This is a genomic window from Actinomadura fibrosa, from assembly GCF_900659615.1.
Classification (GTDB): Bacteria; Actinomycetota; Actinomycetes; order Streptosporangiales; family Streptosporangiaceae; genus Spirillospora; species Spirillospora fibrosa.
In genome coordinates, this window is the sequence record NZ_CAACUY010000022.1 from 1 (window position 1) to 54474 (window position 54474).

The window sequence follows — 54474 nt, forward strand, 5'->3', positions numbered from 1 at the left end:
GTGAACGAGGCGGCCAGCGCCGCCGCGGCCAGCACCGCGAGCGCGCCGCGCCGCCGCGACCGGCCGCGAACGAGGGGGTGGGGTGGTCGCCCCATCGCGTTCTCCTTCCGGACGTGATCTGTCACGGGGCAACAATGGACGCCCGCCCCCTCGGGCGACACATATCCGCTGACGCAAAATCCGGCACGCTTTGTTGCCCGCCGACAACACGGCCCGCCCACCTCGGCGAACGATGCGGCCCCACGTCCGCCGACGGCGGTGTCAACCGGCGGTCGTGTCAGCCCGGTGCGTCAGTCGGCGGTCGTGCCGGCCTGGTGCGTCAGCCGAGGACGGCGGCGCCCGTGGCCCCCACCAGCCCGGCGAACTCGGAGCGCTCGGCGGGCGACAGCGCCCGCTCGTACACGGCCGCCGCGAGCCGGTCGGTCGTCGCCTCGGCCTCCCGGCGGCGCCCGACGAGCGCCGCGCAGTCGGGCAGGTCGCCCTGCCAGCCGAACATGCGCGCCTGCCCCGGCCCGTCGTCGGTGAGGATCGCCTCCAGCGGCGCCAGCCCGGCCGCCGTCGTCGCGGCCAGGTGCAGCGCGCCCCGCCACTCCCGCAGGACGTGCAGGAAGTGGTTCAGCCGCCCGGGACCCGCCTCCGGCGCCGGCTCCGCCCGCCACCCGCAGAACAGCGGCAGCCCCGAGCCCTCCGCCGCCCGTACGACCCGCTCGGCCAGCTCGGCGAGCCGCTCCACGCCCTCCAGCTCGGCCAGGCGCTCCTCGCCCCACGCCGCGCACGCGCGCCCGTACCGCCGCGCCGCCTCGCGCGCCCCGGCCACCGCCACGCCCTCGTCCCACATCGCCCGGACGAGCCCCGGCTCGAACCACCCCAGCGCGGCCACGACCACGTCCGCGTCCACGTCGCCGAGGACGCCGCCGCGTCCCGCGAAGTAGAACGCCAGAGGGTTGTCGAACCCCAGCTGCTTGCCGCGCTCCGCCGTCGTCCGGTCGAGCATCCACGCGGAACCCACGTCGTGCACGATCCGGTCGGCGGCCTTCACCGTCTCCGCGGCGCTCAGCCCGCCCATGGCACCTCCCGGCTCCCGGTCTCCAGGTAACCGGGAGGTTACTGCCTTCCGCGGGCAGGCGCGGAGGTTCCGGGCACCGGTCATCCGCGGGATTCGCCCGCCCCGGCGTCCGCCTAGCGTCGGACATGCCGGGACCGCGGCGTACCGCTGGGCAAACGGCCGCCCTCAGCGGTACGCCGCACCCGGCTCCAACCGGGGGCTAGTTCCAGTCGAAGCAGACGACCACGGCGTCGTCTGCCAGGTCGGTGCCCTCGTGATGCTCGATGAGCTCGTCGATGACGGCGAGCGGGACGTCGGCGGTGTCGCGCAGCCGGGCGCTGCGCGCGGCCTGCTCCAGCGCGTGCGTGCCGAACTCCCCGCGCGGGCCCCGGGCGGAGAAGACGCCGTCGCTGACGATGACGAGCCGGTCCCCGGACTCCAGCGGGAAGCGCTGCGCGCGGTACTCGGTGTCGGGGAACATGCCGAGCGGGAGCTGCTGCTCCAGCGGGACGGGCGTGACCTCCGTGCCGCGCAGCCGCAGGATCCGCGGGGAGCCCGCGTCGATGACGTGGACGACGCCGTCCGCGAAGTCGATCCGCATGACGAGGGTCTCGGTGAACTCCCGGCCGCCGTAGCGGACGTGGACCATGTCGTTCGCGAGGCTCGCCTGCTCGCCGATGTCGGCGCCGGAGCGGCGGGCGTTGCGCAGCGCGCCCACCGTCAGGGACGTCAGCAGCGCGGCCTGGATGCCGGTCCCCGCGCCGTTGGTGACGGTCAGCGCGAGGTGGTCGTGCTCGGCGGACCAGTCGAAGTTGTCGCCGCCGATCGAGTACGCGGGCTCCAGGTGCCCGGCCAGGCTGAACCGCTCGCCCGTGCACGCGTGCCCCGGCAGCAGCTGCCACTGCAACTCGGCGGCGAGGGTGAGGCGCTGCCGGCGCCGGGCCCGCTCGTAGCGGTCGGTGTGGTCCCACGCGACCTTGAGGGCCGAGCCGAGCACCTGGCCGATCTCGGCCAGCTCGTCCAGGTCGCCGCCGGCCCAGCCGCCCGTCGCGCCCAGCTCCAGGACGCCGAGCCGCTCGCCCCGCGCGGTGACCGGGACGAAGAGCGTCTGCGGCGGCGCGTCCGGGTCGCCGTCGCCGCCCTGGCCGCCGTGCCCGTCGAGGGAGCCGTCCGCGGACAGCAGGACGGGGCGGCGGGACACGAAGGCCCGCCCCGCGTCGGACCCGTGGATCCTGAGCGGCTCGGGCGGCTCCTCGGCCGCGGCCACGGCGGCGGCCACGGCGGACGGGGTGGTGTCGCCGGCCGGCGCGGGCACGGCCAGGAGCGGCGCGACCTGGAGCAGGAAGCGCGAGTGGTAGTCGTTCACCAGCAGCCGGGCGGAGGTGATCGGCGGGTACTCGTCCCGCAGCGTGGCGGCCAGCGTCTCGGGCAGCGAGTGCGCGGGGGCGAGGCGCAGCGCCCGTTCCACCTTGGCCGGGCGGCCGTGCGTGCTCATTGCGACCCCATCTCGTTGAACTCTCCCGTGAGAACGGCGGGCGTCCGGTACGCCGTGCCGGAGCCGCTCGCCCTCGTCCGCGCCCGTTCCGACGTGCGGCGACGGGGAGGCCGGCCGACCCCTCGACCGGCCGTCCGCGCGCGGACGCGGCGTCTCCGGCAGGTCCGTCTCGGCGCGGACGGAGGACCGCAGAGGAAGACTGTCAAAGAGTTTGCCGTATGGCAAATACTTGATGTTGAGGGTCGTCCGCGCGGTACCGCGAACCGCTGGCAACCGGGACGAAGCCGGTGGTCCGCGTCATGCGGACCGGGAGCCGAGCGCGCCCGGCGCGGCCGGATCCTGCCGGTCGCAGGCCTGGCCGAAGTCGGTGAGCGCGTCGATCAGCCGTCCCCGCGACGCCGGCGACATCTGCGCCAGCACCTCGCGGACGACCTCCCGCCGACGCCGCGCCAGCTCGGCGTGCAGCCGCTCCCCCTGGTCGGTGAGCCGGATGAGCGTCTCCCGGCGGTCGGCCGGGGCGCTCTCCCGCACCACGAGCCCGGCCGCCTCCAGCCGGTCGCACAGCCGGCTCGTCGAGGACGGGATCGCGCCGAGCTCCTCGGCGAGCCCGCCGAGGTTCAGCCGCCCGAAGCGGGCGACGGCCTCCACGGCGCGCAGCTGGATCGGCGACACCGCCGGCTCCAGCCCCTGGTCGGCGCGGCTCCACAGCAGCGCGGCGGTGCTCAGCACCCGTTCCACGGCGGCCGCGACATCGTCCGGGACGTCCGCCCGCCCGTCGCGGACCGGCTCGCCGCCGGCCGGATCGCCCGCGGACCGCCGCGATCCTCGCTGAGTCACACCCCCGCCTTTCGCATGGAGCCATCCGGTCGCGCCGCCGCGGCGGCGCCCCAGCGCCTCCCGCCGCGCCGGGCGGGAGGGTCGCGTCCGACCGTAGCCCAAGTTGGACGGGGCGCCACCACCACCCGCCCAATGCGATCACACCTGGAACGCGCGGAGGAAGGGCCGAAGCTGGTCAGACGGCGGACGAATCGGATCGGCGCACGGGGCTTGACAATCCAGGAGCACCTTACTTATAAATCTGGTTGTAGGTTTCCTCTGGCTCGGAGGACAGGTAGCGGGAGCCGCACCGCTCCCGGATCTTCGGAGGTGATGATGATGTTGCTGACGTCGATCGACCCGTTCGTGCAGGAGTTCGAGCGCCAGTTCGACCGGCTGACCCGGCAGGCCGCCGCCGAGGGCGCCGGGACCTCGATGCCGATGGACGGCGTCCGCCGCGCCGACGACGTCGTCCTGCGCTTCGACCTGCCCGGCATCGACCCCGGCTCCGTCGAGGTCACCGTCGACCGCGGCGTCCTGACGGTCACGGCCCGGCGCAACGAGGAGACCTCCGAGGGCGAGCGCTTCTTCGTCCGCGAGCGCGTCATGGGCTCCTTCGTCCGCCGCGTCTACCTGTCGGAGCACCTGGACGCCGAGGCCATCGAGGCGGCCTACGACAACGGCGTCCTCGCCGTCCGGATCCCCGTCCTGGAGCGGGCCCGCCCGCGCAAGATCGAGATCCAGACGGCGGGCGAGTCCGCGAAGGCCATCCGGAGCTGACGCGGAGCGCCCCCGAGCACGACGCGAACGAAGGGACGCTGGAGTACATGGTCGGTGGATCGTCCGGGGTGCCGGGGCTGGACGACGAGCACGCGCCGCTGTTCACGGTGGGCCAGGTCGCCTCGATGCTGGACGTCCAGCAGGCGTTCCTGCGGCGGATCGACGCGCACAACGTCGTGTCCCCCAGCCGGTCCGCCGGCGGGCAGCGGCGCTACAGCCGGCACGACATCGGCCAGGTGCGGCAGGTCGTGACCATGATGGGCGAGGGCATGACCCTCCCGTCCATCCGCCGCATCATCGAGCTGGAGTACGAGCTCGCGGAGGTCAGGCGGCAGCGCGACGACCTGGCCGAGCGGCTGGCCGCGCTCGGCCCGCCACCCGCCGGCGGCGAGGCGGGCGGCCCCCCGCCCGGTGCCTGACGCCTTCCCCCTCCCGCCAGGCACCGCGGCCCCTCGGGGCCCCCGCCAAGGCCCCGGTCCTCCAAGGACCGGGGCCACGCTGTTTGGGGCCGGGGGCTCGTGCTTGTTGCAAGCGGTACCCAGGTACGGGCTTAGCGTCGGAGTGAGGCGGCCGACGGCGCCGTCCTGGACGAGGGGCGAGCATGGGCGAGGCATCGGGTACGGGGGCATCGGCGGTCGGGGCGGCGGCTCCGGTCGCGTGCACGCTGCCGCCGGACGGCATGGCCGACCGGCTGGCGGAGATGGAGGCGCTGTTCGCCCGGGGGCTGACCGCGCTGGAGCGCGAGCCGCTGCAGTTGCGGCTGACGTTCACCGCGGCCGAGGAGGCGGGCGCACGGGATCTCTTCGCCCGCGAGCAGGAATGCTGCGCCTTCCTCACCTTCACCTATATACCGGTGGATTCCGGCGTGACCGTCGCGGTGACCGCGCCGCCGGACGCGGCGCCCACCCTCGACGGTCTTGAGGCCCTCGCGAACGCGGGGCTGCGGACGAGATGAGCGGGCACTACGAGGGCCTGCGCAGCGGCCAGCTCGCCGAGGCGGCCGGGGTGAACCCGCAGACGCTGCGCTACTACGAGCGGCGCGGACTGCTCGCCGACCCGGGGCGGACCCTGGGCGGGCACCGGCTCTACCCGCCGGAGGCCGTCACCGTCCTGCGCGTCATCAAGGCGGCGCAGCGGCTCGGCTTCACGCTCGACGAGGTCGCCGACCTGCTGGAGACCGCCCGCCACCAGCGGCGCGACGCGGGGCTGGCCGAGCGCGCCCGCGCCAAGCTGGACGAGATCGACCGGCGCATCGCGGACCTCGCCGCCGTCCGCGCGACGCTGCGGGAGGCGGTCGCCGCCGGTTGCGACGACCTCATGGAGTGCGCCCGGCACGAGCGCTGCCCGCTTCCGTTCGAGGACGCGACCCCGCGGTCCTGACCAGGGCGTCTCCGGGTACGGTGCGGGTCGTGACGGTTCTCAGGTCGCTCGCCCTGTTCGCCCTCGCCGCCGTCGCCGAGATCGGCGGCGCGTGGCTGGTCTGGCAGGGCGTCCGCGAGCATCGCGGCGCCCCGTGGATCGCCGGCGGGACCGTCGCGCTCGCCGCCTACGGGTTCGTGGCGACGCTCCAGCCCGAGGGCGGCTTCGGCCGCGTCCTGGCCGCGTACGGCGGCGTCTTCGTGGCCGGGTCGCTGGTCTGGGGGATGGTCCTGGACGGGTTCCGGCCCGACCGCTGGGACATCGCGGGCGCCCTCGTCTGCCTGGCCGGCGTCGTCCTCATCATGTACGCGCCGCGCGGCTGACCTCCGGTCCGGCGCCGGACTGAACCTTCGGCCGCCGCCGTCCGTACCACTAGTGCCGCCGAGTGTGGGCACGGTGGCGCTCCATTGAGGCCATGTGTGCGGGGGAGGGCGTTCGTGTCGTTGTTCACGCCTGGGGCGGCTCCGGGACCGGAGACCGAGTCCGAAGACCGGGAGTCCGCCGGGTCGGAGGAGGCCGCTGAGCTCCAGAGCACCGACGCCGACGCCGAGCAGAACGACGCGAAAACCGACAGCGCCGAAGCCGACGAGAAGGACGACGGCGGGTCGGCGCCGCGGCGATGGCGGTCGGTCGTCGGCTGGGCGGTCACCGTGGCGGCCGTCGCGCTCGTCCTGTTCGGGCTCCTCCTGCCGGACCAGCTCGTCCGCCTGACACCGGGCGCGTTCGCCCGCATCCCGATCGAGGGAGTGGTGGGCGCCGGGATCCTCCTCGTCCTGCCCGGACGGGCCCGGACGGTCGCGGCGGTGGCCGCCGGGACGTTCCTCGGCCTGCTGACGATCGTGAAGTGCCTGGACATGGGCTTCAACGAGGTCCTCGTCCGGCCGTTCGACCCGGTGCTCGACTGGGTGATGCTCCGTCCCGCCGTGGAGTTCGTGGACGGGACGTCCGGGCGCTCGGCGGCGGTCGGAGTCGTGATCGCCGTCGTGCTCCTGGTGGTCGCCGTGCTCGTCCTGATGGCCCTGTCGGTGCTGCGCATCGCCCGCGTCGCGGCCCGGTACCACCGTCCGGCCGCCGGCGGGCTGGTGGTGCTCGCCGCGGCCTGGGCCGCCTGCACCGCGCTCGGCGCGCAGTTCGTCCAGGGCGTGCCCGTCGCGTCGGACGGCTCGGCGACGCTGACCATGGCGCACGCGAAGCAGGTCGGCGCGAGCATCGACGACCGGAAGAAGTTCGCCGCGCAGGCCGCCGTCGACCCGTTCCGCGACACCCCGGGCGACAAGCTGCTGACCGGTCTGCGCGGCAAGGACGTCATGCTCAACTTCGTCGAGAGCTACGGCCGCGACGCCGTCGAGGACCCGGAGTTCGCGCCGCAGGTCGACGCCGTCCTGGACGACGGGACACGGCGCCTGCGAGCCGCCGGCTACTCGGCCCGCAGCGCCTGGCTCACGTCCCCGACGGCGGGCGGCGGGAGCTGGCTGGCGCACTCCACGCTGCTGTCCGGCCTGTGGATCAACAACCAGCAGCGCTACCGGACGCTCGTCAGCAGCGACCGGCTCACGCTGAACCGCGCGTTCCAGCGCGCGGGCTGGCGGAGCGTCGGGCTGGTGCCGGGCGTGAGCCGGGCGTGGCCGGAGAGCCGGTTCTTCGGCTTCGACAAGGTCTACGACTCCGACCACCTCGGGTACCGCGGCTCGCCGTTCGGGTGGGCGACCATGCCGGACCAGTACTCGCTGCTGACCCTGCACCGCACCGAGTTCGCGAAGCCGGACCATCCGCCGCTGATGGTCGAGATGCCCATGCTGTCCAGCCACGCCCCGTGGGCCCCGATCCCGCACATGATCGACTGGGACGCCGTGGGGGACGGCTCGGTCTACAAGCAGATGGCCGCGTCCGCCGACCAGCAGGGCTACGTCTGGAAGGACAAGACCCGCATCCGCGCCCAGTACCGCAAGTCGATCGAGTACACGCTGACCAGCCTCATCTCCTACGTGGAGAAGTACGGCGACAAGAACCTCGTGCTGATCTTCCTCGGCGACCACCAGCCGGCCCCGGTCATCACCGGCGAGAAGGCGAGCCGGGACGTCCCGATCACGATCGTCGCGCACGACAAGGCCGTCCTGGACCGCGTCTCCGGCTGGAACTGGCAGGACGGCCTGCGTCCCGGCAAGCAGGCGCCGCTGTGGGCCATGAGCGACTTCCGTAACCGCTTCCTCACGGCTTTCTCGTCCTAGCGAAAGACAGCGTCAGACTCCGGCCGGACGCGCCGTGGCCTCCGGGCCCCGCCGGGCGAGCCGCCGGGCGGGATGCCAGGTGGCGACGAGCGCGGCGGCGAGCAGCAGCTCGGCGATGTCCCCGCCGTAGTACATGAGCTCCGCGCCGCCGCGCACCTGCGCGATGGGCGCGTCCACGTCGATGAGGAACCCGCCGTACATGAGCTGCGAGATCGAGGCGTGCAGCGCGATCGCCGCCCCGAGGACGACCAGCCGCGCCGGGACGCCCGGGCGCGACGGCCCCGGGTCGGGACCCGCGATCACCCACGCGAACAGGTACCCCGCGAGCAGCAGGTGGAGGTGCAGCAGCCAGTGCAGGACCGGCCGCTCCGCGGCGGCGTTGTAGACCGGCGTCCCGTACACGACGGCCACGCTGCCGGCGCTCAGCAGCAGCGCGGTCACCGGGTGGGCCAGCAGCTCCGCGGGCCGGCTCCGCAGGACGGCGGTCACCTTCCGCGCGTGGACGGGCGGCAGCGCGCGCAGCAGCGCGGTCATGGGCGCGCCCAGCACCAGGGCGAGCGGCGCGTACATGCCGAGCAGCAGGTGCTGGATCATGTGGCCGCGGAAGTCGTGGTGCGCGAACGGCGCGACCGGCGGCAGCAGCGCGACGCCGATGAGGGCGCAGCCGGTGAGGAAGGCCGCGGCCCGCGCGAAGGTCTGGGTCCGGGCGCCGGGGCGGTCGCCTGTCCGATGCCGCGCCCGGACGACCACCGCGAGGTAGGCGACCGCGAGAGCGATCACTCCGGCCGCCACGAGCGGCGTCTGCCAGCCGGACCCGCCGTCCGCGTGCATCTGGTGGTCGTGCATCAGGCGGCCCCGTCCTGGTGGGCGGCGCCGGTCGGCGGCGGCCTGCGTCCGGGTTCGAGCGGCCTTCCGCCGCGCTGGACCAGGTGGCCCGCGGCGATGAGCGCGGCGCCCAGCACGAGGAACCCGATGTCCCACCAGATCTCGTGCTCGCCTCCGCGCACGTGGTGGATGCCGAGGACCTGGTGGTCGATGATGCCTTCGACCAGGTTGAACAGGCCCCAGCCGACCAGCACCCAGCCCCACAGGACCCGCGACGTCCACACCCGCCTCCGCTCGCGGGTGACCCGCGAGTACAGGATGGCGAGGCCGGTCAGCACCGAGAGCCAGCACACGACGTGGAAGATCCCGTCCCACACCGTGTTCATCTGGAGCCCCGACACGGTGTGGGGCGAGTAGTACTTCACCCCGATGTTGTCGGTGTTCGTACTGGTGAGCATGTGGTGCCATTGCAGAAGCTGGTGCAGCAGGATGCCGTCGACGAACCCGCCCAGCCCCACGCCCAGCACGATTCCTGGGGCCCGCAGGCTGGTCGGCGCGCGGTCCGTCCCGCGCTCGACGCCGGTGGCCGTCATCGCTTCTCCGATCGGAAGGCGGCGCCGGCCTCATTCGATCTCGCGCACCGGCCCTCCGAGCCCTTTCCCGAGATCCATCCCGGAAACCAGCGGCCCGGGGATCAGAAGTCGGGTTCCGGCGGACGGCGCGTGGCGGCCTCGAAGGCCCGCCGGTAGCGGGCCTTGCCTCGGGGAGCCCGGTTGACGGGATCGCGCGGGTCGGTCGGATCGCTGGGCGGTGTCCGGCGCGGATCGACCCGCACGCGCGGTACCGCCCGGTAGTCCTGCCCGGGCACCGGGGCGACGTCCTCGGCGCGGACGCGGGCGTGCTTGCCGGTGTATCCGTCCCGGGCGATCTCGATCCAGATCACGCGGGCCCACCATGACCGGTCGGGATGGCGCTCCCACGCGACCAGGTAGGCCGGGCCGCCGGTGACGCGGTAGGCGACGACGGGTGGAACGTTCCCCACGTCAGCGGCCACCGTGCTCGAACATACGTTCCAGTATGCCCTGTCCAAGCCTGTGGCCAGGCAAGACGTGGACCGGACCGGCTTTCCGAGGAAGGAAGAACGGCCGAGAGCGTCCCGTAGTGCCCGACTCTGATTGCCGCTACCGGACGGGCCGGGCTCCCACTGGAACCGCGGTGCGCGCCCTGTGTGCGGTAATGTCGGCGGCACAAGTTCTACAGACTTGTAGTAGGCGAGCAGGGCATCGGAAGCGGAGCAGCCATGACGATGAGACGGGGCCTGGCCGTCGCGGCCGGGATCGGGATCCTGCTCGTCCTCGGCCGGGCATCCTCAGGGCCGCGGCAGGGAACGCCCGGGGGTGGCGCTCCGGCGATGCCGATCCCGTCCGTCCTGCGGCTGCACGCCCCCCGCCCACCGGGCCGCCCCGACCGCGACTTCATCGTGTCCGACACCCGGTCCGCGGCGAGGAGCCTCACCCGGCGGGGGAGCCCGGGCGAGAGCCGGGCCATGATCGGACGAGCCGACGCCGTCGCCGACGAGCTCGGCCGATGAGCGCCCGTCCTCGCGCCACGGGACGCACGCCGGGCGATCCGGCCGCGCCGGGAACGGAGGAGGCATGCCGGGACCGCAGAGCATCCTGGTGTTCACCCTGCTCATCGCCGCCTTCGCCGCGCTGAGCTGGCTCCCGTACCGGGTACCGCACGTCCTGGTGCGGATCGCGTCCGCGGTCGCGGCGTTCGCCGTCGCGACGGTCTTCGGCATCGCCGCGGTGAACCGGTACTACGACTACTACACCGGCTGGGGCGAGCTGTTCACCGACCTGTCCGGCGGGACCGGCCGGCACCTGTCGAGCCTCGGCCAGGTGAACGGCGACCTCGCCCAGCGCAGATCCGCCCCCGGCGGGAGGCTGGTGAAGACCGTCCTCACCGGGGAGCGCAGCGGGATCACGCGCACCGTGGACCTGTACTTCCCGCCCCAGTACTTCGACCCCGCCTACGCCACGCACCGGTTCCCCGCGGTCGAGCTCCTGCACGGCGCGCCCGGCCTGCCCACCGACTGGTTCGAGCGGATGCACGCCCCGCAGGTCCTGCGGCAGGAGATCGTCACCGGCCGGGCCCGCCCCGCCGTGCTGGTCATGCCCGACGCCAACGGAGGCCGCGCCTACTCCGAACAGTGCCTGGACGAGGCCGGCGCGCCCCGCGACGAGACCTTCCTCGCCGTCGACGTGCCCACGCAGCTCGCCGGGATGGCGCGGCTCCAGCCGCCGGGGCCCGGCTGGGGCGTCGCGGGCTTCTCCGAAGGCGGCTTCTGCGCCGCCAACCTCGCGCTCCGCCACCCCCGCGCCTACGCGGCGGCGGCCGTCATGAGCGGCTACTTCGCGCCCCTGCGGTTCGACAAGATCCCCGGCGGGCGGCGCGACCCCTTCGGCCACGACCGGAGGCTGCGCGACCAGAACGACCCGCTGCTGCGCGTGCGGACGCTCGGCGCCCGCGCGCACGTCCCGCGGTTCTGGCTCGCGGCGGGCACCGGCGCCGGCGGCGACGTCGCGCTCGCCGCCGAGTTCGCGGCGGCACTCCGCGACCACCACGCGTTCGCGCCCCTCGACCTCGTGAAAGGCAGCGGCCACAACTACCGGACGTGGCGCGCGGCGCTCCCGGCGATGCTGAGCTGGATCACCGAGCACGTCGCCTCCTTGGACGCGGGGGCCGGAGGCCCCGACGTCCGGCCCGCCCCCGCACCGTCCGAACGCGGCGTACGGCCCACCCTGGGGCCGTCCGGCACACCGACGAAGCGGCACACCGGCAGGCGACCCGCACCGAGACCGTCCGGCACCCCGGTCCAGGTCAGTGCCGGAGCATGACCGCCTGCGCGCCCGCCCGGTGCGGCGCGGCCGCCTGCTCATGCTCGAACACGTCGTACACGTTGACCGCGCCGTCCTGGACGGTCAGCACCGCCACCACCGCCACGGCGACGGCGGCCATGACCAGCCCCGGCCGCGCGGGCGGCGGCGCCTTGAGCAGCGCCGCGACCCTGCGCGGCACCGGACCGGGCCGCGAACCGCGGAACCGGGACACGGCCCCCGGCACACCGCCGCCGACGCCGAGCGCCGCCGCCGGGCCGGACCCGGACGGGCGGCCGACGGCCAGCGCCGCCTTGCCGATCGCCCGCGCCGTCATCGCGCGGTCGCCGACCGCCGCCGCCGCGGCCTCGTCCGCCCACCGCTCCGTCGTGAACGCCACCGCGCCCCGCAGCGGCCAGAGCAGCGGATTCGCCGCCGTCGCCACGGCCGTCACCGCGCGGAACAGATGGTGGCGCCCGCTCACGTGAGCGCGCTCGTGCGCCAGCAGGGCGCGCCGCTCCCCGTCCGACAGGATCGCGAGCATCCCGGTGGAGACCACGATCCGCCCGGGACGTCCGGGCAGCGCGAACGCCTCGACGGCCGGATCGTCCAGGATCGTGACGTCCCCGTCGCCGGGCAGGCTCCGCGCCGTGCGCGCGGCCGCCCGCAGCGCCCGGACCTGCCGGAACGCCGTCCGGAAGGCCGCCGGCACGCAGCCGGCCAGCACGGCCGCCGCGACCGCCGCGGTCACGGCACCGGGGTCGTCACCGCGGTGCGGCACCCGCTCGGACAGGTGCCCGAGGACCGCGACCGGCTCCAGCCGCAGCGCCCCGCCGAGCGCCAGCACCCCCAGCGCCGCCGCGCCGCTGCCCGCCAGCACCGCGCCGATCAGCGTCAGCAGCCAGGTCGCCGTGCGCGGCGGCAACCGCGCCGACAGCGGCCCCGCGGCGCAGGCCCCGACCAGCGAGATCAGCAGCGGAAGGTAGCCGTCGGCGTCCATCAGCCGTCCTCGCCGGGCCGGTGCGCCCGCTCGCCGAGCAGCTCCCGCAGGAGGCTCTCGTCCCGGTCGGACAGGGCGCCGACGAACCGCGCGAGCACCGCGTCCCGGTCGGACCGCCCCCGCATGACCTCGTGCATCCGTCGCGCGGCCAGCCCCGGCTCGTCGCTCACCGGCTCGTAAGCGAAGGCGCGGCCGGCCTTGGCCCGCGCCAGCAGGCCCTTGGACGTGAGACGGGTCAGGATCGTCACGACGGTCGTGTAGGCGAGGTCGGCCTCAAGGCGCTCCTGCACCTGCGCGGTCGACAGCGGCTCCCCGGCCCGGTGCAGGACCGCCATGATCTCCGACTCCAGCGCCCCGGCGGCGCGCCTCCGGTCCCGCCCGGCCATCCGGTGCCTCCTTCTACACGGCGGTAGAAGCCACTCTAGGACGTCGCGCCGGGAAAGCCGAAGCGCTTCACCCGCTCCAGGAAGTCGGGCGAGTTCATCATGCCGCTGACGACGAGCCGGTCGATGTGGCGCTGCGCGGTGCGGTCCGAGACGTCCGCGTACATGTCGACGGCGAGCTTCGCCACGCCGAGCGTCTCCGCCGGGATCTCCATGAGCTCGCGGCAGAACGCGTACACGTCGTCCAGGAAGGTCTCCGCCGGGAAGACGTCATGGACGAGCCCGATCTGCTTGGCCTGCTCCGCCCCCACACGGCGTCCGGCCATCGCCATCCACTTGCCCCACGCCGGACCGACCAGCCTGGTCAGCCGGCTCGTGCCGCCGCTCCCGGCGACCACCCCGAGGCGCACCTCGGGCACGCCGAACTCGGCCTCCGGCGTGCAGAACCGGAAGTCGCAGGACACCGCCATCTCCACCCCGGCGCCGAGGCAGATGCCCTGCGCCGCCACGATGACCGGCTTCTCGATCGTCTCGAACTCGTCGTAGAGCAGATGGTGGCTGCGGTAGTTCCGGCGGAAGTTCCAGCCCGGATGCAGGTGCTCGGTCTCCGGGTCGCCCGGCCGGTCGCCCACCGGCGCCGACAGGTCCACTCCCGCCGTGAAGTACGGCCCCGTCCCGGTGATCACCAGGCAGCGCAGGTCGTCGCGGTCCGCGAGGAGCCCGGCGGCCCGCCACAGCAGCGCGGTGACCTGCGGGCTGATCGCGTTCCGCTTGGCCTGCCGGTCGATCGTCACGGTGAGGACGCCGTCCCGCTCCGTCAACCGCGCATGCGCCCCGGCCGCGTCCCGCTCGTTTCCCATACGGACCGTATATTCCATACAGAATCAGAAAGCAAGATCGCCACCGCCGTACGGCCGCCTCAGCGGCGGGCGACCCCGGCGTACATCCACCGGGTGCCCTCGCCCGGCCGGTCGGGCCGCCACTCCGGAACCCACACCACCCCGGGCTCCAGGAGGTCGAACCCCTCGAAGAACGCCGTGATCTCGTCCCGGTTCCGGCTGTGGATCTGCACGGTCGCGTTCTTCCAGGCCTTCACGACCTCGTCGCCGCTCTCCGGATGCCCCTCGACGGTGCTGTGCGACACGACCAGCAGGCTGCCCGGGACCATCGCGTTTCGGAAGGTTCCAATGATGTCGCGCACCTCGTCGTCCTCGGCGAAGTGCAGGATGGCCAGCATCAGGACGGCCACCGGCTTGTCGAAGTCGATGAGCTCCCGCACCCGCGGGTTCTCCAGGATCCCCGCCGGCTCCCGCACGTCCGCCTGGATGACGATCGTCGTGTCGGACGGCGGCAGCAGCGCCCGCGCGTGCACCAGAACAATCGGGTCATTGTCGACATAGACCACCCGGGCGGCCGGGTCGAGCGCCTGCGCGACCTCGTGCACGTTGCCAAGCGTGGGCAGCCCGGTCCCGAGGTCGATGAACTGGGTGATCCCCGACTCCACGGCGAACCGCACGGCCCGTCCGAGGAACGCCCGGTTCTCCCGCGCCGCCCGCGGCACGTCCGGCCCGGCGTCCGTGGCCACCTTCGCCGCCGCCCGGTCGATCGCGAAGTTGTCCTTGCCGCCGAGGAAGACGTCGTAGATGCGCGCCGGGCTGGGACTGCTCACATCGATCCCGGGCGGCGCGTACTCCTCGTGATCTGCCACCTTTCGATCATGCCCGATCGGTCACCCGCAGGCAGCCGACTTCCGGAGAACCACCGCGGGCCCCCGCGTGATCACCGCCACTCATGCGCCAAGGTGCGCGGAGGAGTTCGGTCAAGACGCGTGCCACAGGAGGCCGGATCCGGCCAGCCATACCGAGCCTGGAAGGCATCACCCCAGGTGACGGCCTTGTTCCCCGATCGGGCACTCTCCGTAACCACCCCTTGCAAACCCTCCGTAATTAATCAACCACACAGAGCTATAGACACGATAGGTCACAGGATTGACACTCTTCGTGTTCGATCCTTGTTGGATTCCCGCCGCCCGTGCCCACCGGACACCCCCCGCTCGTTCCGTCCGCTCCCGGGCACTCGGCGGCGCGGATGACCGTCGAAGGAGAGCAGATGCCGTCGATGAGGACCACCGCTCTGGCCCTGGCCGCGACCGCGGCCGCGACCGGCCTGGTGACGACCGGCGCCGCCAGCGCCCAGAGCACGCACGCCCCCGCCCGCCCGGCCGCCGCCAAGGCCGCCGCCCTCCCGCCGGGCTACCAGCTCATAGGGCTGCCCAACGCCAACGTCCCCAACTTCCAGCGCCGCGTCATCTACTGCCCGGGCACCAAGCACGTCCTCGGAGGCGGCGGCGAGGCGCGCGGCAACGGCGCCATCCTGGTCGGCTCGTTCCCCACGGACGACGCCCGCGGCTGGATCGTGCTCGGCCGCCAGATCGGCTACAACGACGTCGGCATCAGCGCCTACGCGATCTGCGCCGACTGACGCACCCGTCCCAACGCCGGGCCCGGCCGCTCCCGCGGCCGGGCCCGGCCCGCGAAGCCAGCTCAGCCTTCAACGGCCCGAACCGCCGCAGCGATCGGGTCGAGCCCCGCGATCAGCTCGTCGAGCTCCTCCGCGCTGAGCACGTCGAACGCCGGCGCCGCCAGCTCGTCGGTGAGGTCCTCGATCCGCTGTTTGGTCTCCCGCCCGGCATCGGTGAACCCGCCGTCGCCGTCCACGAGACCACGGCGGCGCAGCCCGTCGACGACCGCACCGAGCTGCGCCTTGGGCAGGTGATGGACCCTACCGAACTCCTCCGCCTTCATCCCGAGGGCGAGAGCCATGAGGACGTGGGCCTCGGTGCCGCCGATCCCGTGGGCGACGAGGGCGGCGTTGTGGCCGTCCCCGCGGTACTCGCGCAGGAGCGTCGTCGCGTGCCAGAGCCTGGCCACCGGCTCCTCGGGCACGTCGAGCGCCCGGAGCCCGGCGTACAGGACCCGCCCCTCCATCGGAGCGCTGACCGCCGCCCGGGTGGCGAGGTCGGCGACCCGCACCAGACCGGGGGAGCCGGCGAGCTCCCCGATCATCTGCCGCAGCGCGTCGGCGCTGCTCCGCTCCCTGATCGCGAGCGCCTCCTGCGGCGTGACCTTCCCCCAGACCCACGGGATGTGGCGTGCCACCTCGCCCTCGGCGAAGTTGTAGAAGACCGCGTGCACCACCTCGGCCGGCGCCAGCCCCAGCGGCGCGGCCCGTCCAGCGAAGTATCCGTCCCAGTAGTTGCGCATGCCCACGGCCAGGAACGCCTCGTTCGGCACCTCGGAGAAGGTGACGGTGGCGACCGGCTCGATGAGCTCCGCCATACGCTGAACCTTGGCCTGCGAGTGCGACATCGGCTTCTCCTCTGATCGTGACAACGGCCTCTCACCATGGCTACGAACACCCCACCCCCAATCCGACACCCCACCCCAACTTCCTTCGAAAAACCTCGAACCCGGGGGACACGCCCGAACCGAACACCCTCCCCGGCTGTACGCTGCGCGGCGTGATCGGAACCGCGTTGACATGGCTGGCGATCGCCTCAGTGGCCTGCCTCGGCTTGGTGATGGCGCTCGTGCTCCCGCTCATAGCGGAGGACTGGTCCATCCTGAACCGCGCATGGATAGCACTAGGCGGGCTCGGAATGCTCGGATGGTGTGCCCGACAGACCAGGACGCGTCTAGCCCGGTAAGGACCGTAGCCTCGAAAGCCCCGAGCGAGAGGCAAGAGCAAGGCGCCGTATGAACGAGGCGCTCCGACGGGTCTCCTTCGCTCGCCCGGTCTACCCTCCCGGAACCGACTGACGGAAGGCGTGGCGCTGTGCGGAAACTGATCTACGGCATGAACCTCTCCCTGGACGGCTACATCTCCGCGCCCGGCGACGACCTCGGCTGGAGCGCGCCGAGCGATGAGCTGTTCCAGTGGTGGCTCGATCAGGAGCGCGCGATCAGCCTGTTCCTGTATGGACGCCGCCTGTGGGAGACCATGAGCGCCTACTGGCCGACCGGCGACCAGCAGCCGGACGCCACCCCGGCGCAGATCGAGTTCGCGCGGAACTGGCGGGACACGCCGAAGGCGGTGTTCTCCTCAACGATCGACAAGGTCGACTGGAACGCTCGCCTGGTCACCGGCGACGCGATCGCCGAGATCACCCGGCTCAAGGCCGAGGACGGCGGGCCGATGAGGGTCGGTGGCGCGACCCTCGCCGGGGCGGCCATGCGGGCCGGGCTGATCGACGAGTACGAGATCGTCACGCATCCGGCCCTCGTGGGCGGCGGCAAGCCCTTCTTCACCGCGCTGGAGAGCTGGGTGAACCTGAACCTGGTGGAAACGCGGACGTTCCCCGGCGGCGTGGTCCTGACCAGGTACGAGACGAAGGAACATCCGGTCGACCCCAGCTCGTAGCGCAACCACCGCCGACTCGTACCGCCTCGCGACCCGTGCTCAGGCGCTGGGTGCTCCGCTCCCCAGAGGACCGAGCATTCGGCATTGCGAAGTCGGGGAATGGCTTGCGCGCCTGGTGTCAGAGGGGCGGCTCCAGGTGGGCCCAGGGTCGCTCGGCTTCGAGTTGTGCGGCCAGCGCCAGCAGGAGCCCCTCGCCGCCGAGCGGGCCGACGAACTGGACGCCGAGCGGGAGGTCGTCGGCCGTGCGGTGGAGCGGCACGCTCATCGCCGGACGTCCGGTGATGTTCGCGAGCTGGGTGTAGGGCACCGGTGCCAGGTTGGCGATGACGGCCTGCTTCCAGGCCTTGCTCCTGCTCAGCGGGCCGGCAAGGCGCAGTGCCAGCGCGGCCCTGCCGAGCAGGCGCAGCGGGGCCGGGGTGTCGAGCTCGCCGATGCGGACCGGCGGCTTCGCGAGCGTCGGGGTCAGCAGGAGGTCGTAGCGCGCATGGAAGGCCGCGAGCTGGCGGCTGTAGGTGTTCCACCGCTCGTGGGCGGCGTAGTAGCCGGGGGCCCGCTGCACGCGGCCGGCCGCGGCGACCAGGTGCGTGTCCAGCTCGAACGCGTCGGAGCCGGCGCCGGTGGCGCGGCGGATCTCGTCGACCGTGCAGGCGAGCTGCGTCGACCACATCGCCAGGAAGTCGAAGGCGAGCCGCCGCTCGTCGATGCCGGTCCGCGCGGGCTCGACGTCGTGGCCCAGGTCGGCCAGCAGCTTCGCCGCGTCCTCGACGGCGGCGATCGCCTGGGGGTCGACGTCGGTGCCGAGCGGGGAGGCGGTGGCGAAGCCGATGCGCAGCCGCTCCGGGACGCGCCGGGCCAGCTCGGCGTAGGGCAGCTCGGGCTTGGCCGGCAGGTAGGGTCCGCCGGGGTCGGCGGACGAGGTGAGCACGTCGAGCATCGCGGCGCTGTCGCGGACGGTACGGGAGACGACGCCGTCGACGGCCGCGCCCGCCAGATGCTCGGCGTGGAGCGGTCCGGCGGGGACCAGGCCACGGCCGGGCTTGAGGCCGAACAGGCCGCAGCAGGCCGCCGGGATGCGGATCGAGCCGCCGCCGTCGTTGGCCCCGGCGACCGGGACGATGCCCGCGGCGACCGCGGCCGCCGAGCCGCCGGAGGAGCCGCCCGGGGTGCGCCCGAGATCCCAGGGGTTGCGGGTCGGGCCGTTGACCTCGGGCTCGGTGATGGCCTTGGCCCCGAACTCGGGGGTGTTGGTCTTGCCGAAGATGACGAGTCCGGCGTCCAGCCAGCGGCGGACCACCTCGGCGTGCTCCTGGGCGACGACCTGCCGCAGTGCCCGGTTCCCGCTGCCCGTGGGCAGGCCCGCGTAGTCCTGGGCCAGGTCCTTGACGAGGAAGGGCACGCCGGCGAACGGCCCGGTGAGGACGCCGGCGCTGCGCGAGCGCGCGAGGTCGTGCATCGGCGTGACGATCGCGTTGATCCTCGGGTTCACGGCCTCGGCGCGCTCGATCGCGACGTCCAGGAGCTCGGCCGGCGTCACCTCGCCCGCGGCGACGAGCCCGGCCAGGCCGACCGCGTCCTGCGCGCGGTACTCGGCGTACTCCATGGCGCCTCCATAAAACTAGAAGCCGTAGTTTCAGTGCGGGGGACACTACACTGGCCGTCGGCCACCGCCAAGAGGCCGAGCTCGGGAGGGGACGGACCATGGGCAGGCCGCCGCGCAGGCTGGTGACCAGAGACGCGATCATGCGGGCCGCCCTCGTCCTGGTCGACGAGCACGGCGCGGAGGCGCTGTCGGTCAACCGCGTCGCCGCGGCCCTGGGCGTCAAGGGGCCGTCGCTCTACAACCACATCACCGGCCGCGACGAGGTCGTCGACGGCATCAGGGAACTGATCGTGGCCGAGATGACGCTCGATCCGTCCATCTCGCCCTGGACCGCCGCCATCGACAGCTGGGCCCGCTCCTACCGCGCGGCCTTCGCCGCCCATCCGCGCGCGGTACCGCTGTTGGCGGCGCGGCCGGTGCGGTCGACGGCGGCGCTGCGGGCCTATTCGGACGCCTTCGCCCTGCTGCGTGAGGCCGGCTGGCCGGAAGGACGGCTGCTGCCGCTGGTCCGTGCGGTCGAGTACTTCCTCATCGGCTCGGCTCTGGCACTGGACGACCCGGCGGACGCCGTGCCGCCGGTCGCCGAGGAGCGGTTGCCGCCGGGGCTGCGGCCGCTGCTCCAAGCCCCGGCGAACCACCGGGAGCTGGCCTTCGAGGCGGGGCTGGCCGCGTTGATCCGAGGCTTCGCGGACGAGCTGGAACGCACCGCACGCTCCTAGAGGACTCCGGCCTCGCCGGCGATGCGGCGGGGCCAGTGTGGTGAGGGGTGAGCGGGCCGGAGAGACGGTCGGTCACGGGCGGCTCTCGATGCCGCCGTCCGCCAGGTGTGCTGAGGTCGACGCGCCTGCCCGGTGGCCGGCCGCGGCTCAGCTGACGTGCTTCGAGTGCAACATCACGATGAGGTCTGGGTCGGGCTCGCCGCCGGCGACGGTGGCGTTGTCCGTGACGAACTCGCGCGTGACCGGCTGGAAACCCTCAGACCGGTAGAGCGTCCGGGCCTTGAGGTTCCGCGTCCTGACGTCGAGCCAGACGCGGCGCGCGCCATGCCGCCGGTAGCAGCGGCCGACGCCCGCGCGCGGCAATGACCGGCCGAGTCCCACCCCTCGGTACTGGGCGGAGACGACGATCCGGCGCAGCTCGATCGTCCTGCCGGGTTCGCCGAGTCCGGCCAGGACCCGCCTCAAGCTGAGTACGCAGATCACCGCAAAGCTCAAGGCGCACGTCGATGCCAATAGACTGAGATCAGAGGACCTCCTCTTCTCTAGAAGTAACGAGCCGGTTGATTTGGAGCCGCAACTCCTCGATGCGGAGGAGCTGACATTCGTTGCCTCCAACGGCCGGACCTATACGCATGGCACCATCACGGCCTACAATCTCGGCAATGCAAGTGCGTCCGCTGTAGGCGCGCATACGCCGACTACCGAGCACGCCGCCGCGCCAAGGGCAAAGACAATCCGCGAGAGCCGCGTGTCGCCGACACGGATCCCCACATCTCCGCGAGCTGGTTCCGGAAACACTGCTGGTACCCTGCCCGCGATGGCGCCGGGCTGGACTGCAAGCCTCGTATCCACGACCTACGTCATGCCCATGCCTCATGGCTGCTCGCTGGAGGAGCCGATCTCCAGGTCGTCAAGGAGCGCCTCGGCCATCGCCGTATCTCAACGACCGAGCGCTACCTGCACAGCCTCCCAAATGCAGACGAGACGGCCCTGCAAGCTTTGGACAAGATGCGCGCAGGGCAGGGGGAGCGGAACAATGTAAAGGAGCTCCAAAACCAACTCGAAGAGGCCCAGACAAAGATCTCAGAGCTCCAAGCAATCATCGCGGACCAGTTCACAGCACAGAGCCAAGTCAGGCCGCGACACCTTCGTCCTCTCCCCGCCCCACTAGCTCCGTCGAAGGATGCCTGACAGCAGCAAAGGGTGGATGAGGCCGGTGTTCAGGACAGTCCGAAAGGCTGCGTTCGCCGCACGGACAGAGTATCCGGCTACCGCAGGGCGGCGTCCAGCCTCGTTGCGGGTCTTTGGGACGATGTCGCGGCACTCGAGTCCGGCCAGCGCTCGGGCCGCGCCTGAGCATCGGCATCCAGCCAGCGCGCGACCGGCCTGTACTCGATGACCTTGCGCAACGTCTCCCGGAAGGACTGGGCGAGCTCACCTAGCTCCCGCGACAGACCAAGCCCAGCAAGAAGACCGCAATACCTAATGGATGCGGGGATCTGCGGCTGCATCGCCTTGGCGAGCTGCGCGCTGTACTGGTTGTTGGTCTTGAACAGGTCGGCGTGGATGGCCGAGAGCGGCTTGGCTGCCTCCGCTAGACCGCTGCTGAATGTCAAGGCCGGGAGTTGTGGTTGTGCTGCCTTGAGGAGATCGGCGTGTATGGCCGAGAAGGCTTTGGTTGCGTCCGCCGAGAGGTTGTCGAGTGCCGTCGAGACCCGGATCTGCGGCCGCGCCGCCTCGGCGAGCTGCGCGCTGAAACCGCTCAAACTCTTGGTCATCGAGGCGTGCATCATGCGGAAGATCGACGATCCGAAACCGCCGAACGGAGAGGGCCCAGTACTGCCAACAGTCACGTGGTCCCTCCCTTCCAGACAGCGCTTCCGAACGGATAGGCACAGACTAGTCAGTCCGCGATTCCGTCCGGGTAATCCAAAGCCCCCCTGCCGCGGTTCACCGTGACTGGGCGGAATCCTCAACGAGTACGAGCATGTGGTGTGACCTGCACAGATGTAGTTTTCGGTAGGGACACCGCCTCCGGATCGCACTTGCCCGGTGCGGTGATGGTCTTCGCCCCGGTCAGGCCTTCGGTGAAGAGCACGGTGCCGACCAGCGACGGCGTGACCGGCGCCACCTTCGGAAAAACGTACGGGGCCAAGACGCGCCTTGCCGATGTGGCCGAGCAACTGGGCGTCACCCGGCAGACCGTCTACTTCTACTTCGCCGGCTCGAGGAACTGCTCGTGGCCGCCGCGCAGCATGCCGTCGGTGGCTTCCTGGACCGGCTCGCCGCGCACGTCGCCCCCCTGAGCGGCGACGCCGAGATCCTGGCCGAGGGCATGTTCTCTACCTACGACCGACTGCCGCACGACCCCTACCTGGGGATCCTGCTGGCCAGCGGTCGTACCGGCGCGTTCGCCCAGGGCATCACCTCACCCACCGCGACGGCGTTCGCCCACACGATCCTCACCCGCTTCGACATCGACTGGGATGCCCGCGGCTACAACGCCACGGATCTGGACGAACTCGCCGAACTCATGCTCCGACTGCTGCAGTCCTTCGTCATCGATCCCGGCCACCCCCCGCGCTCGCCCCAGGAGTTCCGTGCCTACCTGCGCCGCTGGTTCGAGCGCTTCCTCCTCGACGTCCGCCAGCCGTCGGGGGCGCCGTGACGATCACGGTGCGTCCCGTATCGCCTGGCTGGACGACGCGGGCCGTGGCCGGCTGGCGTCAGAGGCTCAGTGGCGCTTCGGGGCGGGGCGGGTGGCGTCGGCGATGGACTTGTGCGAGACGTGGGCGGTCAGGCCGCCGTCCACGGTGATCTCGGCGCCGTTCACGTAGGAGGACTCGTCGGAGATCAGGTAGACGATGAGCGGGGCGACATCTTCGGGGACGCCGATGCGGCCGAGGGGGGTCTCGCCGATCGCGACGTTGCGGAAGGCCGGGGACGCGTCCGCCATCAGCGGCGTGTCGATCAGGCCGGGGAAGACGGCGTTGACGCGGATGCCGAGTTCGCCGTACTCCAGGGAGGCGGAGCGGGTGAGGCCGCGCAGCGCCCATTTGCTCGTGGTGTAGGGAGCGGCGGCGTGCCCGGACATGCCCGCGACGGACACGATGTTGACGATCGAGCCACCCGGCCGCATCAGCGGGAACAGCGTCTGCATGCCGAGCAGGGGTCCGGTGACGTTGATGTCGAGGACCCGCCGCCACTGGGTGAGACCGACATCGGGCAGGCGGTCGCGGGCGGCGACTCCCGCGTTGTTGACCAGCCCGTCCAGGCGGCCGTGCTCGGCCTGGAGCGCGTCCCGCAGCGACCTCCAGGCGGATTCGCTCGTCACGTCCAGGCGATGGTGGGTGAGGGAGCCCGGCCCGGACCAGGTGGTGTCGGTGTCGAGGACGTCCGCGATCCAGACGTGGGCGCCCTCGCGGGCCAGGTGCTCGGCGGCGGCCCTGCCCTGGCCGCGCGCGCCGCCCGTCACGACGACGACCTTCCCTTCGGCTCTGCCCATCCGCGGTCCTTTCACGGTGCGATCATTCCGGCGGACACGTCGATGTCCGCTCCGCACATGCCGGGAATCTGGAGCATGGCGACCACGGCGGCGCCGACCTCGTCCTCCTCGACCAGGCGGTCGAGGGCGGCGCGGGAGACGAAGGCGCGTTCGGCCTCCTCGGCGGTTCCGCCCGAGGCCTCGGCCTCCAGGCGGAAGTTGCGTTCCATCCGCTCGCCCCGGACGGGCCCCGGAGAGATGGAGTTGACGCGGACACCCTGTGGCCCGGCCTCGAAGGCGAGCGTCCGGGTCAGGCCGAGAACCGCCATCTTGGACGCGGCGTACGGTGTGCGGCGTACGAGGGGGCGTTTGCCCGTCACGGACGCGACGTTGACGACGTCGCCGTCGCCGCGCTCGTACATGGGCGGCAGGAACGTCCGGCACATGAGGTGGATGCTGCGGACGTTCGCGGCGAACACGTCGTCCCATTCGTCCGGGTCGATCTGGACGAGCGGCTTGACCGGCCCGCCGACGCCGGCGTTGTTGACGAGGATCGAGATCTGCTCGTCGGCCAGTTCCGTGCCGAGTGCCGTCACGGCGGCCGGAACGGAGACGTCGCAGATCGCGGAGCGCGCGTCCGGCAGCCCGTCCCGCACGGCGGCCAGCCTGCCCGCGTTGCGGCCGACCAGGACGACGCGGCAGCCGGCCCGGCCGAGGTGCCGGGCGATGACCGCGCCGAGGCCGCTGCCCGCACCGGTGACCAGGGCCGTCCGGCCGTCGAGGGGGCTCATGGGATCCCGATCTCCTTGAGCCAGGACGGGGTGCCGTCGAGGTGGGCGGCGCGCAGGTCGCCGGAGCGGGCGTGGCCCTCGAACAGTTCGACGCGGGCGGCCCGTCCGCACACCCGGCCGAGTTCGGCGGCGGCCACAGGGTCCGTGACCTCTTGGTATGTCACGGTCTTGAGGTATTTGCCGACCCAGAGGCCGCCCGTGTAGCGGGCCGCGCCGCGCGTCGGGAGGACGTGGTTGGTGCCGATCACCTTGTCGCCGTAGGAGACGCAGGTCCCCGCGCCCAGGAACAGCGCCCCGTAGTTGCGCATCGAGGTCAGCGCGTCGCGCGGATCGGCGGTGAGGACCTCGACGTGCTCGGACGCGAAGGAGTCCGCGATCGCCCACGCCTCGGCGCGGTCCGCCGCGACGATCACCTGGCCGTGGTCGCGCCAGGCGGGGCCGGCGAAGTCCTTCGTCGGCATGCCGGGCAGCAGGCGATCGACCAGGTCGATGACCTGGCGGCCGAGGTCCGCGGACGTGGTGACCAGGACGGCGGGCGAGTCGGGCCCGTGCTCGGCCTGGCTGAGCAGGTCCACGGCGACGGTGACGGGGTCGGCGGTCTCGTCGGCGACGATGAGGATCTCGGTGGGGCCGGCGATGAGGTCGATGCCGACGGTGCCGAACAGTTGCCGCTTGGCCTCGGCGACGTAGGCGTTGCCGGGGCCGGCGAGCAGGTCGACGCGGCCGATGGTCTCGGTGCCGAGGGCGAGGGCGGCGATGGCCTGGACGCCGCCGAGCAGATAGATCTCGTCCGCGCCCGCCAGCGCCATCGCCGCGACGGTCGCGGCCGGGATCTCGCCCCGGATCGGCGGCGTGCAGGCGGCGACGCGGGGGACGCCCGCGACCTTGGCCGTGATGATCGTCATGTGCGCGGACGCGACGAGCGGGTAGCGGCCGCCCGGCACGTAGGCGCCCGACGCGCCGATCGGCACGTTCTTGTGCCCGAGGACGACGCCCGGCAGAGTCTCGACCTCGATGTCGGTGATCGCCTCGCGCTGCCGTTCGGCGAAGCCGCGCACCTGGGCCTGCACGTAGCGGATGTCCTCGATCACCTGCGGGTCCACGCCCGCGACGATCTCCTCGACCTGTTCGGGGGACAGCCGGAACGATTCCGGCGACCACCGGTCGAACCTCTCGGAGTAGCGGCGGACGGCGTCGTCGCCGTTCTCTCTGATGTCCGCGATGACCGAGGTGACTGTCTCGCGGACGCGGTCGTCGGCGGCTTCGGTGACCGGGGCGGATGGGCCCTTCAACGTCGATGACACGTCAGGATTCCTCTCGGGGGCGCATGGGGTCGTGGAAGAGGGAGCCCAGGACGTCCGGGCCGAGCACGTCCGCGAGCGAGTCGGTGAAGACGCCGTCGACGAGCACGAACACCATGCGGGCGGGCACGGCGCCGCGGTTCTCCCAGCGGTGGACGGTGCCGCGCTGGACGACCACGTCGCCCGCGCGGAGTACGGTCTCGGCGCCGTCCAGCACCAGGACGACCTCGCCGTCCAGGACGATCCCGTAGTCGATCGACCGGGTCCGGTGCGTGGGCGAGACCAGGCCGGGCGGGAACACGTTCACCCGGATCTTCGTGCCGCCCGGTTCGGGTGGGACGGTCAGGGAACGCGCCGTCGGCTCGCCTTCGGTGGCCGTGATGGGCGCGGGCATGGCGTCGGTGCACCAGATCTCGTGGAAGGCCGCGCCGTCGGGCGCCGTACGGGCGACCGGCGGCGCGCCGTCCGACAGGAACACCGACCGTCCCGCCGCGTCGTGGCCGGTGACGACCCTGCGCGGGCTCGCGCCGCTCATACCGGCGGCGCCTGGAACAGCACGTCGGGGTCGTTGAACTGCTCCTTGGCGATGACCTCGCTCATCGGGTCGGCGGTGCCCCACTGGTCCTGCGTGCGCTGGTCGTCCACGTCGTGCCGGTCCGGATGCCAGGTGTCCTCGTCGACGACGGCCAGCTCGGTCGTGTACTCGACGGTGTTGCCGTGCGGGTCGTGGAAGTAGGAGAAGGTGTTGTCGCCCGCGAGGTGGCGGCCCGGGCCCCAGGTCAGCCTGGTGCCGGCGCGCAGAGCGCGGCCCGTCCCGCGCATGTACTCCTCGACGCCGCGCATCTCGAAGGACGCGTGGTGCAGGGACACGTGCGGGCCGCGGGCGATCGCGAAGCTGTGGTGCAGCCGGTTGCAGCGCATGAAGTACATGAGGTCGCCCATGCGGTGGCTGTAGAGCGTGTCCGAGAGCCGGAACCCGAGGTGCCGTTCGTAGAAGGCGCGCAGCCGTTCCGGATGATCGGAGTTGACCACGCAGTGCGACAGGCGGACCGGGATCGCCTCGCGCTCCTCGATCTTGCGGTGGACGCGCGGGGACACACCGGACGAGACCTCCACGACCCGCCCGTCGGGGTCGAAGAAGCGGAGGCCGTAGCCGCCGCCCGGCGTGTCCAGAAGCCGTGGCTCGTGGACGAGTGAAACGTTCCCGGCGATCAGCCTGGAGGCGAGGGCGTCGACGTCCGCGCTGGTCGCGGCGCCGAACGCGACCAGGTCCATGCGCTTTCGCTCGTCCCGGCGCAGCCGCACGACGTAGTGCTCGGGGCTGCCTTCGGCGGCGAAGAACGCCAGCCCGCCATCGCGGGCGACCTCCGTGAGCCCCCAGACGCCGGTGTAGAAGGCGCGCTGGCGCTCGAAGTCGGGGACCGCCAGGTCGAGGTGGCGGAGGTGGGTGATGGGCTGAAGTGTCATGTCGCTCTCATTGGGAGTCGGCTGTACAGGTGTTGCGCTGGTGGCCCAGACCGGTGATCTCCGCGTCCAGGACGTCGCCGGGGCGCAGGAACGTCCCCCAGTGGGCGCCGTTGCCTGCCGGGGACCCGGTCAGCAGCAGATCGCCGGGGCGCAGCGTGCTCGTCGCGGAGGCGTAGGAGACCAGCGTCGCGATGTCGAAGATCATGTCCTTGGTCGACTCGTCCTGCCGGACCGCGCCGTTGTGCCGCAGAGTGATCCGCAGGTCGGACGGATCGGGCACGAACGCGGCGGGGACGAGGAACGGCCCGGTCGGCAGGAACGTGTCGGCGTTCTTGGCGGTGAACCAGTCGGTGCCGATGGCCTTCAGGTCCGGCCGGTAGAGGCGGTCGCGGGTCGTGATGTCGTTGCAGATGGTGTAGGCCGCGACGTGCGACATCGCCTCGGCCCGCGGGATGTGCCGCCCCGCCCGGCCGATGACGAGGGCGAGCTCCAGCTCCCAGTCGTGCTGCTCGCCCTCCGCCGGAAGGATCACCTGGTCGTACGGCCCGCACATCGCGCGGACGCTGCCGAGGAAGATGTACGGGACGCCGTCGCGGGCCCGCTCGTCCATCATCCGCTCGGCGTCGGCGCGCGCCTCCTCCTGCGTCGCGCCGTGCACGCTCTCGCGTTCCGCCGCGACGAGGTCGACGACGTGACGCCGGTAGTTGGCACCGCTCTGCAGGATCTGGCCGGGCTCGATCGGTGCCAGGACGGCCAGTTCCGCCAGCTCGTGCCACGTCCCGCCGGGATCGCCGGCCAGCGTCGCCAGGCGTTCGAGCGTGCCGGGCCAGTCGTCGAACAGGTCGCGGACGGCCGGGGCCAGGTCCGACAGGTCGCGGACGCGCGGCCCGACGACCAGCCCGGGGAAGCGCCGGCCGTCACGCGCGAACGTGCCCAGGGCGAACGGGCCCGCGTGGACGGGCGGACGTGTCGTCGGTGAGTCGGGCACGGCTGGCTCCAGTGTCGGGAGGGGCGGGGTCGCACCGACGACGCTAGGCAACGGGACGGCGGCGGCGGAAATGGTCATTGGCGATGGCAGGCATCGGCGGTGCCGAACCACCGCCGAACCACCGCCGATTCACCGTCGGACCGCCGTCGGACCGCCATCGCCGCCGCCCCGCCCGCGGGTATCGCGCCCGGCGATGCGTACCCCCTCGCTTGCCGATGGCTCGATCCGTTGACCTTTCGGCGGATGCCGCAGCAAGGTCGAGGAACCCCGGACCCGAGGAGTTCCCTGTGATCGTCGAGCATGCCGAGCTGGCCGTCGCGGCCGGCCGGGAGGCCGAGTTCGCGTCCGCCTTCGACGAGGCCGCGAAGGTCATCGCGCAGGCCGACGGGTTCCGCTGGGTGCGGCTGCTGCGCTGCGTCGAGCGGCCCGGCGCCCACCTGCTCCTGGTCGGCTGGGAGTCGGTCGAGGCGCACACCGAGGGTTTCCGCGGGTCCGAGCTGTTCGCGCGGTGGCGGGCCCTGGTCGGGCCGTTCTTCGCCGCCGCCCCCGTCGTCGAGCACTACACGCCGCTCGGCGCCGCCGTCCCGTCTCTCTAAGGATGTCCATGTCCGTCTCGAAAGTGCTCGTCGTCGGCGGCGGCATCACCGGCAGCATGCTGGCCGTGGCCCTTGCCGGGCGCGGCGTCGAGGTCCATCTCGCCGAGATCTCACCGCGCTGGTTCGGCGTGGGGCACGGCATCACGGTGCAGGGCAACGCGCTCAAGGCGCTGCGCTCCATCGGCGTCCTGGACCGGGTGCTGGAGCACGCCGTGCCGTTCGACATGCTCCGGATGCGGCGGGCCGACGGCTCGCTGATCGCCGAGGTCCCGACTCCGCGCACCGGCGGCGACGACCTGCCCGCGACGGCCGGCTCGCTGCGCTCGTCGCTGCAGGAGGCCCTGTGCGACGCCGTGTCCGAGGCGGGCGTCACCGTGCGGCTGGGCCTCAGCGTGGCCCGGTTCGACCAGGCGCCGGGGCATGTGGACGTCACCTTCACCGACGGTTCGTCCGGCCGGTACGACCTGGTCGCCGGGGCGGACGGCATCCAGTCGCGGGTGCGGTCGATGCTCGGGTTCGCGGCGGCGCCGCGCCCGGTCGGGATGAGCATCTTCCGCTTCGTCGCCGCCCGCCCCCCTGAGATGGACTGCGCCGAGGTGTACTACGGCGGCCCCAGGTACAAGGCCGGGTACAGCCCGATCTCCGCGGACCGGTGCTACGCCTACCTGCTGGACGAGAACCTGGACGCCTCGCTGATCAGCTCGGACGCGCCGATGCCGCTGCTGCGGGAGCGAGGCGCCGGGTACGGCGGCATGTGGGGGGCGATCCTGGAGTCGCTCCCGGAGGGCACCCGGGTCGACTACCGCTGGATCGAGAGCATCCTGCTGGAGGACCCCTGGTACGCCGGACGGGTGATCGTCGTCGGCGACGCGGCGCACGCCTGTCCGCCGCTGATCGCGCAGGGCGCGGCGATGTGCGCCGAGGACGCGGTCGTGCTCGCCGAGCAGGTCACCGGGACGGCCCCGCTGGAGAAGGCCCTGCGGGAGTTCATGGACCGGCGGATGCCGCGGGTCAGGACCGTCCTGGACAACTCGCTGCTGCTGGCCGACTGGGAGATCAACCCCGGGACGCCCGGCGCCGACCCGGCCGGCGTCATGTCGCGGACGCTGGACTTCCTGCGGGAGCCCGCGTGAACGTCGACTTCCACGGGCATCTCGCGGTGCCCGCCGCCGACTCCCTGGTGGACGGCGAGCCCGGTTTCGCCGGCGAACTGGCCGACGAGCGGCGCACCCACGCCGAGGTGAGCCTGGCGCTCAACCGCGCCCAGCTCGCCCGGCTCCGTCCCAAGCTGACGGACGTCGCGGTGCGGCTCGTCGACATGGACGCGATGGGGGTGGATGTCCAGGTCGTCGGCCCGATGCCGATGCACCACCCCTGGGCCGGGCCCGCCCTGGCCGAGGACCTGGCGTCCACCGTCAACGAAGCCGTCGCCGCGCACTGCGCGCAGGCTCCGGATCGTCTCGCCGGCCTCGGGACCGTCCCCCTCCAGCACCCGGACCTGGCCGTGACGCACCTGAGGCGGTGCCGCGAACTCGGGCTGCGCGGGATCAGCGTCTCGACCAGGGTCGGCGGACGCGAGCTCGCCGACCCGGCGCACGACCCGGTGTGGGCGGCGGCCCAGGACCTGGGCGCGCTGGTGTTCATCCACCCCTGGGGCTGCTCGCTGGGCGAGCGGCTCGCGGCCCGCTACCTCGGCAACACCGTCGGGCAACCGGTCGAGACCACGCTCGCGCTGTCCCACCTGATCTTCACCGGCGCGCTGGACCGGTTCCCGCGGCTGCGGCTGGTCGCCGCGCACGGCGGCGGCTACCTGCCCACCTACATCGGGCGCAGCGACCACGCCTGGCACGTCCGCGACGACGCCCGCGGGTGCGAACGGCCGCCCAGCGAGTATCTGCGCCGGATGTGGTTCGACGCCCTCGTCTACACCTCCGCCGGGCTCCGGCACCTGGTCGAGGCCGCCGGTGCGGACCGGGTCGTGCTCGGCACCGACTACCCGTTCGACATGGGCGTGGACGACCCGCTCCGCCGTCTGGACGCCGCCGGACTCGACCCCGCCGACCGGGAAGCGGTCGCCGGACGGAACGCGAAGGAACTGCTGGGATGGGGATGACCTTCACGGGCACGCTGCATCTGCCGGGGGACGACGGCTTCGCCGAGGCCGTGTCCGGGCGGCTCTTCAACGCCCGGCGTCCGGCGCACCGCCGGCCCGCCGCCGTCCTCGAAGCCGCGACGGAACAGGACGTGGTGGACGGTGTCCGGCTGGCCATCGAGCGCGGCTGGAAGGTCGCGGTGCGGTCCGGCGGGCACAGCTGGGCGTCGTGGAGCGTGCGGGACGACGCGCTGCTCATCGACCTCGGCCGTTTCCGGGAGATGCGCTACGACGCGGCCACCGGGACCGTCACCGCCACTCCGTCCATCAAAGGCGGCGACGAGCTCAACCCTTATCTGGCCCGGTTCGGGCGGTTCTTCAATGGCGGGCACTGCCCGTCCGTGGGCATCGGCGGATTCCTGCTGCAAGGGGGCCAGGGCTGGAACGCGCGCGGCTGGGGGTGGGCCGCCGAGAGCATCGCGGCGATCGACCTCGTGACCGCCGAAGGCGAACTGGTCCGGGCGGACGAGACACAGAATGCGGACCTGTTCTGGGCGGCTCGCGGTGCCGGTCCGGGCTTCTTCGGCGCGGTTACCCGCTTCCATCTGCGGACGCGTCCGCTGCCCAAGGCGATGGCGTTCACGGTCCACGCCTATCCGCTCTCCCTGTTCGACCAGGTCATGACGTGGCTGCACGGGATGCATCACACGGTCTCACCGCTCGTCGAGATCGTCGCCGTCACCCAGACGCCGGACGAGCCGCTGCCCGGCCACACCGGCGGCGAGGTGCTGCTCGTCACCGGCGTCGCCATGACCGACACCCTTGACGAAGGGCGCCGGGCGCTCGCGCCCCTGCACGCCAACCCCTACGCCGATCGCGCGCTGCTCCGCGTCGAGGCGGAGCCCACGAGCCTCGGCGAGCAGATCGCCAAGCAGCGCGTCGCCAACCCGGAAGGGCACCGCTACCTCGTCGACAACGCCTGGCTGCGGGGGGCGCCCGATCAGGTGGTCCCGGCGATGCGCAGGGCGTTCACGACGCATCCGACCGAGCGGAGCTTCACGATCTGGTTCAGCATGGCGCCGCTGCGCGAACTGCCCGACATGGCGTTCTCGCTCCAGAGCGAGATCTACTCGGCCACCTACGTGGTCTACGACGACGCCTCCCGCGACGAGGAACTCGCGGAATGGCTGCGGCGGGCGATGGCCGACATGGAAGCGGTCACGGCCGGCCAGTACCTCGGCGATTCCGACTTCACCGAGCGGCGGCTGAAGTTCATGGGGGACCGGCAATGGGCGCGATTGCGGCGCATCCGCGCCGAACGCGACCCGAAGGGCCTGTTCGCCGGCTACCTGGTCGATGACGACGGGCTCCTGAACATCAACCACTGGGAGCTGTAGGAATGCGCTTCGCGACGTACGAGCACGACGGGACCGAGCGGGCCGGGGTGGTCCAGGGCGACGGGATCCACCCGCTGCCCGAGGGCGCCACCGTGCTGGAGCTGATCCGGTCGGGGACCCTGCGAGACGAGGGCACCGAGGCACTCGGCCGGCCCGCCGTCCACACCGTCGCGGACGTCCGGCTGCTGCCACCGCTGAACCCGCCCAGCATCCGCGATTTCGTCGCCTTCGAGGCCCACATCGAGGGCGTCTCCAGGAGCCTGGACGGGATGGAGCACGTTCCCGAGGTCTGGTACCGGGCGCCCGCCTTCTACTTCACGAACCCGCATGCCGCCGTAGGGGCGCATGACGACGTGCCGGTGCCGGCCGGCTGCTCGGTGCTCGACTTCGAACTGGAGGTCGGCGCCGTCATCGGACGCTCCGGCCGCGACCTCACGCCCGAGCGGGCCCGCGACCACATCATCGGTTACACGATCTTCAACGACTGGTCGGCGCGCGATCTGCAGAAGCCGGAGAAGGAGCTCGGGCTCGGCTTCGCCAAGGGCAAGGACTTCGCCAACACCCTCGGCCCATGGCTGGTCACCGCCGACGAGCTGGAGCACCGCCGGGACGCCGACGGCTACCTCGACCTGGAGATGCGGGTGTCGCTCAACGGAGCCCCGCTCGGCCGCGACACGCTCGCCAACGCGTCATGGACGTTCGACGAGATGGTGGCCTACGCCTCCCGCGACGCCTGGGTGCGTCCCGGTGACGTCCTCGGATCCGGTACGTGCGGATGGGGCTGCCTCGCCGAGATCTGGGGACGGGCCGGCGAGCGGACCCCGCCCCCGCTCTCGCCCGGCGACGAGGTCACGATGACCGTCGAGGGCATCGGCACGATCCGCAACACCATCGTGCCCGGACGCGCCGGCGCCTACCTGCCGCGCGCCCGCGCGCGCGGCCGCACGCCCCGGCCTTGAGCCCGCACGCCCCCGGTCCTGCCGGCGGATGAAGCTTTCATGAGAGTGCAAAGGCCCCCTTCCAGGGGGTCTTTGTGCTGGTTAGACTCCATTTCACCTCTGTTGATCCACCCCGTCGAGAGGTGCCCCATGGGCCTTGAATCCACGGACCTCAACCTGCTGGTGGCCCTGGAGGCCCTGCTGGTGCACCGCAACGTCACCCACGCGGGCGCCCAGCTGTCGACCAGCCAGTCCGCGATGAGCGGCTCGCTGGCCAGGCTCCGCCGCCACTTCAACGACGAACTCCTCGTCCGGGTGGGCCGCGAGTACCAGCTCACGCCGCTCGCCGAACGGCTGCTGCCGACCGTCCAGGACACCCTCTGCAAGGCCGAGGAGGCGCTGTCGCTCACCCGGCGGTTCGACCCCTCGCAATGCAGGCAGCGGTTCTCCGTCGTCATGTCGGACTACATGATGTCGATCATGGTGGAGCCGTTGCTCGCCGCCATCGCCCGGGAGGCGCCGCACGCGCGGCTCGACCTGCACCCGCTGATCGTCGGGCAGCCGGAGAACGAGACCAACCTGCGCTGCCACGACGCGATGGTCCTGCCTCTCGGCTACGGGCTGCCGGGCATGAGCCGGCAGATCCTGCTCGACCGGTTCGTCTGCATCGTCGACCGCGACAATCCCCGCCTGCGCGACGGCGGGCTCGGCCTGGCCGACCTCGCCGAGATGCCGCACGCCGCGGCCGCCCTCGGGTCGGGGACGCCCGCCGACCGGCAGCTGGAGGTCCTCGGAATCGACCGCCGGGTGCAGGCCAGCGCTCCCGGCTTCACCGTCCTGCCGTTCCTCGTCGCCGGCACCGGCATGGTCGCGCTCGTCCCGGAACGGCTCGCCGCCAAGTACACCTCCTTCACCCGCTGCGTGGCCGTCCCGACCCCGTTCCCGGACGTCCCGCTGGTCGAGGCCCTGTACTGGCACAAGAACCGGCATACCGACCCCGCCAACGCCTGGCTGCGGTCCATCATCCAGCGCATCGCCGCCGAGATGGACGGCGGCGTCGAGGGCGACGCGTCCGTCCGCGTGCTGAGCTCGGCGTCCTGAGACGGCGTGAAGGGGCCGGTCCGCGCGGGACCGGCCCCTTCACCGTTCGGGTCACGCCGCGGCGGGCTCCGCCTCGACGCCGGACTCCTGGTGACTGGAGTCCGGCCGGACCAGCACCATCGTGATCAGCGCGGCGGCCAGCGACGCGCACCCGCAGATCACCATGCCGAGGCTGAGCCCGTGCGCCAGCGCGTCCCGCGCCGCGTCCTGCGCCGCCTGCCCCACGTTCGGGACGTTCACCACCGCGAGCGGTCCGCCCGCCGCCTCCACCGCCGCACCGGGGCCGCTCAGCTTGCCGACCAGTGCCGACGACGCGGCGCCCATCGCCACCGAGCTGATCACCGCTGGGCCGAGCGCCTGCCCGAACTCCCGGACCAGGCTGGTCGCGCCGCTCGCCATCCCGGTGAGCCGCACCGGGACGGCGTTGACCGCGGCGGCCGTCAGCGAGCTGACCACGAAGATGAACCCGACGCCGAGCAGCAGCACCGGGCCGAGGAACGCCACCAGCGACGTCGTGGTGATCGGCAGCGCCGCCAGCCAGAACTGGCCGGCCGCCATCGGCAGCAGCCCGCCGAGCAGCAGCCAGCGCGGGTTGGCCTGGCTGAGCAGCTTGCTCAGCACTCCCGCCAGCAGCAGCGGGACGATCTGCAGGATCACGAACGGCATCCCGGCGTCCAGCGCGCTGAGGTGCATGACCGCGCCGAGCCGGATGCTCACGCAGTAGGCGGTGCCGATGAAGCCCGCCATGCCGACCAGCGCGACGATCGCGGCGGCGGCGAACGACGGGATCCGCAGCAGCGACAGGTTCATCATCGGGGACGCCGACCGCAGCTCCGCGACGACGAAACCGGCCAGCGCGACGACCGCCACGACCAGCGCCGCGATGATCTCCGTCCTGCCCCAGCCCTGGTCGCCGCCCTGGATGACACCCCAGAGCAGCGCCGTCAGCGCGATCGCGATGGTGATCTGGCCGGGCCAGTCCAGCGAGCGGCCCTCCGGCGCCTTGGAGTCGGTGACCCAGCGGGCGCACACCGCCGCGACGATGAGGCCGAACACCACCAGCGGGACGAATACCCAGCGGAACTCCACCGCCGTGGCGATGCCGCCCGACATCAGCGGGCCCGCCGCGGACGCCAGCGAGATGCTCAGCGCCCAGCGCGACAGGGCCTTCGCCCGGTCCCGCGTGTCCGGGGTCGCCGCCGCGATCAACGCGAGGGACGAGGGGAACAGCGCTGCCGCGCCGACACCGGCGACGGCCTGCCCGAGCCACATCCACTCGATGCCCTGCGCGGTCGAGTTGATCAGTTCCCCGGCCGCCAGCACCACCGCGCCGAGGACCAGCAGCCGCTTGCGGCCGAACATGTCCCCGACGACGCCGAAGTTCAGCTCCAGGATCGCGGTCGGCAGGATGAACGCCGACGTCACCCAGGCGACCTGCCCGCCGGACGCGCCGAACGCCGCGGTGATCTCTCCGTTGATCGGGGACGGAATGGTGATGCACATCTGCGCGATGGCCACCGCCAGGCAGCACGCGATGAGCGTGCCGCGATCCAGACTTGACGATTTCTCCTGAGCCGACACCGTTCTGCCTTTCATGCAGGGGAGGGCGCGATCAATTCGATGAGATTTCCTTCGGGATCGGCCACCCACGCCATCCGGAAACCCGGCTCCGGGGACGGGCGGGGCGCCATGACGTCGCGCGCCCCATGGGCGACCAGAGCCGCGTGCACACCATCCAGGTCGACGACTCTGAGAGCGAAATGCCCATACCCCTCGGTAAGGGCGGCCGCCAATGGATCGGCGGGACGCGGCCCGGGCACCGAACCCGGCCGCGCGAGCAGTTCGATGCGGTAGCCGTGCGAACTTTCCAGCACGATCCCGGAAAGCCGGGGCCCGTCCAGCGTGAACTCGAAGACCGGGCGGAGCCCGAAGGCGGCGGTGTACCAGGCGGTCGCGGCGGGCAGGTCCCGCACGTTGACGCCGACGTGATCGAACCGGGCGTCCACGTCAGCCCGCCATCGCGCTGTCGCCGCCGTCCACCATGAGGTTGGCGCCGTTGACGAACGCGGCCTCGTCCGAGCACAGGAACGCCGCCGCGCGGGCGATGTCCTCAGGCGTTCCGACACGGCCGGAAGGGATGCGTTCCTCCAGGTGGGCCCGGGGGCCGTCCGGGTCGTCGAGGAAGGGAGCGGTCGCGGGCGTGCGGGTCATGCCGGGGGAGATCGCGTTGACGCGGACGCCGTGCGGCGCGCCGGCGGCGCACAGGTGCCGGGTCATCGCGAGGACCCCGCCCTTCGCCGCGCCGTGCGGCACCATCGGCATGAACGGGGCGCCCCGCACGGCGGCGACCGACGCGACGTTGAGCACGGCCCCGCCGCTTTCGATCAGATGCGGCCATGCCGCGCGCGTGCAGAAATAGGGGATGTCGAGCTCGTTCCTGATCGTGAAGTACCAGTCTTCGGCAGGCATCTCGGCGAACGGCCCGTTCCGCAGGGCAGAGGCATTGTTATAGAGGATGTCGATTCCGCCGAGCGCCGCGACGCCCGCCGCGACCCATTTCCCGGCGCCCTCCTCCGTGGAAAGGTCGACCGGCGCGAGCGACTCCATGAGGCCGCCCGCCTTCCGCACCAGACGGACCGTCTCTTCAGCGGACGCGCAGTCGATGTCGCAGCCGAACACGCTGGCGCCCTCGGCCGCGAAGACCAGCGCAGCCGCCCGGCCGATTCCCGCGCCCGTCCCACTGATCAATGCCCTTTTCCCGGCGAGTCGTCCCATGGTTTCCTTCGTCCGTTGCCGTGCGGTCGCCCGACTGTATGGACGACGTGACGCAGGACACAAGACGCGCCCGGCAATTGCGTCATCGCCCCTTTGGATGCCTGCCATTGGCCGCCGCAATCAGCGGTGAGCCGCTGCCGGCCGGGCGTGGCCGAACCAGTGGAGGATCTCCAGTGCCAGGGCGACGTTGAGCGTCTGGCCGATCAGCGGCTGGGGGAGGAGGCCCTCAGCGCGGGTGAGGCGGCTGAGGACCGTGTTGCGGTGCAGGTAGAGGGCTCGGGCGGTGGCGGCGGCGTTGCCGTGGTGGACGAGGTGGCGGGCGGCTCTGGTCTGCTGGGTGGCGAGGACCACGGCCTGCGTCCGTTCGTAGTCGGTGATGTGGCAGGGGGCCGCGGGATTCTCCGCCAGACGGCGGGTGTCCTGGGCGGTGGAGTGGCTGTGCCGGAAGCCGTCGGCGCCCGGCACGGTGGCGCCGATCGCGACGCGGACGTCGGGAAGGCGGCCCAGGGCCGCCTCAAGGACGGCGGGGTCGGGGTGGTGGACGGTCGGGAGCCAGAGCCACAGGGTGGCGGGGTCGGCCAGCACGGCGAGGGGGCGGCGGCCCCTGAAAGCGGGCACGGAGGTGGCCAGCACGTGGGCGATGTCCTCCAGGTCGCCGGGCTGCGGGGCGGGGTGGGTGCTGTGGATGACGGCGGCAGGGCGTTCGCGGGCGATGACGGCGGTCACGGCGGCCAGCGCGGTGTCGACGTGGTCCGACAGGGACCGCGAGGTGAGGTCCAGGAGTTCGCGCAGCTCGCCGGGGTCGTCGGTGAGGGTGAACGCGATCGCCATCCAGTGCCGCCAAGCCACGTTCTGTCCGACCCGGTAGGCGTGCAGTGCGCGGTCCCCCAGGCCCCGGTGGACGAGATCCCGGATGGTGGTGGGGGTGGCGGGCCATGTGCACCTGCACAGTCAACGATTTCACCGCCGCTCCCGCCCACGCCGACTACCCCGTCGGCGGCCTCGGCACCGCGCTGATCAACTTCACCGTCAGCCCCGACCGCGTCGCCGGCGCCAACAACTGGAACTGCACGCCCAGCGCGGCCCACCCCACCCCGGTCGTCCTCGTCCACGCCACCTTCGTCAACCTCGGCATGAACTGGGTGACCCTGTCCCCGACGCTGGCCAACGCCGGCTACTGCGTCTACGCCTTCAACTACGGCCAGACGCTCGTGTCGGCCGGACGGATCGGCGGCCTGGGCGACATCGCCGACTCGGCCAAGACGCTGCGGAACTTCGTCGAGCAGGTCCACCCGCGACCACACCGAGCAGATCATCGCCTCGCGCCCGCTCAAGACCGTCATCGACGGTCAGCATCTGGCCTGCACCGCCGTCCACGCCTTCTCCGTGGGCCGCACCGTCGCGGTGGTCGGCTCCACGCCGGCCGCAAACCACCGCTCAACTTTTAGTTGACACATGGAGAGAAAATCGTCCATCGTGGCCGGGGCCGCGTGAACCGGCCACCCCCTGCCACCGGACTCTGGAGAACCCCATGAACGCCCCCAGCGCACTCAAGACCGCCGCTTGGCGGCGCGCCCTGGTCACCGGCGCCTCCGCTGGCATCGGAGAGGCTTTCGCCCGCCGACTGGCCGCCCAGGGAGCCGACCTGGTCCTCGTCGCCCGCGACGAGGCACGGCTGCAGGCCCTGGCCGACGACCTCAAGGCGGCGCACCGGATACAGGTGCAGGTCCTGGCCGCTGATCTGCTCGATTCCCAGGGCGCCGCTACGGTGGCCGAACGACTGGCGGCCGAACCCGAGATCGACCTGCTGGTGAACAACGCCGGCATGGGCTCCAAGGGCGCCTTCACCGAACTCCCGCTGGCCGCCGAGCTGCGCCAGGTCGAACTCAACGTGGGCGCGCTGGTGCACCTCACCCATGCGGCCCTCGGCGCGATGACGCGGCGGCACCGCGGCACCGTCATCAACGTGTCGTCGATCTCCGGACTGCAACCGGTCCCGACCATGGCCACCTACGGCGGCACCAAGGCGTTCGTCACCAGCTTCTCCGAGGCACTGCGCGAGGAGGTCCGGGGAAGCGGCGTCGACATCTGCGTCGTCCTGCCCGGCTATGTGAAGACCGAGTTCCTGGACCGGACCGGCAACCCCGAGGGGTTCGGCCCGGTCCCCGACTTCGCCTGGCTCGCCCCCGACCGGGTGGCCGCCGACGCCCTGGACGACGCGCGCCGCCGCCGGATGTACTCCGTGGCCGGGTTCGGGTACCGGGTGGTCGCCGGGCTGATGGGCATCGCCCCCCGGCACGCGCTGCGCCGGTACGCGGGCCTGGCCGCCAGGCATCACAAGTGAGACGGCCGCAGCCGGGAGCGACCCTCCTCAGAGCCCGAGGGTGCGCAGGAGTATCGACGCCATGTGGTCGGCGTAGACCTCGGGATCGAGCGGGCCGTCGGCGGCATTGAAGCGATCCGACAGTCCCTTGAGCGTGAACGGGGCCGCCGCACCATGCGCGGTCAAGAAGAACAGCTCGCGGCCGGAGATCGGCGACACCTCGCTCGGCCGGCTGATGAGGGCCGCCCGGCGCAGCGGCTCGACGGTCGGCTCGATGTACCGATCGAACACGTAGTCCAGGCGCTGCGAGCCGGTGATGCCAAGGGTGTTCATGAGCCGGACCAGCTCGGGGCGCTCGAAGGAGGCCAGCAGGAAGGCCCGCAACCCGTTGCGCAGGGCGTCGAGGTCGGTCCGCGGCTCGGGCCAACGGGTCAGGTGCCGGGCCATCGCCTCGGACAGACCGCCGAAGCCGTGGTCGACCGCGGCGTAGAACAGCTGCTCCTTGGACCCGAACCGCTGGTTCAACGTGCCGTGGCTGAGCCCGAGGTCGCGCCCCAGGGACCTGATCGACATCGCCTCGTAACCCGCTGAGGCGAACGCCGCCAGCGCGGCGGAGAGGATCACCGCATCCTCGTGCAGTTGGGGCCGGCCCCGTCCTGGCCTCGCCTTGCCCTCAGCGTCGGTCACGGCCATGGCCGAGACCCTACCACCGCAGTTCTTGACACCTGGATGGGCGGCTGACCGGCCCTGACGTGGGTTTCGGCTGCGTGAAGAATCCACCACCAAATTTATTGACACTTGGAGAGAAAGAGGGTTCCATGCGTCCCATGGACATGAAAGTGACCGCTGACACCCCCGGGCGGATCGAGGTCGAGGTCCTGATCGTGGGCGGCGGCGGCGCAGGTCTGACCGCGTCGATGCTGCTGGCGCGGATGGGCGTCGACACCCTCCTGGTGAGCGCGCTGCCCCAGACCTCCGTGCAGCCCAAGGCGCACGTGCTCAACCAGCGGGCCATGGAGATCCTCGACATCTGCGGCGCCGCCGACGACGTCTACGCGATCGGGACGCCGCCCGAACAGCTCAGCCACACCGCGTTCTACGCCGGGTTCGCCGGCCGCCCCGACGCGGGCCGGATGCTGTACAAGCAGGAGTGCTGGGGTGGCGGCGGCGCCGATCCGGACTGGGTGGCCGCCAGCCCGAAGCTGACGACGAACCTGCCGCAGATCCGGCTGGAGCCGATCCTCAAAGCCCACGCCGAACGGCTCTCCCCGGGCCGGATCCGGTTCCACCACGAGGTCGTCGAGGTCACCGACACCGGCGACGGCGTGCTCGCGCAGGTCGTCGACCACGGGAGCGGGACCCGGTACGAGGTCGCGGCCCAGTGGCTGCTGGCATGCGACGGCGGCCGCACGATCGGCCCGGCCGCCGGCATCGAACTGGAGGGGGTCACCGATCTGGTCCGTACCGCCACGACTTACCTCAGCACCGACTTGTCCGGCTTCACCGGCGACCCGGACGTGCTGCTGCGCTGGGTGCTGTGCCCGGAGATGGCCAAGCTGGTGGTGATGGCGCCGATGGGCCCGACCCGCTGGGGGCCCGACAGCGAGGAGTGGGTGGTCCACCTCAACTACGCCATGGACGACCAGCGGGCCTTCGACGATGAGGCGGTGCTCACCGACCTGCGGGCCGCGCTCGGGATCGGCGACCACCCGCTCCAGGTGCACCTTGTCACCCGCTGGACGATCGGCGGCGTGCTGGCCGACAGGTTCAAAGCCGGGCGGATCCTCCTGGCCGGAGACGCCGCCCACAAGCACCCGCCCACCGGCGGGTTGGGCCTGACCAGTGCCATGCACGACGTCCACAACCTCGCCTGGAAGCTCGCGCACGTCGTGCGCGGCACCGCAGGCGAGGGACTGCTGGACACCTACGAGGTCGAACGGCGCCCGGTCGACGCCCGCAACGTGCAGCGGTCGCTGGAGAACGCGCTGGGTTACATGGCGCTCGCCGAGACGCTCGGTGTCGAGGACCAGGACGCGAGCCCCGCGGAGCGCTGGGCCCGGCTGGCCCGGCTGTGGAGCGGTGACCCCGCCGACGCCGACTTCCGCCGCACCGCCCTGGAGATCATGGCCGCGCAGTCGCAGGAGTTCCACGAGCACGACGTCGAGTACGGCTACCGGCACGCCTCGGCCGCCGTGATCCCCGACGGCAGCCCCGAACCGGCCGAGCACGACTTCCGGATCTTCATTCCCTCCACCCGGCCCGGCCACCCGCTGCCGCACGCCTGGGTCGAGGACGACCGGTTCGAACGCCGCTCCACCCTCGACCTGGTGGCACCCGACCGGTTCACGGTGATCGCCGGTGAGGACGGGCAGGCGTGGTGCGCCGCCGTCGCCAAGGTCGCCGCCGAACTCGGCATCGACATCGACGCCTACACCATCGGCCACGCCCGCGGCGACCTGCGCGACCCGCGCCTGCGCTGGCAGCGGGTCCGCGAGTACGGCCCCGAGGGCGCCGTGCTGGTGCGGCCCGACCGGTGCATCGCCTACCGCTCGACGGGCGCCGCCGCCGATCCGGTCGCCGAATTGCGCACGGCCCTGTCCGCCATCCTCGCCTGCACCCCTTGAGGAGCACAATGATGAATCACGACCTTGAGATCGCCTATGTCGGCATCGAGGTGCCCGACCCGGCCACCCTGACGGGCTTCTTCGACCAGGTGATCGGCCTCGTCCCCGGTGAGTCGGCCGATGGCGCCCTCACCTGGCGCAATGACGACAAGGCCCATCGCGTCATGGTGTCGCCGGGCGCCGCGAACGACGCCACCGTCGTCGCCTTCGAGGCCGTCGACGACGAGGCGTTCACCGCCACCGTGGAAAGGCTGCGCGCTGTCGGGTTCGCCGTCGCAGACGGCACCGGCGAGCAGGCCGCGGCCCGCCGGGTGCGGCGCCTGGCCCGCACGCGGGCGCCGTGGGGCATCTCGATCGAGATCGTCCAGGGACTGGCGGACGCGTCGTCGCCGTACGCCTCGCCGCTGGTGCCGGGCGGGTTCCTCACCGGCGGGGTGGGCTTCGGTCACGTCGTGTTCGCCACCCCGGAGTTCGAGGAGTCCCACCGGTTCCTCGTCGACGGGCTCGGCTTCGCGCGCTCCGACTGGTTGGAGATGGAGATCATGGCCGGCCTGGAGCTAGAGGTGAACTTCTACCACTGCAACCAGCGCCACCACACCGTCGCGCTGGCCAGAGCCCCCTTCGAGCTGCCGCAGAAGCTCCACCACCTGATGGTCGAGACCCGCGACCGCGACGATGTCGGCGCGGCGTTCGACCGGGCCTGGGCCACCGACCTGCCGATCCCCAACGGGCTGGGCCGCCACGACAACGACGGCATGTTCAGCTTCTACGTCGAGAGCCCCGCGGGCTTCCAGGTCGAGGTCGGCCACGGAGCCCGCGTCATCACCGACGGATGGGACGACGAGCGCCGCTACGACCGCATCAGCGCCTGGGGCCACCAGCCGCTGCGACAGAAGGCCCTGTGACCCATGAAGATCGCAGCCATCGACGGCCGTGCCGTCCTGGTCCTGGGTGACCGGGTCGCCGACATCGCCACCGCCTCCGACGGCCGGTTCGGGCCCGACCCGATGAGCGTCTACGCCGACTGGGGCGCCTTCACCGCCTTCGCCGCGACCCTCACCACCGGCACCGCGCCGCTGGACCGGGCAACGCTGACCTGCCCAGTGCCGAGCCCGAGCCAGGTGTTCGCGATCGGCCTGAATTACCGCGGCCACGCCGAGGAATCCGGCATGCCCATCCCCGAGGTGCCGGCCACCTTCACCAAGTTCCCCGGCTCGCTGGCCGGCCCGTTCGATCCCATCGAGATCGTGAACGAGACCGTCGACTGGGAGGTCGAGCTCGTCGCCGTCATCGGCCGCACCGCCGACCGCGTCCCCGAAGCCGACGGATGGGACCACGTCGCGGGCCTGACCGTCGGGCAGGACATCAGCGACCGCACCCTGCAGTTCGCCGCCGGCGGCCAGTTCTCCCTGGGCAAGTCCCGGCGCGGCTACGGCCCACTCGGCCCGTGGGTGGTCACCCCCGACGAGCTGCCCGACCGCGACAACCTCACCCTCGGCTGCTCCGTCGACGGCGACACCATGCAGCAGTCCCGCACCGACGACCTCATCTTCTCCGTCCCCCGGCTGGTGGCCGAACTGTCGGCGGTCTGCCCGCTGCGGCCCGGCGACCTCATCTTCACCGGCACCCCCGCCGGCGTCGGCATCGTCCGCCAGCCCGCACGGTTCCTCCAGCCCGGCTCCACGCTGGTCAGCTGGGTCGAAGGCATCGGCGAGATCACCAACACCTGCATCGGAGTCTCCTGACATGCCGCTGATCAAGACCGTGGCCTGCATTCGCCGCAAGCCCAGCCTGACCGTCGAGGAATTCGCGACCTACTGGCGCGAGAACCACTCCGAGATCGTGACGTCGGTCGCCGGAGACCTGAAGATCAAGCGGTACGTCCAGTCGCACCTGCTGCGCGGCGACCTCACCGACCTGTTCAGCGGCTCCCGCAACGGCATCGAACCGTTCGACGGCATCGCCGAGGTGTGGTTCGACGCCGACGACCTCGACGGGGAGATGACCGCCGCGCAGCTCCACGCCAACCTCGCCCTGCTGGAGGACGAGCGCAACTTCATCGACATCGAACGCTCGGCGTTCTTCTTCACCACCGAGATCGAGTTCATCGGGGCGGGTGCCTGAGCCGTGATGGAGACCCATCCCGCCACCTTGTGGGAGCACCTGGCCGACGCTCTCGGCGACCGGCCCGCCATCATCCACGGCGCCACCCGCCGCACCTGGGCCGAGTTCGAGCACCGCTCCGCCCTCCTGGCCGGAGCGCTGGCCGCACGCGGCGTCGGACGAAGCGCCAAGGTCGGGCAACTGCTGTACAACACGCCCGAGTTCACCGAGAGCTACTTCGCCGCGCTTAAGCTGCGGGCGGTTCCGTTCAACATCAACCACCGCTACACCGCGCCCGAGATCGCCTACCTGCTCGACAACGCCGACGCCGAGGCGCTGATCTACCACGCGAGCCTGCGCGCGGTCGTCGCCGACGCCCTGACCGGCGGCACCTCGCTCAAGGCCGTCATCGAGGTCGACGACGGGACCTCCGGGCCCGTGCTCGCCGCCGCCGAAGGCTACGAGACGGCCCTGGCGACGGCACAGCCGGCCGACCGCATCAGCCGAAACCCCGACGACATCACGATGATCTACACCGGCGGCACCACCGGCATGCCCAAGGGCGTCATGTTCAAGGTCGGACCCGCGCTGGACTACGTCCTGCAGAGTGTGCCGCCGCTGCTGGGCCACCCGCCGCAGAAGATCGACGACGTTCCCGGCTTCGCCGCCGCGCTCGGCGACGCCCGCCTCATCGGCCTGCCCGCCTCGCCGCTGATGCACAACACCGGCATGGCGATGGGCGCGATGCCCGCGCTCAACACCGGCGGCACCCTCGTCCTGCTGGAAGAGCGCCGCTTCGACGCCGCCGCGCTGTGGGACACCGTCGAGCGGGAGCGGGTCACCAACATCACCATCGTCGGCGACCCCTTCGCCCGTCCCATGCTCGCCGAACTGCGCGCCAACCCCGGCCGCGACCTGTCCTGCCTGACCTCGATCGGGTCGTCCGGGGCGATGTTCTCCGCCGAGGTGAAGGCCGGCCTGCTGGACTGCCTTCCGCACGCGATGATCATCGACCTGATCTCCGCCAGTGAGGGCACCATGGGCATGTCGCTGGCCACCGCCGGCGCGCCCGTGCCGACCGGCCGGTTCCACCCCTCGCCCGGCGTCATCGTCGTCACCCCCGAAGGACGGCGCATCGGGGCCGGGACGGAGGAGAAGGGCCTGGTCGCGTTGCCCGGCGGCGCCGAGGGCTACTACAAGGACGCCGAGAAGACCGCCGCGACGTTCAAGACCATCGACGGCAGGCGGTACACGCTGCCCGGCGATTGGGCCACCGTCAACGACGACGGCACCCTCCAGCTCCTCGGTCGCGGGTCCCAGTGCATCAACACCGCCGGTGAGAAGGTCTTCGCCGAAGAGGTCGAAGAAGCCCTCAAAGCCCTGCCGACGGTCGAGGACGCCCTGGTGTTCGGCGTCCCCGACGAGCGCTTCGGACAGCGTGTCGCCGCCGTCATCTCCCGCCCCGAAGGCTCCACCGAGGACACCGGCGCCACCATCGACGCGCTGCGCGCCTCCCTGGCCGCCTACAAGCTGCCCCGCTCGGTGATCGTCGTCGCGCGCGTCCCCCGCAACCCGGCGGGCAAAGCCGACTATCCCGCCGCCCGCGACCTGTTCCACGCGGCGGGCACCCACCCCCACACCGGAAGGGCCCGGACGTGACCGTGACCCCGCAGCAGCGGATCGACACCGCCACCGAGTACTACCGGCGCGCCGACGCCGGACGGCCCGACACCCTCGACCTGTTCACCGAGGACGTCGAACTGTACTTCCCCAAGTTCGGGGTGCGGCGCGGCAAGGAAGCCGTCGCCGAACTGGCCATCGGGCTGATCGGCTCGATCGCCTCCATCGCCCACGACCTGGACTCCTTCCGGTACGTCAGCCAGGGCCAGACCGTCGTGGTCGAGGGCCGCACCAGCGGCGCCGACCAGGCCGGGAACACCTGGGAGGGCGGCAGGACCCCCGGCGGCCGGTTCGCCTCCGTCTTCGACTTCAACGGCCCCCTGATCTCCCGCATGAGCATCTACCTCGATCCCGACTACGCCGGCTTGGACGCCGATCGGTTCCTGTGGGGCCGGGACCGCACCTGGTAGCAAGGAGACCTCCCATGACAGAACTCGACGGCAAGGTCGCCATCATCACCGGAGCGGCTCGCGGCCAAGGAGCGGCCGAAGCACGGCTGTTCGTCGCCCACGGCGCCCGGGTGGTCCTCACCGACCTCGACAAGGACGGCACCGCCGTCGCCGACGAACTCGGCGACGCCGCGATCTTCGTCCCACACGACGTGTCCTCGGCCGAAGACTGGGCCGAGGTCGTACGGCAGGCCCTCAAAGCGTTCGGCACCATCGACATCCTGATAAACAACGCCGGCATCTACAAACCCAAGCCGCTCGCCAACACCGACGAGGCGAACTTCGACCTCCACTACCGGGTCAACCAGCGCGGCGTGTTCCTGGGAATGAAGGCCGTCCTGGAGACGATGACGGCCGCCGGCCGCGGCTCGATCGTCAACATCTCCTCCACCGCCGGCATGATGAACTTCCCCGGCTCGTTCGCCTACTCGATGACCAAATGGGCCTCCCGCGGCATGAGCAAGGTCGCCGCGTTCGAACTCGCCCCACTGGGGATCCGGGTCAACTCCGTCCACCCGGGGGTCATCGACACCCCCATGCTGGAGGAGAACCCGCCCGGCATGCTCGACCTGTTCAAAGCGTTCATCCCCATGCAGCGCTCTGGCACACCCGACGAGGTCGCCGAACTGGTCATGTTCCTGGCCTCCGACCGCGCCAGCTACATCACCGGCGCCGAGATCTCGATCGCCGGCGGCGTCTGCTGACCGCCCCCACCTGAGCCGCCACCCGAACCGGCGCAAAAAACGCGACCGCCCGCACCTGCGCGCCGTCGCGTCCCCACCCTCTGCTTCGCCCTCCACCGGATCGCCAGGCTCAGCGCAGTCCCCAGGCGTGTCCAACTCCCCATGGCCACGCCGGCCGCAAGAACGCGCTCATCGGGGATTTCACCCACCCCTCAGGAGGCACACCCTTGTCATCCCCAACGATCGCGCCGCGACGGCACCACCGAAACCCTCTACGGCCGCGACATCCACCGTGCCAACAACCGCCGCCACGAACCCTACGAACGCATCACCTACCCCCTCCTGGACCTCGGCATCCGCCGCACCGACTGCCCCCGCATCATCCGCTCCGCCGGACTACCCGTCCCACCCAAATCCGCCTGCTGGTTCTGCCCCTTCCACCGCCTCACCACCTGGCAGGACATGCGCCGCGACCAACCCGACCTGTTCACCAAGGCCTGCCACCTCGAAAACACCATCAACAACCGCCGCGCCACCCTCGGCAAAGACCCCGTCTACCTCACCCGCTACAACGCACCCCTCGCCGACGTCACCCCCGACACCGACACCCTCCCCTTCGACGAAGGCGACGGCACCTGCGACAGCGGCTGGTGCTTCACCTGATTGAGACCCACCACGTAATCCCGGATCCACGGAGGCACGCTCATGCAGCCCATGAAGTACACCGACCTCGCTGACTTGCCCACGGCCGACGGTCGTCTCCGTTGCGGCGAGCGGGACTGCCCGGAAGGCGAATGGTCCGAGAGGGCCAATGGCCGTCCGAAGGTCGTCTCTGTTGCGGCGTCCTGACTAACGGCCGGTTCGACGAGATCCGGGCCGGACGGGACACCGGCTCTGACCTCCATGACGATCGTCTGCCGTGCGCTGCTCCTCAGCCATGCCGCGTGGCTTCCGACAGCGGCCCCTGCCTTGCCTGCGCTCGGCCGGATGGCGCCAGCGAGAAACGCGCCTCCTGGAGCACCTCGGTCACCACCTTGCGGGTACGGGCGGAGTTCACCCCTGCTATCGGGTCTCCACGCCTCGCACGCCGCCTCATGTGCCCCTGCTTTAGGTGGATCCACGCCTCGGCAGCGGTGTCGGAAGCGTTGACCCGGGTCTAGGTGCCGTCCGGGGCGTGAGGCCGCCGCGTGCCGGGAGCCCGGTCATGTCCAATCGGCGGGGCGCTGGAGTGCTCTCACGTGCCGCTCCAGGCGGTCGGATCCGCCATGATCACGTACGGGCCCAGTGATAGAACCGGTGATAGAAAATCTTGGAGTGACTCCAAGATCTCAGATGCATGGCCCCTGACCTGCGGAAATTAGAGAGCGGGCGACGGGAATCGAACCCGCGTAGCCAGTTTGGAAGACTGGGGCTCTACCATTGAGCTACGCCCGCGTAGGGCCGGAGCCCTCGATCGCCATCCCGTAGCGTACAGGCTTTCGGGAGCGGTCGTGTTCGGTGGGGGCCGGACGACCGGAATGCCGGGTTGAACGAGGCGGACGGGCCTGTTCGGCACTAGACTTCTCGGCGTCACCGCGTTCGGCGGTGTGCGGGCTGTAGCGCAGTTTGGTAGCGCACCGGCTTTGGGTGCCGGGGGTCGTGGGTTCAAATCCCGCCAGCCCGACGCAGGTCAGAGTTCCTATCCCTGGCCAGAGGGACAAGGCCTCCCACGCGATCGGGAGACGATCTTGCTCTGCGTCTCCCGAGTAGCTCATCTAGCAACGGTACGGCTGAGGTCGGCCACATCTCCAGCCGCTGCTTCAGAGCGACTCTTCAGCGCGCCTGCAGCGCCTGCGTCAACTCTCCTTGCATGGCTGGTGACACATGCCCGTAGGTGCCGCCCATCCCCGACATCGTGTGGGTGTGGATCATCGCGGGGCTTGACCAGTCCGCCACAGACGGTTCCGTCGACATGGTCCCAGGGGTACTTGACCTTGACCCGGGCCCGGTTGCCATTGCCCTCTCGATGACAGACATGAGCGTGCGGTGCACGTAGATCTCCGCAGCCCGCCCGCTCTCTCAGGTGCAGATCGACCAGGTGGAAGCCGCAGAGCTTGCCGATCCGAAACCCGCTGTCCGCAAGCCAGGTCACCACCATCCGGTCCCCCGCCGTGTGCACCTCTTCGAGCAAGCGATCACGCGCGCCCTCGGGCAGCAGCTTCGGATGTCGGCGGCGGACTCGCCGCGGTTCCAGCGGGTCAGCCGGTAGCGATTTGGCGGCATGGCCCAGCAATATGCGGTTGCGGTCGCTTCGGGAAGGCAGCCGAGTCCTGTCCAGGCGCCGGCCCAGTTCCTCGTTGATCCCCATGTAGCGCTCAAGATCTCGCTGCGTCACGGTGCCCGGCCCGAGCGCCTCCCGCTCCAACCACCGCAAGTGATTCACCAATAGATACGCGTAGGTCCGCTGGGTCCCCGATCGCTCGTGCGTACGCAGACCCGGCTCTACTCCGAGGCGCTGACAGCGCAAGGCATCAAGGCCTGGTCGGGAAAAGTGCCGAAGCCCCTACCTAGAAGGCCGCCGCGGCTGGTGGAAGGTGAAACGGCGGACGACCACCGAGGCGACCGTGGGCGGCCTCACCGGGAACCCCGAAACGCCCAGCACCCTGATCCTCGGCTGGTACAGCCCGAGCGGCTGGCTGCGCATTGCGGCGCGCACCGCCCTACTCGCCGCATCCGCCCGTGATGAGCTCTGCGGCGCGCTCACGCCTGCGGACGTGGAGCACTCGTGGCCGGAGGAGGTGCCCGCGGGCTGGGCCGTTGGCCTGCCGGGCATGGCTGAGCCGATCCCGTACACGCGAGTCGTCCCCGATGTCGTGATGGAGATCGGCGTGGACGCCGCAGCAGAGAACGGCAGGTGGCGCCACGCCGTCCGGTATCTACGGCGCCGAGCCGATCTCTCTCCGGCGGATGAACTCACCGGCGTGGATTTGGAGTGAAGTGTGCCGGTGACCACTGTCTCATAGGCGCAGACTGACTCGGTTCGCACAGGTCACGGCTGTGTACGCAGCATCCGTCAACCGGGCGAAGTTCCGTCCAGAAGTATCATGCCAACCTGACTGCCAGTCATTCGCCGGGCTGCCTAGAACCGGGTGTTGGCGTCGGTTCGGGCGACTTTCCGGATCTGCACTTCAGAAGTCCCACGGATTCTGGTCAGGTCCGCGCCGCTCAGGTCCGCGGTCAACAGGTTCGCGCGCGGAGTGGCGGTGTGGGGGATGCGGGTCTTGTGCAAATCCAGGGCACCGGCCGCGGGAGGATCGGGCGGGCGTCGGGCCAGGACTTTGAGGGCAGTGGTGACGTCGATGTCGGGCTCGGCCGGTAGGTCCTGGGTCCTCACCGCGGGGGCGGGATCGTGTTCGCGGACGTAGGCGGCCAGCACGTCGCGCATGGCCAGCCGGTCGCGCTCGGAGTCCTTGGCGATTGCTCCAGCGCGTACACCGCTGCGGTCCGCACCTCCCGCTTACCGGAGGCCAGTTGCTCGACCGCTTTGGTGGACCGGCCGGTGACCTGGCCCTGCTGCGCGATGGCGACGTTCTCCCGCGCCGTTCGCACCTCCTGTTGCCCGGTCCGGAACGTCAGCGCCGTCACAACCAAGCCCCCGCCGGCGAACACGAGCCCGGCCCAGGATCGCGACGGTGTTCCAACGCTGATGACGAGCCTGCCGGCGCCGTTCCCGCTCCGCCTCCAGCCGATCGCGTTCTCGTACACGCTCGGCATCCTCACGGGCCCGCGCCATCTCCAGCAGCTCCAGCCGACGATCCGCCGGCAAGGCGTCCAGTTCTTCCTGTGTCGGCGCCGACACTCGCGCCGCAACGTCTTGCTGTTCAGGCTGTTCTGCCCGCTCTGCAGAACCGGGCCCCGAGCTACCACTCGCATCGCTCACACCCATTGGACGTCGGCCGCCGTCTCTACGCTCAACCGGATCGGGGCAGAACAAGACGGGATGGTTGTCCGTTGTGAGATCCGCTGCGGCGAGGCCTTAGATAGTGCGTTCGATTTTCTTCGGTGATTGTTGTTCGGCGGCGGCGTTGTACAGCTCGGTTATTTGCCGCTCGGCCGCGTCCAACTGCCTCAGCGCGGTCGCCAGCTCGACATCGCGCTGCCGCCGGAACGCCAGCATCAGCCCGACCGCCGCGCCCGCAGGCGCCAGTATCCAGAACCCGGCCGCCAGCGGACGCACCCGCAACGGCTTGGGCTCACGTCGCGCCTGAGTCTTCGCCCAGTGCTGCCGTATCGCCAGCGCCGCCTCACGCGCCCGTGTGCGCCGCCCGACGCCACCTCACCCACTTCACTCAGACGCCCGATCCGAGCTCAGGGATTCACCAGACCATGTGCCCGGACCGGTCACAGTGGATCGTTGGATGCACGTCCACAGCAAGTCGCTACTGACCGTTCCGATCGTCCTCGTGGATCGGCTGTCCTGCTTCAAGACGGCGAGCTCACCGCCTGCGACTACCTCTTCGACGCCGGAGAGGACTTCGCGATGTGGAAGGCAGATTTCGTCGCCACCCAGATCTACTGAATCAGGTCCCGCTTGGCGGTCATCCAGGGCCTCGCGAGGCTCTCAACAAGCGCGACGACCGCAGATGACCACCCCGTCGCCCGGGCAGTCAGCCGAGGCGACGGGGTCCTTCCTCCTCCAGCGACCGGCGCGCTGCGGGAACGCGAAACGGGGCCGACGGTACAGGCTTGCGCCTGGTGAGACACCACCAGTTCCATCGCAGTCGACACCTGCCGGTTCCTGTCAACGGAGGTCGGTAGCAGTCGAGCAACTGGCTCAGAGCAACCGGCAGGCGTTCGCCGCGTGATAGTTGCTGACCCCTGTGTTCATCAGCCTTACCCAGCAATTCAGGCCGTCACCTGCATTGCAGGCGGAGACCCTGGCGGGCGTGATGGTGTAGCCGGCCAGGCTCAGGTAGTACACGCAGTCGGCCGGGCTCGCCGGAGCGGACTGCTGTACATTCGACCTCTCGACCGTGGCCACGGCCTGCGAGGGCAGAGCGGCGGATAAGCCGAGTGGGAGCATGGCCAGACCCGCTGTAGCGGCTACGGCCTTCAGACGGCGCATGCGCGATCCTTTCGCGTTGGTTGACCTTCAGAGCGAAGGATGCAGGCCACAGCCGGACTCGGCCATACATATGCGCGCACACATCTTTAGTCACCGTGCACTCCGACAGCCAATCGAGACGATAAGTCTGCGCTCCAGCCGAAACGACGGGCCGTGAGAAGACGTCAAACGGGGCCGACGGTACAGGCTCACGCCTGGGGAGACACCGCCGACCGCATCGCAGATTGAGGCCTCACAGAGGAGTCCCCACAAGCGTAAACCAGTGGCCACCATCATGAGCCCGCGCGCGCTGCTCCAGTCCGGACGGCACAGACCTGCCACACTGAGACGCTCCGCTTCACACGGCCAATCCGGTAGCTGAGTGATCACGCCACAATGGGCACGTGACGCGAACTCGGAGACTGCGCGCCTGGCCGGGCGTCTAACCCCCATCTGGGCCTCTGCCGAGTACACCGGCCGCTCGGCCGAGGCCTTCCGGATCTGGCACAAGGCCGAAGACCTCCCATCGCGCATCGACGAGAGGACGGGGAGTTGCTGGTCGACGTCGTCGCCGCGTGCAAGCTGCACGATGACGCCCGCGCCGGGAGCGCCGCGCCCGCAAGACACGCGCTGCTTGACAAGATCGCCGCGCTTGAACCACTCTGCGCCTGGGCCACCATGCCCAAAACCGCCCGGCCACCGCGCCGGGCGCTCGCATTCCCGGGCCGCGTCAGCCCTCGGCCGCGGCGCCTTCGCGGCGCCGGCTACGTGTGAACGCGACGACCAGCACCGCAAGCCCGGCCGCGCCAGCCGCCCGCGCCACATATCCAGGCCCCGAGCGCGCGGCATCGCACCGCTCGTCCACCGCCTGGGTAGCCGCCAGGGCCGCACCGGTCTTGTCCGACAGCACGTCGTAGCTGTCGGACGCGTGGATCGGCCGGAACGCCGACCCGCAGTTCACCGTGCCGCCGAACCCGATCGTCGCGTGGACCGGCCAGAACCCGATGGCTATCGCCAGAATGAGGGCGCCGGGTCCGGCGAGCGCGAGCGCGCGTGCAGTACTCACCCGCGCATCCTCCAGCCCAACGGTGCATTCCGCGCATCTCAGGCCGGAACAGGCCAGCCCGTCAACCTCGGTCCCCGACAACGCGACAGAACCGCTCCCACCAGACCCGCGAAAGGCCTGCGAAGTCATGACCGACACCGCCTCCTACCTCACCCTGAACAGCGACAAGGTTTAGACCTCCCGCCCGAGACCCGCGCCGAGCTGCTGAAGTGGCTCGACGAGGCCGTCCCGAACTCCAGGGCCGTCTACCGCGTCACCTTCGACGCCCTCATCGACGGCCCGACCGCGCTGTGGGTGACCGATCTCAACGCCAGCGAGGGCAACCGGTTCATCGCCACGTACGGATCATCCCGCTGGAAGACGCCGTCCCCCGCCATCTGCGCGAGTACTTCGACCCTTGCCACGACCGCTTCTAAAGGCCCCGCACGCGGTGACGCCGAAGGGAGGTGACCGGTGGCCGTAGACCTCGCCTGGGAGTACGCCGCCCGCCAGTTCGCCCCGCCGCCCGTCTCGCCGTACCTGGGCGACCCGGTCCGCTGGATGCAGGAGCGGCGCCGAGCGCACCTGTGGTCCATGCGACGCGAGATCGCCCAGTCGATCGCCGACCACGAGCACACCGCGGTGAAGAGCTGCCACGATGCCGGCCAGAGCTGGATCGCCGCGCAGATCGCCGCGTATTGGATCGACGTCCACCCGCCCGGCGAAGCCTTCGTTGTGAGCAGGGCGCCGACCTACGCGCAGGTCCACGCGATCCTGCGGAAAGAGATCCGCAAGGCCGCCAAGAACCCCGACGGCGACCCGCTGCCCGGCCGCGGCCTCCAGAGCGACGAGTGGAAGCTCGACGACGGCACGCTGGTCGGCGGCCGACAATGACGCGCACGGCTTCCAAGGCACCCACCGCACATACGTGCTCGTGATCTTGGACGAGGCATGCGGCATCCCTGAGCAGCTGTGGACGGCCGTCGAGGCGATCACCACGACCAACACCTGCCGGATCCTGACGATCGGGAACCCGGACGACCCGGCTACCGAGTTCGGCAACGTATGCCGGCCAGGGGGCCGCTGGAAGCTCGCGCTCCTGGCGGCCGCCGTCGTGCTCCTGGCCGTACACGGCAGGCCCGACAGCCCCGACTGGCTCCGCTGACCGGCTTGAACGGTAGTGGCGAGGGGCGACGAGGTAGCCATAAGGGGCCTGACCTGCGCGACCATGTTCGTCGCAGGTCACAAGATCGGTGGAACTTTGTTTGGGTGCCGGGGGTCGTGGGTTCAAATCCCGCCAGCCCGACGCAGGTCAGAGTCAGAGGGGCGAGGTTCCCCGCCTGATCGGGGATGCTGTCGCTGTGCGTCTGCCGCAGGGGCGCGAGTAGTTCACCCGGCGAAGGCATGGCTGGGGTCGGCCACAGCAGCTTTGAGGGGACCTCCCATCTCCTGCGGCCTCTGCTTCAACTGTTCACGCATCGCCGGTCACACATACTCGTAGGTGCCGCCCGACCCCGACGCCGTTCGCCCGAGCCATGATGCTTCATGGGTTCGCGCAGCAACGCTGGTCGGCGAGGCGGCGAGATGTAGGTCACTAGGCGATCCTGACTTGTGCGCCGGTCAAGGTCGTGCTGCGGGCCGAGCGCTGCCGTTCGCTCTTCTGGCCGACCGGTGCTTCTTGCAGTCGTCGACCTCCGTGTCAACGGCAGAGCGCGATGTTTCCTGTGACGGCGCCCGCGATCTCCGCGATGACGACGATCAGCGCGATCGTCATGGGCCACTGGGATCGGCGACCGGTAGCGGCGAGGTTCGCGTTCTCATCATGATCTTGTAGCTAGCTTGCTAGCATGCTAGCCTTTCCGCATGGGTGATGGGGAGGTCAAGCAGTTCAACGTGTATCTGCCGGTGGAGCTGATCCGGCAGGTGAAGCATCAGGCGATCGAGAC

Annotated in this window: 65 protein-coding genes and 2 tRNA genes (1 of these 67 only partly in view); 35 read left to right on the forward strand and 32 right to left on the reverse strand. The window is 71.3% G+C overall.

Annotation, left to right across the window (positions count from 1 at the left end; translation table 11 throughout):
* Nucleotides 1-319: 319 nt before the first annotated feature.
* The 3 genes from E1300_RS10995 to E1300_RS11005 all read right to left on the reverse strand — a co-directional run bounded on the left by E1300_RS10995 (nt 320) and on the right by E1300_RS11005 (nt 3377).
* A complete protein-coding gene (locus E1300_RS10995; protein WP_131756794.1) occupies nt 320-1066 on the reverse strand; it encodes an SCO6745 family protein in 747 nt (248 codons plus the stop codon).
* A 199-nt stretch (nt 1067-1265) separates the two neighbouring features.
* Nucleotides 1266-2540 (reverse strand): PP2C family protein-serine/threonine phosphatase, encoded by a 1275-nt coding sequence (locus E1300_RS11000; protein WP_131756796.1) that lies wholly within the window; start codon nt 2538-2540, stop codon nt 1266-1268.
* A gap of 297 nt (nt 2541-2837) precedes the next feature.
* Nucleotides 2838-3377, reverse strand: a complete 540-nt coding sequence (locus E1300_RS11005; protein WP_165502793.1) for a MarR family winged helix-turn-helix transcriptional regulator — start codon at nt 3375-3377, stop codon at nt 2838-2840.
* 312 nt (nt 3378-3689) lie between these two features.
* Here E1300_RS11005 and E1300_RS11010 point away from each other — a divergent pair, with 312 nt between their 5' ends.
* The 6 genes from E1300_RS11010 to E1300_RS11035 all read left to right on the forward strand — a co-directional run bounded on the left by E1300_RS11010 (nt 3690) and on the right by E1300_RS11035 (nt 7783).
* Entirely contained in the window at nt 3690-4136 is a 447-nt protein-coding gene (locus tag E1300_RS11010) for an Hsp20/alpha crystallin family protein (RefSeq protein ID WP_242619074.1), read from the forward strand.
* 47 nt (nt 4137-4183) lie between these two features.
* Entirely contained in the window at nt 4184-4555 is a 372-nt protein-coding gene (locus E1300_RS11015) for a MerR family transcriptional regulator (protein WP_131756800.1), read from the forward strand.
* Between the two features lie 182 nt (nt 4556-4737).
* Nucleotides 4738-5091 (forward strand): hypothetical protein, encoded by a 354-nt coding sequence (locus E1300_RS11020; protein ID WP_131756802.1) that lies wholly within the window; start codon nt 4738-4740, stop codon nt 5089-5091.
* Complete coding sequence (locus E1300_RS11025) at nt 5088-5516, forward strand: MerR family transcriptional regulator (RefSeq protein WP_131756804.1); 429 nt, start codon at nt 5088-5090, stop codon at nt 5514-5516. The genes E1300_RS11020 and E1300_RS11025 overlap by 4 nt, the downstream gene beginning before the upstream one ends.
* 29 nt (nt 5517-5545) lie before the next feature.
* Nucleotides 5546-5878 (forward strand): YnfA family protein, encoded by a 333-nt coding sequence (locus E1300_RS11030; protein ID WP_131756806.1) that lies wholly within the window; start codon nt 5546-5548, stop codon nt 5876-5878.
* Nucleotides 5879-5992: 114 nt separating this feature from the next.
* Nucleotides 5993-7783: an alkaline phosphatase family protein gene (locus E1300_RS11035; RefSeq protein WP_207399640.1), complete on the forward strand. Its 1791-nt coding sequence runs from the start codon at nt 5993-5995 to the stop codon at nt 7781-7783.
* 12 nt (nt 7784-7795) lie between these two features.
* On the opposite strand, the gene E1300_RS11040 is transcribed toward E1300_RS11035, so the two are convergent.
* The 3 genes from E1300_RS11040 to E1300_RS11050 form a co-directional block, all read right to left on the reverse strand.
* The gene (locus E1300_RS11040; protein ID WP_131756807.1) at nt 7796-8629 is read right to left on the reverse strand and encodes a cytochrome c oxidase assembly protein; all 834 of its coding nucleotides are present in this window, start codon (nt 8627-8629) and stop codon (nt 7796-7798) included.
* Nucleotides 8629-9201: a DUF2243 domain-containing protein gene (locus E1300_RS11045; protein WP_131756809.1), complete on the reverse strand. Its 573-nt coding sequence runs from the start codon at nt 9199-9201 to the stop codon at nt 8629-8631. Before E1300_RS11045 ends, E1300_RS11040 begins: the two co-directional genes overlap by 1 nt.
* Before the next feature lie 101 nt (nt 9202-9302).
* Nucleotides 9303-9662, reverse strand: a complete 360-nt coding sequence (locus tag E1300_RS11050; protein ID WP_131756810.1) for a hypothetical protein — start codon at nt 9660-9662, stop codon at nt 9303-9305.
* Nucleotides 9663-9908: 246 nt separating this feature from the next.
* Here E1300_RS11050 and E1300_RS11055 point away from each other — a divergent pair, with 246 nt between their 5' ends.
* On the forward strand, nt 9909-10199 hold the full coding sequence (locus tag E1300_RS11055) for a hypothetical protein (RefSeq protein ID WP_131756811.1): 291 nt from the start codon (nt 9909-9911) through the stop codon (nt 10197-10199).
* 64 nt (nt 10200-10263) lie between these two features.
* On the forward strand, nt 10264-11508 hold the full coding sequence (locus E1300_RS11060; protein ID WP_131756813.1) for an alpha/beta hydrolase: 1245 nt from the start codon (nt 10264-10266) through the stop codon (nt 11506-11508).
* Here the strand turns inward: E1300_RS11060 and E1300_RS11065 are convergent.
* From E1300_RS11065 to E1300_RS11080, 4 genes are read right to left on the reverse strand one after another with little or no spacing between them, the layout of a single operon-like run.
* Nucleotides 11492-12487 carry a M56 family metallopeptidase gene (locus tag E1300_RS11065; protein WP_131756815.1) on the reverse strand — a complete coding sequence of 332 codons (996 nt, stop codon included), beginning with the start codon at nt 12485-12487 and terminating at the stop codon, nt 11492-11494. The genes E1300_RS11060 and E1300_RS11065 overlap by 17 nt on opposite strands.
* Nucleotides 12487-12873 carry a BlaI/MecI/CopY family transcriptional regulator gene (locus E1300_RS11070; protein ID WP_131756816.1) on the reverse strand — a complete coding sequence of 129 codons (387 nt, stop codon included), beginning with the start codon at nt 12871-12873 and terminating at the stop codon, nt 12487-12489. Before E1300_RS11070 ends, E1300_RS11065 begins: the two co-directional genes overlap by 1 nt.
* Nucleotides 12874-12908: 35 nt before the next feature.
* Nucleotides 12909-13730 (reverse strand): enoyl-CoA hydratase/isomerase family protein, encoded by an 822-nt coding sequence (locus E1300_RS11075; protein ID WP_131756818.1) that lies wholly within the window; start codon nt 13728-13730, stop codon nt 12909-12911.
* A 59-nt stretch (nt 13731-13789) separates the two neighbouring features.
* Entirely contained in the window at nt 13790-14578 is a 789-nt protein-coding gene (locus tag E1300_RS11080; RefSeq protein ID WP_131756820.1) for an SAM-dependent methyltransferase, read from the reverse strand.
* A 401-nt stretch (nt 14579-14979) separates the two neighbouring features.
* Here E1300_RS11080 and E1300_RS11085 point away from each other — a divergent pair, with 401 nt between their 5' ends.
* Nucleotides 14980-15351 carry a hypothetical protein gene (locus E1300_RS11085; protein ID WP_207399641.1) on the forward strand — a complete coding sequence of 124 codons (372 nt, stop codon included), beginning with the start codon at nt 14980-14982 and terminating at the stop codon, nt 15349-15351.
* 62 nt (nt 15352-15413) lie between these two features.
* On the opposite strand, the gene E1300_RS11090 is transcribed toward E1300_RS11085, so the two are convergent.
* A complete protein-coding gene (locus tag E1300_RS11090) occupies nt 15414-16208 on the reverse strand; it encodes a MarR family winged helix-turn-helix transcriptional regulator (protein WP_207399642.1) in 795 nt (264 codons plus the stop codon).
* A 496-nt stretch (nt 16209-16704) separates the two neighbouring features.
* Here E1300_RS11090 and E1300_RS11095 point away from each other — a divergent pair, with 496 nt between their 5' ends.
* Nucleotides 16705-17289 (forward strand): dihydrofolate reductase family protein, encoded by a 585-nt coding sequence (locus tag E1300_RS11095; RefSeq protein WP_131756823.1) that lies wholly within the window; start codon nt 16705-16707, stop codon nt 17287-17289.
* A gap of 118 nt (nt 17290-17407) precedes the next feature.
* On the opposite strand, the gene E1300_RS11100 is transcribed toward E1300_RS11095, so the two are convergent.
* Nucleotides 17408-18889: an amidase gene (locus E1300_RS11100; protein ID WP_131756825.1), complete on the reverse strand. Its 1482-nt coding sequence runs from the start codon at nt 18887-18889 to the stop codon at nt 17408-17410.
* Between the two features lie 98 nt (nt 18890-18987).
* Here E1300_RS11100 and E1300_RS11105 point away from each other — a divergent pair, with 98 nt between their 5' ends.
* Nucleotides 18988-19608, forward strand: coding sequence for a TetR/AcrR family transcriptional regulator C-terminal domain-containing protein (locus E1300_RS11105; protein WP_131756826.1), 621 nt, complete (start codon nt 18988-18990; stop codon nt 19606-19608).
* Nucleotides 19609-19755: 147 nt separating this feature from the next.
* Here the strand turns inward: E1300_RS11105 and E1300_RS11110 are convergent, their stop codons facing one another.
* A complete protein-coding gene (locus E1300_RS11110) occupies nt 19756-20091 on the reverse strand; it encodes a GNAT family N-acetyltransferase (RefSeq protein ID WP_207399643.1) in 336 nt (111 codons plus the stop codon).
* 288 nt (nt 20092-20379) lie between these two features.
* Here E1300_RS11110 and E1300_RS53915 point away from each other — a divergent pair, with 288 nt between their 5' ends.
* A complete protein-coding gene (locus tag E1300_RS53915; protein WP_370784715.1) occupies nt 20380-20799 on the forward strand; it encodes a tyrosine-type recombinase/integrase in 420 nt (139 codons plus the stop codon).
* A 77-nt stretch (nt 20800-20876) separates the two neighbouring features.
* Here the strand turns inward: E1300_RS53915 and E1300_RS11120 are convergent, their stop codons facing one another.
* Complete coding sequence (locus tag E1300_RS11120) at nt 20877-21461, reverse strand: hypothetical protein (protein WP_131756830.1); 585 nt, start codon at nt 21459-21461, stop codon at nt 20877-20879.
* Nucleotides 21462-21668: 207 nt separating this feature from the next.
* Here E1300_RS11120 and E1300_RS11125 point away from each other — a divergent pair, with 207 nt between their 5' ends.
* Both E1300_RS11125 and E1300_RS11130 read left to right on the forward strand, forming a co-directional pair.
* Nucleotides 21669-21914, forward strand: a complete 246-nt coding sequence (locus tag E1300_RS11125) for a TetR family transcriptional regulator (RefSeq protein ID WP_131756832.1) — start codon at nt 21669-21671, stop codon at nt 21912-21914.
* Nucleotides 21848-22276: a hypothetical protein gene (locus E1300_RS11130; RefSeq protein WP_131756833.1), complete on the forward strand. Its 429-nt coding sequence runs from the start codon at nt 21848-21850 to the stop codon at nt 22274-22276. The genes E1300_RS11125 and E1300_RS11130 overlap by 67 nt, the downstream gene beginning before the upstream one ends.
* A gap of 66 nt (nt 22277-22342) precedes the next feature.
* Here the strand turns inward: E1300_RS11130 and E1300_RS11135 are convergent, their stop codons facing one another.
* Genes E1300_RS11135 through E1300_RS11160 form a run of 6 tightly spaced genes read right to left on the reverse strand, consistent with a single transcriptional unit; the run spans nt 22343 to nt 27639 of the window.
* The gene (locus E1300_RS11135) at nt 22343-23113 is read right to left on the reverse strand and encodes an SDR family NAD(P)-dependent oxidoreductase (protein ID WP_131756835.1); all 771 of its coding nucleotides are present in this window, start codon (nt 23111-23113) and stop codon (nt 22343-22345) included.
* An 11-nt stretch (nt 23114-23124) separates the two neighbouring features.
* A complete protein-coding gene (locus tag E1300_RS11140) occupies nt 23125-23883 on the reverse strand; it encodes an SDR family NAD(P)-dependent oxidoreductase (RefSeq protein WP_131756836.1) in 759 nt (252 codons plus the stop codon).
* Nucleotides 23880-25187 (reverse strand): histidinol dehydrogenase, encoded by a 1308-nt coding sequence (gene hisD, locus E1300_RS11145; RefSeq protein WP_131756838.1) that lies wholly within the window; start codon nt 25185-25187, stop codon nt 23880-23882. Before hisD ends, E1300_RS11140 begins: the two co-directional genes overlap by 4 nt.
* Before the next feature lies 1 nt (nt 25188).
* Complete coding sequence (locus E1300_RS11150) at nt 25189-25719, reverse strand: cupin domain-containing protein (RefSeq protein WP_131756840.1); 531 nt, start codon at nt 25717-25719, stop codon at nt 25189-25191.
* Nucleotides 25716-26651 (reverse strand): VOC family protein, encoded by a 936-nt coding sequence (locus tag E1300_RS11155; RefSeq protein ID WP_131756842.1) that lies wholly within the window; start codon nt 26649-26651, stop codon nt 25716-25718. Before E1300_RS11155 ends, E1300_RS11150 begins: the two co-directional genes overlap by 4 nt.
* A gap of 7 nt (nt 26652-26658) precedes the next feature.
* A complete protein-coding gene (locus tag E1300_RS11160; RefSeq protein ID WP_242619075.1) occupies nt 26659-27639 on the reverse strand; it encodes a fumarylacetoacetate hydrolase family protein in 981 nt (326 codons plus the stop codon).
* Between the two features lie 287 nt (nt 27640-27926).
* Here E1300_RS11160 and E1300_RS11165 point away from each other — a divergent pair, with 287 nt between their 5' ends.
* From E1300_RS11165 to E1300_RS11190, 6 genes are all read left to right on the forward strand, one after another.
* Nucleotides 27927-28235: an antibiotic biosynthesis monooxygenase family protein gene (locus E1300_RS11165; RefSeq protein WP_131756845.1), complete on the forward strand. Its 309-nt coding sequence runs from the start codon at nt 27927-27929 to the stop codon at nt 28233-28235.
* Between the two features lie 8 nt (nt 28236-28243).
* Nucleotides 28244-29368: an FAD-dependent monooxygenase gene (locus tag E1300_RS11170; protein WP_131756847.1), complete on the forward strand. Its 1125-nt coding sequence runs from the start codon at nt 28244-28246 to the stop codon at nt 29366-29368.
* On the forward strand, nt 29365-30348 hold the full coding sequence (locus E1300_RS11175; RefSeq protein WP_131756848.1) for an amidohydrolase family protein: 984 nt from the start codon (nt 29365-29367) through the stop codon (nt 30346-30348). The genes E1300_RS11170 and E1300_RS11175 overlap by 4 nt, the downstream gene beginning before the upstream one ends.
* Nucleotides 30339-31724 (forward strand): FAD-binding oxidoreductase, encoded by a 1386-nt coding sequence (locus tag E1300_RS11180; RefSeq protein WP_131756850.1) that lies wholly within the window; start codon nt 30339-30341, stop codon nt 31722-31724. Before E1300_RS11175 ends, E1300_RS11180 begins: the two co-directional genes overlap by 10 nt.
* Before the next feature lie 2 nt (nt 31725-31726).
* Entirely contained in the window at nt 31727-32683 is a 957-nt protein-coding gene (locus tag E1300_RS11185; protein ID WP_131756852.1) for a fumarylacetoacetate hydrolase family protein, read from the forward strand.
* Nucleotides 32684-32812: 129 nt separating this feature from the next.
* Complete coding sequence (locus E1300_RS11190; RefSeq protein ID WP_131756854.1) at nt 32813-33763, forward strand: LysR family transcriptional regulator; 951 nt, start codon at nt 32813-32815, stop codon at nt 33761-33763.
* A gap of 51 nt (nt 33764-33814) precedes the next feature.
* Here E1300_RS11190 and E1300_RS11195 read toward each other — a convergent pair whose 3' ends face one another.
* Genes E1300_RS11195 through E1300_RS11210 form a run of 4 tightly spaced genes read right to left on the reverse strand, consistent with a single transcriptional unit; the run spans nt 33815 to nt 37489 of the window.
* Complete coding sequence (locus E1300_RS11195; RefSeq protein ID WP_131756856.1) at nt 33815-35359, reverse strand: MFS transporter; 1545 nt, start codon at nt 35357-35359, stop codon at nt 33815-33817.
* Nucleotides 35356-35769, reverse strand: coding sequence for a VOC family protein (locus E1300_RS11200; RefSeq protein WP_131756858.1), 414 nt, complete (start codon nt 35767-35769; stop codon nt 35356-35358). The genes E1300_RS11195 and E1300_RS11200 overlap by 4 nt, the downstream gene beginning before the upstream one ends.
* A gap of 1 nt (nt 35770) precedes the next feature.
* Nucleotides 35771-36646: an SDR family NAD(P)-dependent oxidoreductase gene (locus tag E1300_RS11205; protein WP_207399645.1), complete on the reverse strand. Its 876-nt coding sequence runs from the start codon at nt 36644-36646 to the stop codon at nt 35771-35773.
* Between the two features lie 12 nt (nt 36647-36658).
* Entirely contained in the window at nt 36659-37489 is an 831-nt protein-coding gene (locus E1300_RS11210; protein ID WP_503104932.1) for a helix-turn-helix domain-containing protein, read from the reverse strand.
* Here E1300_RS11210 and E1300_RS11215 point away from each other — a divergent pair.
* Nucleotides 37474-37986 (forward strand): esterase/lipase family protein, encoded by a 513-nt coding sequence (locus E1300_RS11215; RefSeq protein WP_131756861.1) that lies wholly within the window; start codon nt 37474-37476, stop codon nt 37984-37986. The genes E1300_RS11210 and E1300_RS11215 overlap by 16 nt on opposite strands.
* 83 nt (nt 37987-38069) lie before the next feature.
* Nucleotides 38070-38882, forward strand: coding sequence for an SDR family NAD(P)-dependent oxidoreductase (locus tag E1300_RS11220; RefSeq protein ID WP_131756863.1), 813 nt, complete (start codon nt 38070-38072; stop codon nt 38880-38882).
* Nucleotides 38883-38909: 27 nt separating this feature from the next.
* Here the strand turns inward: E1300_RS11220 and E1300_RS11225 are convergent, their stop codons facing one another.
* Nucleotides 38910-39554 carry a TetR/AcrR family transcriptional regulator gene (locus tag E1300_RS11225; RefSeq protein WP_131756864.1) on the reverse strand — a complete coding sequence of 215 codons (645 nt, stop codon included), beginning with the start codon at nt 39552-39554 and terminating at the stop codon, nt 38910-38912.
* Between the two features lie 146 nt (nt 39555-39700).
* On the opposite strand from E1300_RS11225, the gene E1300_RS11230 reads away from it, so the two are divergent.
* The 8 genes from E1300_RS11230 (at nt 39701) to E1300_RS11265 (ending at nt 47063) form a co-directional block, all read left to right on the forward strand.
* The gene (locus E1300_RS11230; protein WP_207399646.1) at nt 39701-41485 is read left to right on the forward strand and encodes an FAD-dependent monooxygenase; all 1785 of its coding nucleotides are present in this window, start codon (nt 39701-39703) and stop codon (nt 41483-41485) included.
* A gap of 11 nt (nt 41486-41496) precedes the next feature.
* On the forward strand, nt 41497-42390 hold the full coding sequence (locus tag E1300_RS11235; RefSeq protein ID WP_131756868.1) for a VOC family protein: 894 nt from the start codon (nt 41497-41499) through the stop codon (nt 42388-42390).
* Nucleotides 42391-42393: 3 nt separating this feature from the next.
* Nucleotides 42394-43230: a fumarylacetoacetate hydrolase family protein gene (locus E1300_RS11240; RefSeq protein ID WP_131756870.1), complete on the forward strand. Its 837-nt coding sequence runs from the start codon at nt 42394-42396 to the stop codon at nt 43228-43230.
* Between the two features lies 1 nt (nt 43231).
* Nucleotides 43232-43609 (forward strand): EthD domain-containing protein, encoded by a 378-nt coding sequence (locus tag E1300_RS11245; RefSeq protein ID WP_131756871.1) that lies wholly within the window; start codon nt 43232-43234, stop codon nt 43607-43609.
* A 6-nt stretch (nt 43610-43615) separates the two neighbouring features.
* Nucleotides 43616-45247 carry an AMP-binding protein gene (locus E1300_RS11250; protein ID WP_131756873.1) on the forward strand — a complete coding sequence of 544 codons (1632 nt, stop codon included), beginning with the start codon at nt 43616-43618 and terminating at the stop codon, nt 45245-45247.
* Nucleotides 45244-45678, forward strand: coding sequence for a nuclear transport factor 2 family protein (locus E1300_RS11255; protein ID WP_131756875.1), 435 nt, complete (start codon nt 45244-45246; stop codon nt 45676-45678). Before E1300_RS11250 ends, E1300_RS11255 begins: the two co-directional genes overlap by 4 nt.
* Nucleotides 45679-45692: 14 nt before the next feature.
* Nucleotides 45693-46421 carry an SDR family NAD(P)-dependent oxidoreductase gene (locus E1300_RS11260; RefSeq protein WP_131756876.1) on the forward strand — a complete coding sequence of 243 codons (729 nt, stop codon included), beginning with the start codon at nt 45693-45695 and terminating at the stop codon, nt 46419-46421.
* Nucleotides 46422-46562: 141 nt separating this feature from the next.
* Entirely contained in the window at nt 46563-47063 is a 501-nt protein-coding gene (locus E1300_RS11265; RefSeq protein WP_207399647.1) for a hypothetical protein, read from the forward strand.
* Between the two features lie 700 nt (nt 47064-47763).
* Here the strand turns inward: E1300_RS11265 and E1300_RS11270 are convergent.
* Nucleotides 47764-47834: transfer RNA gene (locus E1300_RS11270), tRNA-Gly, on the reverse strand.
* 155 nt (nt 47835-47989) lie between these two features.
* Between E1300_RS11270 and E1300_RS11275 the strand changes: the two genes are divergently transcribed.
* Nucleotides 47990-48063, forward strand: a tRNA-Pro gene (locus tag E1300_RS11275).
* Nucleotides 48064-48150: 87 nt separating this feature from the next.
* On the opposite strand, the gene E1300_RS11280 is transcribed toward E1300_RS11275, so the two are convergent.
* A complete protein-coding gene (locus E1300_RS11280) occupies nt 48151-48804 on the reverse strand; it encodes a site-specific integrase (RefSeq protein ID WP_131756878.1) in 654 nt (217 codons plus the stop codon).
* Nucleotides 48805-49003: 199 nt separating this feature from the next.
* Here E1300_RS11280 and E1300_RS11285 point away from each other — a divergent pair, with 199 nt between their 5' ends.
* A complete protein-coding gene (locus E1300_RS11285; protein ID WP_131756880.1) occupies nt 49004-49375 on the forward strand; it encodes a hypothetical protein in 372 nt (123 codons plus the stop codon).
* Nucleotides 49376-49518: 143 nt separating this feature from the next.
* Here E1300_RS11285 and E1300_RS11290 read toward each other — a convergent pair whose 3' ends face one another.
* The 5 genes from E1300_RS11290 to E1300_RS49960 form a co-directional block, all read right to left on the reverse strand.
* Nucleotides 49519-49824, reverse strand: a complete 306-nt coding sequence (locus tag E1300_RS11290; RefSeq protein ID WP_131756881.1) for a hypothetical protein — start codon at nt 49822-49824, stop codon at nt 49519-49521.
* Between the two features lie 591 nt (nt 49825-50415).
* Complete coding sequence (locus E1300_RS11295) at nt 50416-50616, reverse strand: hypothetical protein (protein ID WP_131756883.1); 201 nt, start codon at nt 50614-50616, stop codon at nt 50416-50418.
* A 597-nt stretch (nt 50617-51213) separates the two neighbouring features.
* Complete coding sequence (locus E1300_RS11300) at nt 51214-51504, reverse strand: hypothetical protein (protein ID WP_131756885.1); 291 nt, start codon at nt 51502-51504, stop codon at nt 51214-51216.
* A 709-nt stretch (nt 51505-52213) separates the two neighbouring features.
* The gene (locus tag E1300_RS11305; protein WP_131756887.1) at nt 52214-52549 is read right to left on the reverse strand and encodes a hypothetical protein; all 336 of its coding nucleotides are present in this window, start codon (nt 52547-52549) and stop codon (nt 52214-52216) included.
* Between the two features lie 245 nt (nt 52550-52794).
* Nucleotides 52795-52953 (reverse strand): hypothetical protein, encoded by a 159-nt coding sequence (locus E1300_RS49960; RefSeq protein ID WP_165502795.1) that lies wholly within the window; start codon nt 52951-52953, stop codon nt 52795-52797.
* 49 nt (nt 52954-53002) lie between these two features.
* On the opposite strand from E1300_RS49960, the gene E1300_RS11310 reads away from it, so the two are divergent.
* The 3 genes from E1300_RS11310 to E1300_RS11320 form a co-directional block, all read left to right on the forward strand.
* A complete protein-coding gene (locus tag E1300_RS11310) occupies nt 53003-53422 on the forward strand; it encodes a hypothetical protein (protein WP_131756888.1) in 420 nt (139 codons plus the stop codon).
* Nucleotides 53423-53456: 34 nt separating this feature from the next.
* A complete protein-coding gene (locus tag E1300_RS11315; RefSeq protein ID WP_131756890.1) occupies nt 53457-53693 on the forward strand; it encodes a hypothetical protein in 237 nt (78 codons plus the stop codon).
* Between the two features lie 698 nt (nt 53694-54391).
* Nucleotides 54392-54474, forward strand: partial view of a ribbon-helix-helix domain-containing protein gene (locus E1300_RS11320; protein ID WP_131756892.1) — the 5' portion only. The gene runs 73 nt beyond the window's last position; only the first 83 of its 156 coding nucleotides appear in the window; its start codon is at nt 54392-54394; its stop codon lies off the right edge, out of view.

Coding starts and splice junctions, on each gene's coding strand:
- E1300_RS10995 (WP_131756794.1), bottom strand. CDS start 1,066: ATGGGCGGGCTGAGCGCCGCGGAGACGGTGAAGGCCGCCGACCGGATC.
- E1300_RS11190 (WP_131756854.1), top strand. CDS start 32,813: ATGGGCCTTGAATCCACGGACCTCAACCTGCTGGTGGCCCTGGAGGCC.
- E1300_RS11010 (WP_242619074.1), top strand. CDS start 3,690: ATGATGATGTTGCTGACGTCGATCGACCCGTTCGTGCAGGAGTTCGAG.
- E1300_RS11205 (WP_207399645.1), bottom strand. CDS start 36,646: ATGGCAGGCATCCAAAGGGGCGATGACGCAATTGCCGGGCGCGTCTTG.
- E1300_RS11085 (WP_207399641.1), top strand. CDS start 14,980: ATGCCGTCGATGAGGACCACCGCTCTGGCCCTGGCCGCGACCGCGGCC.
- E1300_RS11090 (WP_207399642.1), bottom strand. CDS start 16,208: ATGGCGGAGCTCATCGAGCCGGTCGCCACCGTCACCTTCTCCGAGGTG.
- E1300_RS11245 (WP_131756871.1), top strand. CDS start 43,232: ATGCCGCTGATCAAGACCGTGGCCTGCATTCGCCGCAAGCCCAGCCTG.
- E1300_RS11135 (WP_131756835.1), bottom strand. CDS start 23,113: ATGGGCAGAGCCGAAGGGAAGGTCGTCGTCGTGACGGGCGGCGCGCGC.
- E1300_RS11015 (WP_131756800.1), top strand. CDS start 4,184: ATGGTCGGTGGATCGTCCGGGGTGCCGGGGCTGGACGACGAGCACGCG.
- E1300_RS11185 (WP_131756852.1), top strand. CDS start 31,727: ATGCGCTTCGCGACGTACGAGCACGACGGGACCGAGCGGGCCGGGGTG.
- E1300_RS11240 (WP_131756870.1), top strand. CDS start 42,394: ATGAAGATCGCAGCCATCGACGGCCGTGCCGTCCTGGTCCTGGGTGAC.
- E1300_RS11125 (WP_131756832.1), top strand. CDS start 21,669: ATGGTCTTCGCCCCGGTCAGGCCTTCGGTGAAGAGCACGGTGCCGACC.
- E1300_RS11065 (WP_131756815.1), bottom strand. CDS start 12,487: ATGGACGCCGACGGCTACCTTCCGCTGCTGATCTCGCTGGTCGGGGCC.
- E1300_RS11000 (WP_131756796.1), bottom strand. CDS start 2,540: ATGAGCACGCACGGCCGCCCGGCCAAGGTGGAACGGGCGCTGCGCCTC.
- E1300_RS11300 (WP_131756885.1), bottom strand. CDS start 51,504: ATGCGCCGTCTGAAGGCCGTAGCCGCTACAGCGGGTCTGGCCATGCTC.
- E1300_RS11020 (WP_131756802.1), top strand. CDS start 4,738: ATGGGCGAGGCATCGGGTACGGGGGCATCGGCGGTCGGGGCGGCGGCT.
- E1300_RS11040 (WP_131756807.1), bottom strand. CDS start 8,629: ATGCACGACCACCAGATGCACGCGGACGGCGGGTCCGGCTGGCAGACG.
- E1300_RS11150 (WP_131756840.1), bottom strand. CDS start 25,719: ATGAGCGGCGCGAGCCCGCGCAGGGTCGTCACCGGCCACGACGCGGCG.
- E1300_RS11215 (WP_131756861.1), top strand. CDS start 37,474: ATGTGCACCTGCACAGTCAACGATTTCACCGCCGCTCCCGCCCACGCC.
- E1300_RS11045 (WP_131756809.1), bottom strand. CDS start 9,201: ATGACGGCCACCGGCGTCGAGCGCGGGACGGACCGCGCGCCGACCAGC.
- E1300_RS11155 (WP_131756842.1), bottom strand. CDS start 26,651: ATGACACTTCAGCCCATCACCCACCTCCGCCACCTCGACCTGGCGGTC.
- E1300_RS11265 (WP_207399647.1), top strand. CDS start 46,563: ATGGCCACGCCGGCCGCAAGAACGCGCTCATCGGGGATTTCACCCACC.
- E1300_RS11075 (WP_131756818.1), bottom strand. CDS start 13,730: ATGGGAAACGAGCGGGACGCGGCCGGGGCGCATGCGCGGTTGACGGAG.
- E1300_RS11225 (WP_131756864.1), bottom strand. CDS start 39,554: ATGGCCGTGACCGACGCTGAGGGCAAGGCGAGGCCAGGACGGGGCCGG.
- E1300_RS11180 (WP_131756850.1), top strand. CDS start 30,339: ATGGGGATGACCTTCACGGGCACGCTGCATCTGCCGGGGGACGACGGC.
- E1300_RS11100 (WP_131756825.1), bottom strand. CDS start 18,889: ATGGAGTACGCCGAGTACCGCGCGCAGGACGCGGTCGGCCTGGCCGGG.
- E1300_RS11140 (WP_131756836.1), bottom strand. CDS start 23,883: ATGAGCCCCCTCGACGGCCGGACGGCCCTGGTCACCGGTGCGGGCAGC.
- E1300_RS11220 (WP_131756863.1), top strand. CDS start 38,070: ATGAACGCCCCCAGCGCACTCAAGACCGCCGCTTGGCGGCGCGCCCTG.
- E1300_RS11070 (WP_131756816.1), bottom strand. CDS start 12,873: ATGGCCGGGCGGGACCGGAGGCGCGCCGCCGGGGCGCTGGAGTCGGAG.
- E1300_RS11105 (WP_131756826.1), top strand. CDS start 18,988: ATGGGCAGGCCGCCGCGCAGGCTGGTGACCAGAGACGCGATCATGCGG.
- E1300_RS11250 (WP_131756873.1), top strand. CDS start 43,616: ATGGAGACCCATCCCGCCACCTTGTGGGAGCACCTGGCCGACGCTCTC.
- E1300_RS11170 (WP_131756847.1), top strand. CDS start 28,244: ATGTCCGTCTCGAAAGTGCTCGTCGTCGGCGGCGGCATCACCGGCAGC.
- E1300_RS11235 (WP_131756868.1), top strand. CDS start 41,497: ATGAATCACGACCTTGAGATCGCCTATGTCGGCATCGAGGTGCCCGAC.
- E1300_RS11025 (WP_131756804.1), top strand. CDS start 5,088: ATGAGCGGGCACTACGAGGGCCTGCGCAGCGGCCAGCTCGCCGAGGCG.
- E1300_RS11260 (WP_131756876.1), top strand. CDS start 45,693: ATGACAGAACTCGACGGCAAGGTCGCCATCATCACCGGAGCGGCTCGC.
- E1300_RS11195 (WP_131756856.1), bottom strand. CDS start 35,359: ATGAAAGGCAGAACGGTGTCGGCTCAGGAGAAATCGTCAAGTCTGGAT.
- E1300_RS11290 (WP_131756881.1), bottom strand. CDS start 49,824: ATGCGCGACGTGCTGGCCGCCTACGTCCGCGAACACGATCCCGCCCCC.
- E1300_RS11060 (WP_131756813.1), top strand. CDS start 10,264: ATGCCGGGACCGCAGAGCATCCTGGTGTTCACCCTGCTCATCGCCGCC.
- E1300_RS11055 (WP_131756811.1), top strand. CDS start 9,909: ATGACGATGAGACGGGGCCTGGCCGTCGCGGCCGGGATCGGGATCCTG.